The organism is Seramator thermalis (assembly GCF_004138125.1).
Classification (GTDB): Bacteria; Bacteroidota; Bacteroidia; order Bacteroidales; family Dysgonomonadaceae; genus Seramator; species Seramator thermalis.
This window is the reverse complement of record NZ_RXHS01000004.1, coordinates 115,343-173,013: the sequence shown is the minus strand read 5'-3', so window position 1 is coordinate 173,013 and position 57,671 is coordinate 115,343. Positions and strand designations below refer to the sequence as shown.

Here is a 57,671-nt window from a genome sequence, read left to right as displayed (position 1 = left end):
GATTGCAGATTGCATTTGGTTCCGTTAGTTTCCCAGCCATAATATGTTGTAAATACTTGCGAACGAATTTTTCCATCGGTAGGAATCAGGCAGATCACGCTGTCTCTTTTTTCGACTCTCACGGCTTTGTTGCCATCCCAAGAGGCAATTGACCCCAAACCGAGAGTGTTGCCGACTTTCATGTTGTCCATGCCCCATACCGCCATGCTGTGATAGCTTTCATAACCGTCCACTCCTACGAAAGGTAAGACAATTTGAGGTGTTTTTTTTGCAAATACATCGATGCCATTGCGCCAATCGAGATAAAACCGAAAAGCAACTTTGTCGCTTTCCCATCCCGGTCCTTCGTATTTGATGTAATAAGCATGATCGGTGAACCCGTCTGGAACGCGTAAGTAATTGGTTTTTACCCATGAAAAGTCGCCGACATATTTTTTGTTTTCGAATTTTCCTCCAATTTTATGAGCTAGTTCGGCATATGTGCGTTTGGGGTAGTTATTGGCAAAACCTTTTTTTATCGTAAAGGTCAAAGTAGTATGTGCAGGGAAAAAATCTACCGGAAAAATTGCTTTCTGATTGCCATTGATGTCGGCAACAACTTCGAGCGGCAGTTCTTGACCTTTATTCGTCACAATTACATAATTAGCCTCCTTAAGATTCAACTTCTCAATAGGTATTTCTACTACGTAGTTGTATAAATTGTGGATAGATGAATTTTTTACTTCTATCTGTTGGGCCTGAATTATTCCACAGCAGCAAATAAAAAATACTAAAAATAGTAAATGTTTTTTTCTCATATTCGTTCTGATAATTTGTTTGTATATCTTTTTTTGAATTCTCCCGGAGTCATTTCGAATTTCTTTTTAAAATTTCTCGAGAAATATTTCGTGTCAGAGATGCCAAGCATGAATGAAACCTCTTTTACGCTATATTCGCCCGATGTTAATAATTCTGCTGCTTTTTGCATTGTTCTTTCGCGAATGTATTCGATGGGCGATAAACCGGTGAGGCCTTTCATTTTTTTGAAGAATACAGATCGACTCATATTTACTTCTTTGGCCAAATCTTCTACTACAAATTCGCAATCTCCCAATCGTTTGTCGATGAATGCGTCAATTGTTTTGATGAAATCCGAGTCCTGAGCGTTAATTAAATTTGGACTGAAAGCTGTTTGATTGAAAGTTTTGATATTCGAGATGCTTTTGCCTTTGGTTCGATAATACTTTTGTATTTCATCGCGACGAGTCAATAAATTTTTGATTCTTGTCTGAAAATAAGAGACGCTGAATGGTTTGGTTATGTACTCATCGGCACCGTGTTCAAATCCTTCGAGTTTGCTGTCAATGGTGGTTTTTGCCGTCAATAACAAAAATAAAATATGACTTGTTTGAATGTTCTTGCGAACGTTTTCAAGAAATTTGATACCGTCAATCTCGGGCATCATAATGTCGCTCACTATGAAGTCCGGAATCAGACTGAGCGCTTTGACCATTCCTTCCTTTCCGTTAGAGGCTTCATATACATCGTATTCGTTTTCTAATATGGATTTTATGAACTGTCGTAAATCGTCGTCGTCTTCAACGACGAGTATTACAGGTTTTTCCTGCGAGGCGGTTTCGTCGTTAACAGGACATTCGTCTGCGATCATCCATTCTCTGCTTTCTTTCGATATTTCTTCAGTATCTTTTACTTGGACATCCGAATCGAAATGTGATATTCCTTTGCGAAACAGAACGGTAAAGGTCGTTCCTCTATTCTTTTCGCTTTCCACAAGGATCTCTGCGCGATGTTTGTCTGCTAACTCCTTCACGATGGAAAGTCCAATGCCTGTGCTTGGTTTACTTTTGTCGTCGTTGAAAGATTCAAAACGTTTAAATATGCGCGAGAGTTTCTCTTTTTCGATTCCTTGCCCGGTGTCTTTTATTCGAACAGCGATTTTGTCGCCTTGATCGAAAACCAATACCTGTATTGAGTTTCCGTTTGGCGTATATTTAAAGGCATTGGATAGCAGATTCACGATGATCTTTTCGACGGCTTCGGGATCAGCCCATATAGTTTCCGATCCGACTTTGTTTTCGAAGGAATAGTAGATGTTTTGTAATTCGGCGTTATTTTGGTAGTTGCTGAAAATATTTTCGACATACGGACCAATTTCGATATTCGTAATGCTGAGAGTGTTGGATTGTTCTATTTTTTGGAAATCAAGTATTTGATTTACCATATTGAGAAGACGATTTGCGTTTTTAGAAACTAATTTGAGTTGTTTTTTGATAGTTTCGGGTGTGCTTTCATTTTGAATGATGTTTTCAATTGGTGAAACAATCATCGTCAATGGGGTTCTGATTTCATGTGAGATATTAGTGAAAAACGAAGTTTTTATTTCAGATTCTCTTTGTTCCAAAATAATTTTGTTACGCATTTCGTAGAAAGTATGCAATAATTTGAATAATACATACATCAAAATGAAAGATAGCATAATGTATATGAAATGGGCTAAGGAAGTATCCCAAAAAGGAGGTAAAACTTCTAAGTTGAGTATGCGTTCGTTGTCCACCCATACTCGTTCACTATTTGTTGATTTCACGCGAAACGTGTATTTTCCTTTTGATAGATTGGTGTAATTGGCAATCCTGTTGCTCCCGGTAAAAATCCAATCTTTATCGAAGCCGTCAAGTTTGTATGCGTAGAGGATGTTGTTGGGATCTATGTAATCCAACGCTGCAAATTCGATGCTGAAAAAATTTTGATTGTGTTTCAGGGTCAGGTGATTCTCATAATTGATATTTTTCTGTAAAATACCTTTTTCGGACAAGGGAACCTGTCTATTAAAAACCTTTAATTGAGTCAGCGCCAAATAAGGCTTAAAAGTATTGATATTAATATTTTGAGGATCGAAAACCACTATTCCATGTGAAAATCCGAATAGCATGTTTCCATTTTTAATTCGAAAACGTGAGCATTCCGAAAAACTGTTTTTCTTCATCAAGCGTTTTATTTCGCTAAAATTTTCGAAAGTTTCTTTTTTTGGAGTAAATTTTGTCAGATTTTCCTCGGTTGCTATCCACAGATTACCGTCCAGATCTTCCAGCAGTGACAGAATAATGTCTGATGGAAGTCCGTTTGTGGTGCTATAAGTTTTGAAAGAGATGGGAAAACCCTGTGCATCGGTTTTCTCGATTTTACTGATTCCGCCGCCAAAAGTGGCAATATAGGTGTTTCCCGAACGGGTTGTGCAGATGTCTAAAATATCATTTGCACCTATCGAACCGGGATCAAAATTTTTCCTGAAAACATGAAACTCGATATGTTCCGGCATATCGAATTGTTCTTTAAACATGATAAAACCAAAAGTTGTTCCTACGCAAAGATTCCCGTTTTTGTCGGATGCAATGATTCTCACCTGTGCTCCCTGTTTTGCGGGATAGTTTTTGAGACGATTATTGGTGTTGATTATTTCGGAATTTTCTTTCCCTTCGGGAATCAAATTTAATCCGCCACCATAAGTTCCCACCCAAATGTTTCCTTTTCGATCCTCGAAAATGGAATAGATGTTATCATTCGATAAGGAGTAGATATCATCTTCGCGATGGAATAAATGATGAATTTCGAATGAGTTAGAGTTTGATTTTCGAGTGAGTTTATAAACACCTCTGCCTTTCGTCCCGATCCAGATATTTTTTTTTGAGTCTTCGATGATGCAGTAAGCGCTTCCCTCGAGTGACTGACCTTTTCCTATGGTTCCCTCTTGGGTTAATATTCCCTTTTTTATCAAATTCTCGTCGTATATGTGTATCTTTTCATCTTTTGTTGCAATCCAAATATTTTTTTCCGAATCCTGAAAAATCGGTCTAACATCATTATTGACGGCAGAGTGTACATTTTCGTTTACAAGTATATTTTTGAAATTCGGATCATAAAAGATGGCCTTCTCTAATCCATAAGATCGCGTGGCAAGCCACAGATTGCCTTGCTTATCTGAATATGCAGAATGCAACATATTGGAAAACATCCAGTTAGATGAGAATGGCTCATCGTAAAATGGGATTAATTGATCGTTTGTACTATCGTAGATGGAAAAACCTCCTCCGCGTGGATGCACCCATAAGCGGTCCTCCTTATCTTCGAAGATAAAAAAATTAGGCGGGAAAACATTGGATTCGGTACTTTCGATTAAAGGGGTAAAATGAGTCATTTTTTTTGTGTAGGGATTAAATTTAGAAACTCCCAACCGATTTGTTTCCAACCATACATTGTTCGATTTATCGATATAAGAATTCAGAATTTGGTCGGATTCCATGTCGGCAAGCGTTCGAGAATTATATTTATCGATGCTTGCGTCAAAGGTGTTGTATATCATGAATCCATCATTTTCGGAAATGATAAGGATTTTTTCGGAAGAAATTTTTTTAATAGCAACGATATTCGATAACACATCTGTTCTCAGTTCAGTAAATGTTTTTTTATCGATATTGAATTTCCAGATAGAGCCTTCGGACGAACCGAACCAAATTTCGCCACCGAATTCATGTCCGCAAAAAAATGGTAGGTTTTTTTTGTATGGTGTTTCAGATGCAGGATTAAAGTATATAATTCTTCGTCTGTGATCAGGCGACAAAAAAGTTATTCCACTCCGAGTGAGAATCCATGCATTGTGCGATTTGTCTTCATAAACCGTTGTTACGAAATTGTCAGTCAGATTGTGATTTTCGATCGTAAAGATGTCGGCCCCAAAAATAGAATCTTTCACGCAAATACATCCATTTTCTTCAGAAATTAGCCATGTCTTTCCACTTTTGGTGTGTAGTATTTTGGTCGTATAAAAAGGCCTGTTATTGTAGTATTCCAGTGATTGAACACCTGTGAAAAGTTCGGTTTGAGGATTAAATAAATATGCCTGATCGTCATAAGAAAGCGCCCAAATGTTATTGTATTGATCTTCTGAAATTTGATCGAATCGATTGCTTTTCCCTTCCGGATTTATATCGGGAGAGAGTCGATAAGTTACGAATTTGTACCCATCGAATTTGCATAACCCATTCCATGTCGCAAACCACATAAAGCCCTTTTTATCCTGAAGGATATCCATGACGGTATGTTGCGGCAGTCCATCTTCTACGCCAAAGTGCTCGAAATAGCATTCCGGTTGAGCAATGGCTTTACTGATAAATATGTGCACGACGACACTAAGGCAGAAAGTCCAATATATTATTTTTGCATTCAATCCCATTTTATTAGTATCCCCTTTTGTTTTTTATCAAAAAAATACCGATGAATCCTCTTAACAATGAAAAAAGCAATAACTAAAAATTATACTACAAATATAATCGTAATTATTTTTTCAATATCAATTTTTCAAAATTTAAAGCAATTTGACACCCCTTAAAAACCAAAAATACCCCTTAAGTAATAATCTAATTAACCTAATATTGCATATTATTTTTTAATAATCATGCCATAATTTTATTAATTTGTCAATTGACATTTTACCTTGAAATTGAAATGTATTTTGTTTTGAGATAGTGGAACGGCCTTAGACTTTAAACAAAAGAATCTGATAAAGAAGGAAACAAAAACATAATTAGAAAGAATATGTGGATATGAGAAACAATGTATTTTATAATTGGGCAGGAGCGGGGTGTTACGGGGGCGAAGGGATGAAAGTCAATATTGTGAATAATTATTACAAACCCGGACCGGCAACTCCTAAAAATAAGATCAGCTATCGAATTGCAGCAATTGGTGTGCGTACCACTGAATATTGTACCAGCAAGGAAAATGCATGGAAACCGATGGAGCATATCTGGGGCAGATTATATGTAGATGGAAATGTTATCGAGGGGAATGAGGAGGTTACGAATGATAATTGGACAAAAGGTATTTATGAGCAGATTGACGGCGAGAACAATGATAATACTTTTACGGAGCAGGTAAAAAAGGATATTCGCCTCTCTGTACCATTGGAAACCGATATCGTTACTACTCATTCTGGGCAAAAGGCATATGAACTGGTTCTTGCTTATGCCGGCTGTTCCAGGTTTCGGGATGATATCGACGCCCGTATTGTAGAAGAAGTGAGAAACGGCACAGCTTCATATTTGGGAAGCAGATCTTTGGACGCAGTGAATTATCCGGGACTTATAGACTCACAAGATGATGTAAAACCGTATGGTGCTGTCTCTGCCAGGCCTGAATTAAGCGACGATAATTCAAAGGATTATTCTATAATTGATTCCGATGGAGACGGCATGCCCGATAAATGGGAATTAATGAACAATCTTAATCCTTTTGATCAATCAGACGGGAACGAGACCAATTTAAGCAAAGAAGGATACGCCAATTTGGAGATCTATTTAAACAGTCTTGTTATGGAAAATTTTCTTAATCAGGAATTAGACAGATATTACTGAAATATCTGTTAAAACACTTGAAATTATTTTTATTATTTAATTTTTAAATGTAATTAACATGAGCAATTCAAAAAGAGTAAAACTAAAACTATTATTCACTCTGCTATTCGTTCTCTGTACGTTGATAATAACTGCCCAAGAGAGAACAATCAGAGGAGTAGTGAAAGACACATCAGGCGAGCCTGTCATCGGGGCCAATGTGAGAGTGAAGAATACAACAATTGGTACAGCCACAGATATAAATGGCAACTATACTCTTGTTGTTCCAGCATCGGCCAATACATTAGTTGCAACCTACATCGGTATGAAAGAAGTGGAAGTCCCTATCACCGGTAACGTCGTAGATATCACTATGGAAGAAGATGTCTCCAACCTGGATGAGGTGGTGGTGATCGGTTACGGCACCATGAGAAAACGAGACCTCACCGGCTCGGTATCGTCTGTAAATGCCGAGACACTGGCCGCCGTGCCGGTTGCCTCTGCCTTGGAGGCGATCACCGGCAAAATGGCCGGTGTGCAGGTTATCACCACGGAGGGTTCGCCAGATGCTGAGATGCGCATCCGTGTTCGTGGTGGCGGTTCCATCACGCAGAGCAACGATCCCCTCTTCATTGTGGATGGGTTCCCTGTGAGCACCATCTCCGACATCCCACCCACCGACATTGAGTCGATTGACGTACTGAAGGATGCCTCTTCTACTGCCATATATGGATCGCGCGGTGCCAATGGTGTGGTGATTGTCACCACCAAGTCAGGACAGGCAGGCAAGCTACGGCTCAGCTACAACACCTACTTTGGTGTGAAGAAGATTGCAAAAACGCTGGATGTACTTTCTCCCTACGACTATACTTCCTGGCAGTATGAACTAGCAGCTCTCAGAGGTAATGCCGCCATTGAGGACTACATCTCCTTCTTCGGTAACTACCAGGATTTGGATCTCTACCGTAACGTCCCATACAACGACTGGCAGGATCTCACCTTCGGCCGTCCCGGAAGCTCCATGAACCACAGCCTGAGCCTCAACGGCGGAAGCGACAAGATGACCTACGCCTTCAACTTCTCCCATCTCTCTGACAAAGCGATCATGGAAGAATCTGACTACAAGCGAAACAGCATGAGCCTGAAGTTGAACAACAAGGCTACTGATCGCATCTCTCTCGATTTCTCGGTGCGCTACACCGACACTAAGATTAACGGCGGTGGTACCAATGATGCAACCAGCACGCTCGACACCGACAAGCGGCTAAAGTACTCGGTGATCTACACCCCTATACCGCTGAAGAACCTCGATGCCTCGGCCGGGAGTTCCGATGACGAGCTGGGTAACCTCTACAACCCGCTGGTTTCCATCAGTGACAACGCACGCGAAAAGTCACAAAAGCGGCTCAACATGGCGGGCAGCGCCACCTGGGAGGTGATCGACAACCTGAAGCTGCGCTCCGAGGTAGGCATGGATCACCAGGACGACGGCGATCAGCGCTACTGGGGGCTGACCACCTATTATATCAAGAACTACCCATCGGTCGACAACCAGGGAAAGCCGGCCATCCGCCTGGTGAACAGGGAGCGACAGGCGATGAGAAACACCAATACGATCAATTACGATTTCAGGAAGTACCTTGGTGAAGACCACAGCCTGAACATGATGGCGGGTCACGAGTACATCATCCGCAAGGGGAACACCCTCACTGATGAGGTACACGGCTTCCCCGCAACCTTTACCGCCAAGGATGCCTGGAGGCTCTCCTCGCAGGGCATGCCCTATACCATCGACAACTACTACAACGAGGATGACAAGCTGCTATCCTACTTTGGACGTGCTAACTACGACTACCAGAGCAAGTATTTGTTGAGTGCTACCTTCCGTGCCGATGCCTCTTCCAAATTCAGCAAAGAGAACAGATGGGGCTATTTCCCTTCAGCTGCCGTAGCCTGGCGCATCTCATCTGAGCCTTTCATGGAAAGAAGCAAAAGCTGGCTCGAAGATCTGAAGCTGCGTGCCAGTTACGGGACCGCCGGAAATAACAACATCCCTTCTGGTCAGCTGGTGCAAATGTTTGAATCGAAAGCTACTTCTTGGATAAACGGTTTTTCCAACTATTGGGCACCGTCTAAGACGATGGCCAACCCCGACTTGAAATGGGAGACCACTATCACCCGCAACCTTGGAATTGACTTTACGTTGCTGAGCGGACGAGTGAGCGGAACTTTGGAAGTTTACCGTAATACCACCAGCGACCTGCTTATCGAGTTTCCGGTAGCCGGAACAGGATATGATACCCAATACCGCAACATGGGAGAGAACCAAAATGAAGGAATAGAAGCAACCATCAACTGGTATGCTGTGAACAAGAAAAATTTCACCCTCAGCTTCAGCGGCAACATCGGCTTTAACAAGACCGAGATTCAGAGCCTGGGCATCATGAACGACTTTGGCTACGAGACCTACTGGGCCTCCTCCGAGATTGGCTATGACTACTGGATCGCCAAGGGGGGGGCCGTGGGGCAGATGTTTGGCTATCGTTCCGACGGCCGCTATGAAGTGGATGATTTCACTGGTTACAACGAAACGGCCAACAGCTGGAACCTCAAGGAAGGTGTTGCCGACGCCTCCGGCGTGGTGGGCAACATCCGCCCGGGATCCATGAAACTGAAAGACCTGGATGGTAATGGTGTCATTGGTGTGGAAGACCGGGAGATCATCGGCGATGCCAACCCGGTGCACACCGGCGGGTTCACCCTCAACGCTACCTTCCATGGTTTCGACCTCGCTGCAGCTTTCAACTGGAGCTATGGGAACGACATCTACAACGCCAATAAGATCGAGTTTTCCCACACCGGGAAGTACCAGTTCCGCAACATGATCACCACCATGGAGACGGGCAAGCGATGGACCAACCTGCGCGAGGATGGCACCATCAGCAACAATCCCGATGAGCTGGCCGCCATGAATGCCAACACCACCATGTGGTCACCGCTCACCTCACGCATGATCTTCAGTGACTGGGCAGTGGAAGATGGCAGCTTCTTGCGTCTCAACACCCTCACGCTGGGCTATACCCTCCCGAAGAGCCTGTTGAACAAGGCCAGGATTGAGAGTCTGCGTCTCTATGTGACCGGCTACAATGTAGCTCTCTGGACCAACTATAGCGGCTACGATCCCGAAGTATCAACAATCAGAAGGACCAACCTCTCACCGGGTGTCGATTACTCCGCCTACCCGAGAAGCCGTCAGCTTGTATTTGGTGTGAACCTGAATTTTTAACCCTTAAAGATGATCAAAAATGAAACCGGCAAATAAACCTTTCTCACACAAGTGGATGACTAATTGCAAGTTGCATATGACACATTTGAAAATAAATCGTTTTAATCATATGAAAAAAATAACAAATCTCTGTCTGATTCTTCTGACATTCGGACTCTTCTTCAGCTCCTGCGACCTGGATGCCCCCTCCCAATCGGCAGCTGAAGGATCGGTAATCTTCTCCATCGAGGCACTGGCCGAGGGAGCGGTGATGGGCATCCACCAATCCTTTGGAGAGACCAACTCCTACCGAGGACGCTATCTCCCTTACTACGGTATCAACAGCGATGTGGAGTGGCTTAACGGCATCAATCCCACCCAGCTGAACGACGCAGGCAAGTATGAACTGGTCACCTATGCCGCCTCTCCCACCAACACGCTGATGAACACCGACAACAATGCCTGGGCCAAGTTCTACGAAGGAATCGAAAGGGCCAACAAGGCCATTGAAGGGTTACGCAACTATGGCAAGGTGGATGAGAATCCCCGCATGGCACAACTGCTGGGCGAAGCTCTTACCCTGCGTGCAGTGATCTACCTCGACCTGGTGAAGGCGTGGGGCGATGTGCCGGCACGCTTTGAGCCGATCTCCACTGAAACGCTCTACCTGCCGCGCAGCGACCGGGACCTTATCTACAAACAACTATTGGCCGATCTGGATGAAGCAGAGGAACTTGTGGCATGGCCCAACGAGACCGATGTTACCGCCAGCACCGAGCGTGTTAACAAGGCTTTTGTGAAGGGATTGATGGCACGCATCGCCCTCTATGCTGGCGGCTACTCGCAGCGGGCAGACGGCGTGCGTCGCAGCACCGATCCGGAGCTGAGTGCCGACAAGATGTACGCGCTGGCGAAGGAGAAGACCCTCGATGTGATCCGACAGGGTTCTAACACGCTGGGCTCCTTCGAACAGAACTTCCGACTGCTCTGCCAGGATGATGTGACTGCCGGTAAGGAATCACTCTGGGAGATCCCCTTTTCTGCCAGCCGCGGACGCGTACTATACACGCTGGGCGTTCAACATAGGGCCGTCGACCAGTACACGGGACAGAACAAGGGAGGCGTGAACGGTCCCCTCCCCTATCTCTTCTACGACTACGATGTGGAGGATGTGCGGCGAGACATCACCTGCGTACCCTATGAATGGTCAAACTCCAACCCGAGTCGTCAGCAGCTCCGCAGTATCGACAACTGGTGTTTCGGCAAATTACGCTATGAATGGATGAATCGCTACGTTACCTCTACCAACGACGACGGCATCAACTGGCAATACATGCGTCTGGCCGATGTATACCTGATGGCTGCTGAGGCAATCAACGAGCTGGACGGTCCTGCAGCAGCGGCACCCTACCTGAAGCCCATCCTCGACAGGGCACTGCCGGCAGCGAAGGTGACCGCCTGCATGACCCAGGCCACCGCAAGCAAGGATGCCTTCTTCAATGCAATCGTCGACCAACGTGCACTGGAGTTTGCAGGCGAGAGCCTCCGCAAGGCAGACCTGATCCGCTGGAATCTGCTAAAGACCAAGCTGGATGAAGCCAAGATGAAGATGACACAGCTGATCAACCGCGAAGGTCCTTATGCCGATCTGCCGGAGAAACTCTATTTCAAGACTGCGGAGGACAATGAGACGCTGATCATATATGGCCTAAATCACGGTGACAGCGATGAGATCGGTGCCAGCCTCGGCTATGAAGGGAGCGCCACCTGGTTCGACCCGAACGACCTGACACAGGAACTGATCAACGCCCTTTACCAGAACAATCCTGATCAGAATCAGTTTTGGCCTATCTGGCAAACCTTCATCGACAGCAGTAACGGACAACTAACAAACTAATAAAATGAAAATGAGACGAAAAACATATATCATTCTATACGCTCTCTCAGCGATAGCTATTTTTAATTTCAGCTGTACAGACGATAGATCGGAAGAGCTTACTTCGATCGATTACGATAGACTCTTCTCTCCCATTAAGATTGAAGCGGTCGTGATTAACCGTACCGACGTACGGCTGACCTGGGCTCTTAACGACGATGCGGAGTCCTACTCCCTGGAGGTGTTTGCCGACGACAGTCTCACCTTTGTCGGTACGCCGGTGAGAACTTATAACGACGTGACAGGTGATCAGCTTCCCTTCTACATCCGCGAACTGGATGGTGACACGCAGTACTCAGTGCGTATAAAAGCTGTGGCTGCAGGGAAAACCGACTCGAAATGGAGTGGCGTCACCTTCAAGACCGGAACAGAGAACATCTTCCTTCCCTTCCAGGATGGAGATGTGGAGGCAACGGCGGTTACCCTGCGTTGGATACCCGGCAGAACATTGACCAGCATCCAAATCGAACCGGGAGGCATTGTGCACACGGTTACTGCCGACGAGATAGCCGCCGGTAGCGCTACCATCGAAGGGCTTACCAGTGAGACCAACTATACCGTCACCTTGAAAAATGGGGCAAAAACCAGGGGTATTTTGGAGTTTATGACATTGGTTGACATCGGTAACGCCATTGCCGTTCATCCGGAAGATGACTTCCTCGCCCTGCTGGCCGCTGCCAACGACGGCGATGCCTTCGCCCTCTTCCCTGGAACATATGGGGATGCAAGTAAATTTTCAGTTAATAAGAGTATCGAAATCAAAGGTGTGTATCCGTATGATAAACCGATACTGAACGGGTACATATCACTTGAAGACGGAGCTGCTTTACTGTTGAAAGATGTCACGCTTGACGGAACAGGATTGGCTGACGGTAATCAATCTGTCGTTTTCAATACGGCAGGTGTAAATTATGGAAATTTGAGGATAGACGGATGTGACATTAAAAACTACGTAAAGGGGCTCTATTATTTGAATGTTGCTTCTGTAGTAGAATCAATCACCATTAATAATTGTCTGATTTATAATATTGAGTGTAACGGCGGCGACTTTATGGATTCCCGTGCAGGAGCTATCAAGACAATTACACTCTCAAACACGACTGTCTACAACAGTGTCCTGGCACGTGATTTAATACGATACGATGACAAGTCCTCTTCATTCCCGGGACTAACATCAAAAATATTCGTGGACCACAATACATTGTATGGAGTTGCCAACAGCGGAAAAAGATTGTTATACGTGCGCTTTAAGGGGACTGAAATTTCCTTTACGAATAATATTGTTGCTGAAACTACGGCAATATTCTCGAATCAAAGTAGTACACCTATTCCTACTTTTGGAAATAACAATTACTTCAATGCTCCCGGTCTGTTTACTGGCGGCAGTACGTCATCACTAATCTTTGATGATTCCGCTTCAAGCGAAAATCCCGGGTTTGTGAATGTTGCCGGTGGCGATTTTACCGTAACAAACGAATTGCTGAAAGCTAAAGGCATAGGTGATCCCCGTTGGTTACAGTAACTAAAAACATATAATCCGTTTAAATTTGTCCTCTTCTTAGGTACTAATTTAAACGGATTATGTCTTACAGAATATTTAAAAAAAAATGAACTAATGAAACAAAATTTCGTACTACTTTTTTTCGCGTTCCTAATGTTGTCTTGTAGTCATAGCGCTGCGGATAAATTGCCTTACAAATATCAATATCTATACGAAGACCTGTCTTTCGAGATGCCGAGAATCGAAATACCTATTTTCCCGAAATATAGAGTAAACCTACTGGATTTTGGAGGAAAACCGGATGGCATTACCCTTAATACGGAGGCTTTCGAAAAAGCCATGCAAAGTCTTTCCGAGAAAGGAGGAGGAACACTTGTTGTACCTAAAGGTATTTGGTTTACGGGCCCGATTGTTTTCAGATCAAATATCAATTTGCATCTCGAAAAAGGGGCTTTAATTTTGTTTTCACCCGATTTCGATTTGTATCCTCTTGTAAAAACGGTATTTGAAGGTCTGGATACGCGTAGATGTCAATCACCTATTTCGGGAAGAAATCTGGAAAATATCGCTATTACGGGCGAAGGTTCGATAAATGGCTCAGGTGAAGCATGGCGCCCGCTTAAAAAAAGCAAAGTTACGGAAAGCCATTGGAAAAAAGTTGTGGCTTCGGGAGGCGTAGTCAAGGGGAATAGTTGGTATCCCTCGGAAGGTGCGTTCAAGGGTGCCGAGATGAGTGATATGAATGTTCCCGCGAGTAATTTGTCAGAAGAGGAATGGCTGGAAATTAAAGATTTTCTGCGACCTGTGATGGTGAATTTTATTGAATGCAAAAACGTTTATTTGCAAGGCGTTCTTTTCGAAAATTCTCCTGCTTGGAATATTCACCCTTTGATGTGTGAGAATGTGATCATCGATGGCATTTTTTCACGCAATCCGGCTTATGCTCAAAATGGAGACGGACTGGATTTGGAATCGTGCGTGAATTCCATTATTGTTAACAGCCTGTTTGATGTGGGCGACGATGGTATTTGCATCAAATCGGGGAAAGACGAACAGGGGAGATTACGCGGGCGACCTACGGAAAATGTAATAGTGGATAATTGCAAAGTGTTTCAAGGACACGGCGGGTTTGTAGTAGGAAGTGAAATGTCGGGAGGAGTAAGGAACATATCGGTAAGTAATTGTCAGTTTTTAGGAACCGATGTAGGCTTGCGTTTCAAAAGCAGGCGAGGACGTGGTGGAATAGTGGAAAACATCTATATTTCGGATATTTATATGTTTAATATTTTGACGGATTCTTTTTTGTTTGATCTTTTCTACGGAGGTAGATCGGCTTCCGAAGCATTGGAAGAAGGTTACACGGGTGCAGATGATGAGAAACTTTATCCCGTAACGGAAGAAACACCGGTGTTTAGGAATATTTTCGTTAAGAATCTTGTTTCGCGCAATGCTCGCAGAGCCATGTTTTTTAATGGATTACCCGAGATGAATATTGAAAATATTCGGCTTGAAAATGCTTTCATTACTGCTCGCTATGGCGCCGAGCTTTCTGAGGCTAAAGATATTGTTTTCGATAATGTTACGGTAATTGCCGAAGAAGGTCCTTTTTACATATTGAATAACGTGAAAAATTTCAAGGGAGTAAATCTTTATTTCGATAAAAACACAACCGAGGAAGTTATGAGGGTAAAAGGAAGCAGAACATCAACTGTGGAATTATTACCTTTTTTGGAAGATAAAATAGAAATAAGCCCGGAAATAGATAAAAATCAAATAAAGATAAGTCAGGACTAGAAAAGGATTTATTAAAACAAACACTTTTCAAAAAAAACAATCAATGAGAAAAATTGGAATATTTATGGTAGTATTGACATTTTCTATTTCTGTTTGTACTCAATCAGCCGATCCTTATTACGTAAGGATGGCTGATTCAGAAATGAAACGTAATCCTGAAAGTTGGATGGTTGATTTTTCGAAAGAATTGAAATGGAATTATTGTCATGGTTTGGAATTGGGAGCGATATTGGATGTTTGGAATAAAACCGGTAATCGAAGATATTTCGATTATGCCGAGAGTTATGCCGATAGTGTTGTTAACGAGGATGGTACGATAAAAACCTATCGATTGGAAGAATACAATATCGACCGGTTGAATTCCGGAAAAATGCTTTTCCCGATTTACGAAGAAACAAAGGACGAAAAGTATCGGTTGGCTATGGCTTTATTGAGAAGCCAAATGAATACTCATCCAAGAACATCGAATGGTTTATTTTGGCATAAAAAAATTTATCCACATCAGGTGTGGTTGGACGGTATTTATATGGGTTGCCCTTTCTTGGCCCAATATGGAGCCACGTTTGGTGAACCTCGATTGTTCGATGAGGTTGCTCATCAGATAATTGGTACAGAAAAGGTGACCAAAGACGAAAAAACCGGCTTGTTGTATCACGGTTGGGATGAGAGCCGGCAACAACGTTGGGCTGACCCTGAAACCGGCAGATCGCCAAATTTTTGGTCGAGAGCCATAGGATGGTATATGATGGCATTGGTAGATGTATTGGATTTCATGCCCGAAAATCATCCTCGAAGGACAGAAATCATTCGTATTTTAAACGACATTTCCACCACTATCGAAAAATATCGCGATCCGGCCACCGGTATGTGGTATCAGGTAACGGATAAAGTTGGTGCAGAGGGAAACTACTTGGAATCGTCGGGTTCGGCCATGTTTATTTATACCTGGGTTAAGGGTGCGCAAAACGGTTTTTTACCTAAAGTATTCGAAGAAAAAGGGCGAGCAGCCTATGATCAATATGTGAAGCGGTTTGTAAAAGAAAATCCGGATGGCACTATTACCGTAACGGATGCCTGTGAAGTAGCCGGTTTGGGCGGAGAAAAAGAATATCGTGACGGTAGTTATGCATATTACATCTCCACGCCGCGACGCGATAACGACCCAAAGGCTGTTGCTCCTTTCATTAAAGTGAGCATATTGCTCGATAAATGATGTATTAATTGTTTTCCACAAGTAAAGAAATGAAAACCTATTTGTCGTTATTTTTTATATGGTCATCGATGGTGATAGCCTCTGCCCAAATTCCTGCTTTTCCCGGTGCCGAGGGTGCAGGCATGTATGCTACCGGCGGACGCGGAGGAAAGGTGCTTTATGTGACTTCGTTGGAGGATACCGAAATGCCCGGTACTTTGCGATGGGCTATCAAACAAAAAGGCCCCAGGACGATTGTGTTCGGGGTATCGGGATTGATTCGTCTTAACCGTCCTTTAAAAATCGACAATGGCGATTTAACCATTGCCGGTCAGACGGCGCCTGGTGATGGTATTTGCATTAGCGATCACGAAACCATTATCAGTGCCGATAACGTCATTATCCGTTTTCTTCACTTTCGATTGGGAGACAGAGCAAAAGAGGGGATAGACGCCTTTTCGGGAAAAGGGCATGAAAACATTATAATCGACCATTGCAGCATGAGTTGGAGTGTAGATGAAGTTTCTTCTTTTTACGACAACAGCAACTTTACCCTTCAATGGTGCATCATTTCCGAGGCCTTACGAAATTCTGCTCATACCAAAGGGAAACATGGCTATGGCGGAATATGGGGTGGACAAAATGTTTCGTTTCATCACAACCTATTTCTCCATAACGACAGTCGCAATCCGAGGTTTTGTGGAAGCCGTTATACCAACAGGCCGGATTTAGAAAAAGTGGATTTCCGGAACAACGTGATTTACAATTGGGGCTCAAACAACGTGTATGGAGCCGAAGGGGGTAGTTACAACATCATCAATAATTATTATAAACCCGGACCGGCGACAAGCAGCGGTTCAAAGAACCGAATAGTGAATCCTGACGCCGATAATGGAGAAAACAGTCAACCTGCGGGTACTTACGGCAGGTTTTTTGTGTCAGGAAATTATTTAGATGGAAATGCTGCCGTAACCTCCAACAATGCATTGGGAGTTGAGATGGGTTCTTCTTTCGAAAAATATGCGCCGCAGGTCAAGCTGTCGGATATTCTTGTTTCGCAAGAATTTCCAGGTTTCTACGTTACCACTTATTCGGCAGAAAAGGCTTACAAGATGGTTTTACAATATAGTGGTTGTTCTTTGGTAAGGGATAGAGTGGATGTGCGTTATGTACGAGAAGTGATAAACAGGACATATACGTATGAAGGATCAAACGGGAGTACCTTCGGACTGATAGACAGTCAGGAAGATGTTGGTGGATGGCCTGAGTATAAGACCTGTAATTTAAAAAGGGATTCCAATCAGGACGGTATTCCCGATGGATGGTTGGAAAAAAATTATCCGGGAAAAAGGGCAGAGGACAAAACCAATGAGGGTTATACCTATCTCGAAATGTATTTAAATAGTTTGGTGACTCATCTCATGCCATGAGAGGAATAATTTAAATCGAAAAAAAATATGAGTAAGTATGTTAATGTATTTGTTTTTTTAATGGGGTTTACATTTTTCTCTTTGGTGGCTTGTGCCAATTCCGGGACTAAAAACGGAATAACCAAAAAAATTGTGGTTGATAAATCCGGAGGTGGTGATTTTACTTCTTTGCAGGAGGCGATCCATTCGGTAAGAGCGTTCGATCCGGAGGGACCAACCACCATTTATGTAAAAAACGGCATTTATCGTGAGAAAATTGTGATTCCGGATTATGTATGCAACATAGCAATTATAGGCGAAGACAAGGAAAAAACCATCATTAGCTATGATGATTATGCAGGAAAAGAGAACATGGGGACTTTTCGTACCTATACACTGCAAGTGAGAGGGAACGATATCCGGCTCGAAAATCTTACGATTGAAAATGCCGCAGGACCTGTAGGCCAGGCTGTTGCTCTGCATACGGAGGGCGATCGCATCATCATAAAGAATTGTCGTCTGTTGGGAAATCAGGATACGGTTTATACCGGTGGAGAAGGTAATCGTCTTTGTTTTTTTGATTGTTACATTGAAGGGACTACCGATTTTATTTTCGGTTCGGCTACCGCATGGTTTGAAGAATGCTTACTTCATTGCAAAAAGAATTCGTATATCACTGCAGCAAGTACCCCTCAAAACGTTGAATATGGGTATATATTCAATCGTTGCAAGGTGACATTGGGCGAGGGTGTGACGTCGGTTTATCTTGGAAGACCGTGGCGGCCTTATGCCATGACCGTGTTTATGAATTGTGAACTTCCGGCAGGGATTCATCCGTCGGGGTGGCACAATTGGGGAAATCCGGAAAATGAGAAAACGGCTCGTTATGCTGAGTTTAATAATGCCGGTGAAGGCGCCAAAACAGAACAACGCGTGAAGTGGGCAAAAATATTGACCCCCGAAGAAGAAGCGGTACAAATTACGATTGAAAAGGTATTAAAAGAAGATTTTGTGAAAATAGTATCGTTTTTTATGCCATAAAAAGTTGATAATAATCAAGTGTTTTCTGTGAAATTCAACGCTTTGTCATCACTGATTTTGGCTTTTAATCGCCCATTAAATTTAAAAATTGTATCATGAGACTTTTCAAAAAAATATTTCCATATTTATTGTTCATATCGGTTCCTCTTATTGCCCAGAACAAGATATCGAAGTCGTGGGTAGCTGATTTGGGGAATGGCTATTATAAAAATCCCATACTACATGCCGATTATTCCGACCCCGATATATGTCGTGTAGAAAACGATTATTACATGACAGCTTCAAGTTTCAATTGCATTCCCGGTTTGCCGATTCTTCATTCAAATGATCTCGTAAATTGGGAGATTATCGGTTATGCGATCGACAAATTGGAACCCGATAGTATTTTCTCAAAACCGCAGCATGGCAATGGTGTTTGGGCTCCATCCATTCGCTATCACAATGGACAATTTTATATTTATTATGGCGACCCCGATTATGGTATTTTCATGGTTAAAAGTAAAGATCCGGCCGGGAAATGGGAGAAACCATTGTTGGTAAAGAAGGGGAAAGGTTTGATCGACCCGTGTCCTTTGTGGGATGATGATGGAAAGGTATATTTAGTCCATGCTTATGCAGGTAGTCGCGCCGGTATAAAAAGTTTGTTAGCCGTTCAGGAGATGAACGCCGAAGGTACAGAGGTTATTGGGCAAAGTAGAATTGTTTACGACGGACACGATATTGACCCTACCATTGAAGGCCCTAAATTCTATAAGCAAAACGGCTACTACTACATATTTGCACCTGCCGGAGGCGTCTCAACCGGCTGGCAAGTCGTATTGAGGGCTGAAAACGTTTTCGGCCCTTACGAAAGAAAGATGGTCATGTCTCAGGGAAATACCTCGGTAAACGGTCCTCATCAGGGTGGATGGGTAACGACGTCGGCTAATGAGGATTGGTTTGTTCATTTTCAGGATAAAGGGCCTTTCGGACGCGTAGTGCATTTGCAACCCATGACATGGAAAAACGATTGGCCGATTATTGGCGAGGATAAAGATAATGATGGTTGTGGCGAACCGGTCATGACCTTCAGAAAGCCGAAAACAGACAAAAATTACGCGACAGCAACCCCTCCTGAAAGTGATGATTTCAATTTGCCTACACTCGGATTGCAATGGCAATGGCACGCCAATCCTTGTGAATGGTGGTATTTTGCCAATTCACGAACCGGTTTATTGTCTTTATATGCTGTTCCCATTCCCGATAATTATGTCAATTTATGGGATATTCCCAATTTATTGCTGCAAAAATTTCCTTCCGATAATTTTACGGCTACGGCGAAGCTGACCTTTCACCCTTCGACTGCTATTGACGGGGAAAGAACCGGTTTGGTAATCATGGGAATGGATTACGGTATGTTGTCTCTGGAGAAAACGAAAGACGGATTCATCCTTTCTCAAATTGAATGCCTGCAAGCCGAAAAAAGAGGGAAAGAAATCGTCAATGAAAAACGGACATTGACAGATTCCACTCTTTATCTTCGGGTTCGCGTGTCTTCTGAAGCACGTTGCGTATTCAGTTGCAGTTTGGAAGGGAAGAGTTTCAAAACACTCGGAAAACCGTTTACGGCTAAAGAAGGCAAATGGATAGGCGCAAAAATGGGATTCTTTTGTTCTCGTCCTGTGAGGAATAATGATGGCGGAAGGGTAGAAATTGATTGGTTTAAAGTGGAATAATCCTGAAAAGATCGATTTTAACATGAAAACATTTTTTTCGCATATTCTGTTCGTGATCGTATGTTTATATGCGAATTGTTCCCTCGTTTTTTCGCAAACGGTAATGATAAACGGAGTGCCCCGTGATACAAGCTATACCTTGTACAGTTGCAATCAGAAAGAGAAAAAACATTTTCCTTTTATTCGGTTAGCAGATACAATAGTGCCGAAAAATTTGGAGGTGAGGGAACAAGTCGTATATAAAACACTTTCTGAAACACCCTATGGGAAGCGAAATCTTTATCTTTCGATTTACCGTCCGAATGATGCCATAACTTATCCTGTTGTATTGATGATACATGGAGGAGGATGGAACTCGGGTTCTCCCGAAATGCAAAAAGCGTTGGCTTTACGCCTTGCCCAGAAGGGTTTTGTTACTGCCACAGTTGAATATCGTCTTAGTCCTGAAGCAAAATATCCGGCTGCTGTGGACGATTTGAATGATGCCGTTTTATGGCTTTATCGTCATGCAGATGAATACAAAATCGATAAAAACAAAATCGCTGTATCGGGGTGTTCAGCCGGAGGGCAATTGGCTGCGCTAATAGGTACCAAAAATAGAGATAAACTAATCAAAGCAGTGATTAATATCGACGGTATCTCTACTTTTATTGAACCGGAAACAATCAACAGGGCAAAAAAAGCCAAAGAACAAGGAGAGAAAACACCTGCAGATGCTTTGTGGTTGGGAGGTACTTATGAAGAAATCTCGGAAATATGGAAAGATGCTTCCCCGTTGTATGGGGTTAATGGCAATTCGGCACCAGTTTGTTTCATCAATAGTTCCATTCCGCGATTCCATAATGGCAGAGAGGATTATATTCACCGATTGGATAGCCTTGGGATTTATTCCGAAGTGCATGTTTTTGATGAAACACCTCATACTTTTTGGCATTTTCATCCTTGGCATTTGACAACCGTAGGGTATGCCGCGAATTTTCTTCGTAAGATGTTCGATAAGCCATCAGGTGAGATTAATGAGACCTACGATATCATTGTTGCACAAGATGGTAGCGGAGATTTCACGACGATTCAAGAGGCCATCAATGCGGTTCCCGATTTTCGTAAAAGACCGACGAGGATATTTATTCGCAAGGGTTTTTATCATGAAAAAATTGTTATTCCCGATACCAAACAATCGTTATTCCTGATAGGGGAAGATAAATATCAAACCATAATTTCTTATAATAATTTTGCGTCGAAAAAGAGCGGGTTAGGAGACGAGATAGGTACGTCGGGTTCGGCGAGCATCTATGTATGCCCCGATCATTTCACTGCGCAAAATCTAACGTTTGAGAATGCTGCAGGTCCTGTTGGTCAGGCTGTTGCTATTATTGTAAGGAGCGATAATGCGTGCTTTATTAATTGTCGTTTTATTGGATTTCAAGATACCTTGTACACACATAAGCCTTTCAGTAAACAATATTATGAAAACTGTTATATCGAAGGAACGGTAGATTTTATTTTTGGATCATCTACTGCTTTTTTCGATAAGTGTGAAATTTTCTGTAAGGATACGGGATATATAACCGCAGCTTCCACTCCTCAGGAAGCAAAATATGGGTATGTTTTTTATCATTGCCGAGTAAGCGGCGAAAAAGAGCATGCTTTTTATCTTGGCCGACCATGGAGACCATACGCCCATGTTGCGTTTATTGCATGTGATTTGGGTGAAGTGATTAAACCTGAAGGATGGGACAATTGGGGGAATCCGGAAAACGAAAAAACAGCAATATTTGTAGAATATCAAAACACAGGGAAAGGAAGCGATATTTCTCATCGCGTATCATGGACACGCCAGTTAACAGAAAGTGAAGCCTCGATATATTACAAAAAAATGTGCTCCGAGTTGATTTCGATTAAATGATTTATTTATAATAATTTAAAAACAATTTTAATTGGTCAGATTATGATGAACAAACACAAAAAAAGAATACCGTACATAATATGTTTGGTATTTGCATTGGCATTAAGTAGTTTGGGCTGGTCTCAAACAAAAATGATTACGGGAACTGTAACTGATATGAATGGAGAACCTATTATTGGCGCAACAGTCAAAATCAAGAACACGCAATCGGGCACTGTAACTGATATGGACGGTCGGTTTTCTTTGCAAGTCACGCCAAATGATGTACTCGAAATTACCTATATAGGTTACAAAGGTCAGGAAATCAGTGTTGGCAGCAATACCAGTTTGGCCATTCAATTGTTCGAAGACATTAAGATGATTGACGAACTGGTAGTTGTTGGATATGGAGTGCAAAAGAAAAGTGATTTGACAGGATCAATTTCCACTATTAAACCAAAAGACATTACATCGGTTGTTACAACAAATGCTTTGGAGTCGCTACAAGGTCGAGTATCAGGTGTTGATCTCACCAAATCGAGTGGACAGGCAGGCGCCGGACTAAGTTTTACTGTTCGGGGTGAGAGATCTATTACTGCGAGCAATGCTCCTCTAATTCTTGTGGATGGAATACCTTATGGAAGCAACATAGATATTAATTCTTCTGACATCGAATCGATCGAAATCCTTAAGGATGCGTCTTCCACCGCAATTTATGGTTCGAAGGGAGCTAATGGAGTAATTATTATCACCACCAAACGTGGACAAGAAGGTAAAACGCGAATATCATTCAATGCCTATGGCGGATTGAATACTGTTTCGACTTATCCCGATTATATGGATGGATACGAATATGCTGCTTTGAAACGAGAGGCTAATCGCACCACCGGAAAATGGAATTCAAACGAGGACGATTCCAAAATATTTTCGCCAGTAGAATTAGAATATCTGAACAATGGACAAATGGAAGATTTTCCCCGTTTACTAATCAATGATGGATACGTACAAAACTATGAGCTTTCCATGTCAGGAGGAAATGCCAAAACATCTTATTCCCTCTCGTTTGGGTTCATGAATGAAAAAGGCATTTTCAAAGTAAATGATCAGTATGGCAGGTATAACGGACGTCTTACTTTAGATCATAATATTTTTGATAATTTCAGAATAGGAGCCAATGTTTTGTTTACATATAAGGATCAGGATAAACGACGTGACCCGCTGAATATGGCCAATAAGATTATCCCTATTGCAAAGGCCTATAATGACGATGGTACTGTTAATCCATATCCGGCACCGGGTTATCCTTCACAGATGAATCCTTTGCTTGACGATGTTCCGGGAGCAACGAAAGATAATGTCCTTGCAAAAAGATTTTTTGCTACAAGTTATGCCGATTGGGATATAATTAAGAATTTGAAATTCAGGTCGAATATAGGTATTGATTTTGCAAATGAGCGCGAAGGCTTTTTTTACGATAAAATGACGCTCGATGGCGCCGGTGTGGCTTCGAGTTCGGGTGCAAATATTTCTTCTAATTCGAATATTACATGGGAAAATACGCTGAATTACACCAAAAGGTTTGGTCAACTGCATGATTTACAAGCCATGATTGGAACCTCACTCATAAGTAATACGTATGAATATTATACTGCGAGCGGCCGAAATCAGCCATCGGCATACACATTGTATCATTACCTGGAGTCGAATACACAGGAAATAAGAATCGGCAGTGACTATTTAAAAACAAATACTTTCTCCTACTTTGGGCGAATAAATTACAAGTTTAACGAACGTTATCTGCTCACGGCTTCATTGCGTAGAGACGGATCGTCGGTCCTGGCGTCAGGACATAAATGGGCAACATATCCGTCTATAGCAGCAGGATGGCGCATCAACGAAGAATCTTTTATGTCCAATGCAACCAATATTTCCAATTTAAAACTACGCTTGAGTTGGGGAAAATCAGGTAACAGCGCTATCGATCCTTATAGTACGCTCGGTGGACTTGGTTCTTCGCAATATTCTTTCAACAATAAATTGGCATTGGGTTACTATCCGAAATTGGTTTCGAATCCCGATTTGGGTTGGGAAACGACGGATGTGTATGATGTCGGATTGGATTTAGGCCTTTTCGGAAATAGAATTGCACTCACAGCGGATGTTTATAAATCGTTTACTTCTGATTTACTCTTGTCGCGTGTGTTGCCTATGTCAAGCGGATACAACAGTATTATGCAAAATATTGGGAAAACGGAAAATATGGGATTAGACGTTACACTTAATACGCTTAACATCAGGAATCAAAATTTTCAATGGTCAACCGATATTAACTTTTCTACCAGTAAAGAGAAAATCACACAACTTTCGTCGGGTGTAACAGAGGATGTCGAAAATAAATGGTTCGTAGGCTCTCCCATCAAAGTTCTTTACGATTACAAGAAGATCGGAATATGGCAGTTGGATGAAGCCGAAGAGGCTGCCAAATATGGTAGCAAACCGGGTGAAATAAAAGTAGAAGATGTGGATAAAAAAGGAACGATTGATGTGAAGGACAGAGTTATGTTTAAACAGCGTCCCGATTTCACCATAGGAATGAATAACTAGCTTGTAATCAAGAATGTAGATTTTTCCATCTTTGCTTATGCTCGTGTAGGGCAGTATATAAATTACACCTACAATACAAGTTACAAAGCTCAAGGCTTGGAAAATGGTTCGAATGTCAATTATTGGACGCCCGAAAATCCCTCGAATGATTTTCCACGTCCGGATGCAAGTGTAGTGCAGACTAGTCGATTGTATTTTAGTACGTTAGGTATCGTTGATGGATCGTTTTTAAAAATAAAAAATATCAATCTTGGATATACATTTCCCAAAAGTCTGGTTAACAAATGGCATATCAATCAATTGAGACTTTATGCTACCGCACAAAATCTTCTAACATTTAGTAAAATTAAAGATTACGATCCCGAAAGAGGGGGAGGCGAGTCTTTCCCCATGACAAGGCAACTTGTTTTAGGTCTTAATCTCGATTTTTAATCTACTCATCGATAAAATATTGTCATTATGAAAACTAAAATAATCCATTTCTTTTTTATTATAGGATCAATCTTTTTTCTGTTTTCGTGTAGCGATTTTCTGAATGAAGAAAACCGAAACAGTCTGACATCCGATCCGTTTTATAAATCACAAAGCGGATACGAAAGTCTGATCAATTCATGCTATACGCCGCTGCGACTATGGTACGGCCGCGAAGATGCTTATGGTATTACCGAAACCGGCACTGATCTTTTCACCAAGGCTGCCGGCAACACCAATACAACACTCAATGACTATGACCCAATAGCATTCAATGGTACCAACACTCCATTAAGTAATTATTGGAAATATCTCTATCGAGGGATCAATTCGTGTAATGCGGCGATTGGCAGAGCCAAAGATGCAGCTATCACCCCGGAAGTTCGGCGTCAACGAGTCGCCGAAGCGCGTTTTCTTCGAGCCTTTTATTATTGGCACATAGTGGAAACGTGGGGTCCCACTCATTTTACAACCGAAGAAACGATCGGAGTGCAGACTGCTGCAAACAAAACAGAACCTGAAATAATTTATGAACAAATTTTTGCCGATTTGGATTCCTGCATCAATAGCAATCTTTCCACCAAAAGGAGTAACGATGGCAGAGTTACTATTTGGGCGGCCAAGGCTCTTAAAGCACGTCTGAGTCTGACGAGAGCCTCACAAACCAACAATGCAGCTCTGTATAAACAAGCCGCCGATTTGGCCATCGAAATTATTGACAGTAAATTGTTCTCTCTGAATCCTGATTACAAATCGATTTGGAGTATGTCTAATGCCGATGGGCTCAATAATTCGGAAGTAATTTGGTATGTGGAATTTTCGAACGATCATTTATACAATAAACCGGAATACGATGATTATACTATTCGTAATGGGGGGCATAACGGGCATTTACTTTTTTGCATGAAATATGATGACCAACCGGGGATGAAACGCGATGTTGCGAATGGACGCCCTTTCAATCGATATTTACCTACCCTTTATTATGTCAATTTATTCGATGAAACGATAGACCAACGTTGGAATGGTTCTTTCAAACAGCTTTGGATGATGAATAATCCGGCAAATAAAGGGAAGTACGTAAATATGACGGATACGGCTATCTATCTGTATAAAGGAATCGCTTCTGCTGAACAAAAGGCAGCTGTTGCAACTAAATACCAATTATTAGATTTCAATGATTTATATGGAGATAATACACCCGCGAAAATTAACCGATTGCGTACTTTTCAATTAAGTAAATTCGATGATCCAACGCGTGCTACGATGGATGAGGACAGGAGTATACGTGATGCCTTTGTTTTCAGAATTTCTGAAATGTATTTGATTGCTGCGGAGGCATTAATGGGATCAGATCCTGACAAAGCTGTGTCTTACATGAATCAATTGAGGGAAAAAAGAGCAATTTCGGGCAAAGCCTCTGAAATGATGATCACAAAAAGCGACATGACGGTGGATTTTATTCTTGATGAAAGAGCAAGAGAGTTGGGAGGAGAGCAATTGCGGTGGTTCGATTTAAAACGTTTTGGTAAAGATAAATTTGTTGAAAGAATAAAAGCAGGAAATCCTGATGCTGCGAATAATGTTAAGACCTGGCACATCGTTCGACCTATTCCCAGAAATCAACTGGATGCAGTATTCAACAAGGATGAATTTACACAAAACGAAGGATATGTTCAATAGTAAATTTATTTCGAATTGAATGTATGTGTAATTAAAACGTAAGCCTGATAAATTTAGTTTATCGACTTGCTAACTGGTGTCATGTATCATTTTTTTTGTGCGGGGAAAGTGTATCGCTTTCCCCGTTTCAATTGTGCTTTCGAAGGGGATTTTCCGGGCATGTTTCGCAATCATTCCAACCATAAACGACCTCTTATCATATTAACTATTTATTTGTTTTAGTTATATATATTAATAAATTGGTGGGACACGACCCAAGTACGACCCAAGTACGACGCAAATACGGACTTGGTGTGTATGTACTCAGCATGGAGATTACCGAAAAATCATAGGTTTAATAAAGATATATTTACAATATAGGCGAATTTATAACTTAATTTTATATTGTTATCGGGCAAATGGACCGGCTCTTTTCAAAGAATATGATGAGACGCTGTCTCCTGATTGCGAAACAGAATAGGGTTACAATTTTTACCAAAACAGGATTTGCTGCGAAAAAGGGAAAAAAGAAAAGAGGTCGTCTCAAAAGTGAGGCAACCTCTTTATCATTACTACAGTATATCATATTTCATTTCACTTCCCACACATTCGACGAATGCAACAAAAAATCGGTAAACGTTTGTTTCGGTTTTTTTTGTTGTACTTCGGCAATCTGCTTTTCGATTTCAGCTTCGAAAGTTGGAGCACCAACAGAACGGATTACGCCCAGAGCCACAGGAAGATCATTTTCATAACCCATCATGGCAAGTTTTAGATGTAATGTGCTATCTACAGTTGTGGCATTGTGTACCAAAATGTCATCCAATGTATATCCGTCCTGTCCGATCGTAACGGCTTTCAAATTCCATCCTTCGGCAACGATTCCTTTATCGTTATTAGCACCAAAAATCATTTTTTCGCCATGTTTCAACAAAATGGTTTTTTCGGAGCGAAATGTTTTATCTGAAATCTTATTATGGATACCATTATTGAAGATGACACAGTTTTGAAGAATCTCTACGATGGATGTTCCTTTGTGTCGAGCTGCGGCGACCATCAAATCGGTTGTGTTTTTCAGATCGACGTCGATGGCTCTTCCAAAGAAATTGCCACGCGCACCAAAACAAAGTTCGGCAGGAATAAAAGGGTCTTCAACAGTTCCGAAAGGTGAGGATTTCGAAACAAATCCGCGGTCGGAAGTAGGAGAGTATTGTCCCTTCGTCAGTCCGTAGATTTTGTTGTTGAACAACAATACATTGATGTCCACATTACGACGAATGGCATGAATAAAATGATTTCCCCCGATTGCCAAAGAATCGCCATCGCCGGTGGCTACCCAAACACTCAGTTTGGGATTGGCAACTTTCACTCCGGTAGCGATAGCCAAAGCGCGGCCATGAATGCCATGAATGCCGTAAGCGTTCATATAATAGGTCAATCGTGATGAGCAACCAATACCTGAAATGACGGCCGTTTGGTGAGGTTCGATATTTAATTCGGCCATCGCTTTGTAGAGACAACTCAAGATGGCATGATCACCACATCCGGGACACCAGCGAACAGCATTTTCACTTTTGTAATCCTTGGCAGTGTATTTTTGATATTTAAGTTCTGTTTCCATTTTAATAGTTATTTTTCCATTATTTTGATGAACTCATCGACTAATGTTTCAACCATAAAGGGTTGTCCTTCCACACGATTGAATCTGTAGATAGGCAGGCAACGATCGATCTTACTCTTCAGATACGAAGCAAATTGACCATTGTTTTGCTCGGCCACTATAATCTTGTCGAACTTCGAAAGAATTTCTTCGGTATTTTTGGGAAGTGGCGAAATAAATCGGAAATGAGTAAAAGCGATTTTTTTCCCATTAGCCTGTATTCGAATCATAGTTTCGAGCAAATGTCCATAAGTGCCACCCCAACCTACGATGAGAGTGTCGGCATCTTGATCTCCAATAACTTCCTGCAAGGGGATGAAATCGGCTATTTTCTCGATTTTTTCTTTTCTGTAATTTACCATCAATTGATGGTTTTCCGGAGTTGTAGAGATAATTCCCGTTTGGCTATCTTTTTCCAAACCACCAACACGATGCATGTATCTCGGAGTTCCCGGCACAGCCCAATAACGCACTTTTGTTTCTTCATCGCGAAAATAAGGACGCCACACAGTCGGATCGCCTTTGTAGTATTCCTGCACATAATGAGGCTTAATATCGGGATAGTCTTCCATATTAGGAATTTTCCATGCCGAAGAGCCGTTGGCAATATATCCGTCGGTAAGAAGAATGGCCGGAGTCATGTGTTCGATAGCCAGTTTTGATGCCCAAAATGCGCTATCGAAACAATCGGTAGGAGATGTTGCAGCAATCACTACAGCCGGGCTCTCACCGTTTCGGCCATAGAGCGCTTGGTTGAGATCCGTCTGCTCACTTTTTGTCGGCATACCGGTAGATGGACCGCTTCGTTGCACATCGATGATTACCAATGGAAGTTCGGTCATAACAGCCAAACCGATTGCTTCGCTTTTGAGCGACATGCCCGGTCCGGAAGTAGAGGTGGCTGCCAAACATCCGGCAAAACTCGCGCCTAAGGCAGAGGTAATACCCGCAATCTCGTCTTCCATTTGTAATGCTTTTACTTCGAAATCTTTACGTTTCGATAGTTCGTGCAAAATATCGGTAGCCGGTGTGATGGGATACGAACCCAAGAAAAGCTTCAGGCCCGCTTTTTCGGCAGCCGCAATCAAACCGTAAACAGTTGCCAGATTACCATTAACGTCGGTATAAAATCCCTTGGAATGTTCAATACTCTCTATGCGATAAGTTGTGGCAGTGAGATGTGTATTGCTGCCGTAATTATAGCCTGCGGCGAGCGCCTTGATGTTTGCTTGAACGAGTAAAGGTTTCTTTGCAAATTTTTCTTCGAGAAGTTGATCCGCAATTTCGAGTGGTCGATTAAACAGCCAGCAAACAATTCCCAGAGCAAACATATTTTTGCTACGCAACACTTGTTTATTATCGAGATCCAGCCCTTCGAGTGCATTCTTTGTCATTGTCGTGATGGCAACGGGAATGGGTTGTACCGATGTTAAATTGAGTTCGGCAAAGGGGTCATCGGTTTGAAATAAAGCTTTTTCGAGATCCTTTTTCTGAAACGAATCGGTATCGTAGATCACTATTGAGTCTTTTCTGAGATTCGAGACGTTGACTTTCAGAGCGGCCGGATTCATAGCCACCAACACATCGGTTTTGTCGCCCGAATTGTAGATGTCCTTCGAACCGATACGCACCTGAAAACCGGATACTCCCTGAAGCGAACCTTGAGGTGCACGAATTTCGGCCGGATAATCGGGATAAGTGGCAATTTCGTTACCGAAAATTGCGGACAATGTGGAAAACAATGTCCCGGAGAGTTGCATGCCGTCGCCGGAATCTCCCGAAAAGCGAACCGTTACTTGTTTAATGTCCTTAACGACAATGTCATTATTCATAACAAATGTAAATGGATTAATTGAATGGATGTTTAGTTAACAGTAACTTTTCAAAAAAAATGAATTGGTCATTATTTTGAACGAATGTGGTTTTTTTCTTTTTCGGGTACAAAGTAACAAAACACTTATGGACAAAACAAATTTTTTTTGAATATAAAGCACTTTTGTACTTCAAATTACTCAACGCGTTGGATATAAGCCCCCAAATCGTTGAGTCTCGTGTCTATATTTTGATAACCCCGATCGATTTGATCGATGTTGTGAATGGTACTTTTTCCGCAAGCGCTCATCGCTGCAATCAGCAACGAAATTCCGGCCCGAATATCGGGTGAAGTCATGGTCATTCCTCGTAATCGGAAACGGTCGCCAAGCCCGATGACCGTTGCCCTGTGCGGATCGCAAAGAATAATTTGTGCACCCATATCAATGAGTTTATCCACAAAAAAGAGACGACTTTCGAACATTTTCTGGTGAATCAGCACACAGCCTTCGGCTTTGGTTGCCACCACCAGCATCACACTCAACAGGTCGGGTGTGAGTCCCGGCCAAGGTGCATCGGCAATGGTAAGAATGGAGCCATCCATAAAAGACTCGATCGTATAATGATTCTGTTGCGGAATGAATAAATCGTCATTCTGTTGCACGATTTCGATACCCATACGGCGAAAGCTTTCGGGAATAATACCCAGGTTTTCTGCCGAACTGTTTTTGATGGTGATTTCGGAACCGGTCATAGCTGCCATTCCGATAAAACTCCCGATTTCTATCATGTCGGGCAATAGTCGATGGCGGCAGCCATGCAATACACTCACGCCCGTAATGGTGAGCCGATTGGAAGCAATTCCTTCAATTTTGGCACCCATGCGCACCAGCATTTTACTCAACTGCTCCACATAAGGCTCGCATGCCGCATTGTAAATCACCGTTTCGCCTTCGGCAAAAACCGATGCCATGATCAAATTGGCTGTTCCCGTCACCGATGCTTCGTCGAGCAGAATAAACTGACCTTTGAGCTTGTCGGCCGTCAAATGATACGAAAGCCGCTGCTCGTCGTATTCCAGTCGAGCGCCCAACTTCATCATACCGTTGAGGTGGGTATCAATGCGCCGTCGACCAATCTTGTCGCCGCCCGGTTTTGGAGCCATAGCTTCACCGAATCGGGCCAAAAGAGGACCGACAATCATCACCGACCCTCGAAGAGCTTCGCTTCTGCGAATAAACTCGTTGGTTTTGATAAACTGCAAATCGATATGTGTGGCTTTGAACGACCATACACTTTTACCCATCGATTTGACTTCGACGCCCAAATCTCGGAGCAGACAAATTAGGTTGTTTACATCGAGAATATCGGGAACATTTTCAATGATTACCTCTTCGTCGGTAAGCAGAGTTGCACAAATCACCTGTAAAGCTTCGTTTTTTGCGCCTTGCGGTAGTATTTCGCCTTTGAGGCGGTGACCTCCTTCGATGATAAATGATGACATGGATGATGAGTGATGATTTTTTGTCAGTATATTTGAACTTCCGGCAACAGCCGAATCGCAAATTTTTCTTCAACCGCCTGCTGCACTTCGTGCATAAAATTTACGATGTCGCAACCATTTTCAGTGCCATAATTTACGATTATCAGTGCATGATGTTCGTATATTCCCACTGCTCCGTTTCTTCGGCCTTTATATCCGGCTTTTTCGATGAGGTAAGCAGCTGATGTTTTGAATGCCTCGTTTCCGACCGGATAAAATGGCGCATCAGGCAATTTGCCGAGAAGATCGTCTTTCTCCTGTTTAGTTAAAATCGGGTTTTTGAAAAAACTGCCGGCATTTGGCAGTACATTTACATCGGGCAATTTCTGCCTGCGGATTTTGATGATTGCTTGTCGTACTTGTTGGAGTGAAGGTTGGTGAACATCTTTCATTTCGTGATTGAGATCGGCGTACTTTTCGATGTAACGAAAATTTTTATTCAATCGGAAAACTACTGAAGTGATTATAAATTGACGATTATGTTTGAAAATGCTGTCGCGGTACTCAAACGCACATTCCTCATTTGAAAACGAAATGGAGTCGCATGTATTCAAGTCAATTGCATTCACTTTTACGATAGCATCTTTTGCCTCTGTACCATACGCACCAATGTTTTGGACGGGTGATGCGCCCACTTTTCCGGGAATAAGCGAAAGGTTCTCAATGCCCGCGTATCCCTTTTCGACACAAAATTCCACAAATTTATCCCAATCTTCTCCTGCTCCTACTTCAAGCTCCACAAATTCGGGCGTTTGATTCAGTATCCTGATTCCGGTCATATCCGGTTTAATAATCAGGCCGTCAAAATTCTTCGTAAAAAACAAATTACATCCGGCGCCGAGAACAAGCATTTTCTCGTCTGAAAATTCCTTCAAAACCACCATCAATTCTTCATCTGTTTTCGGTTGGCAAAAAAAAGTGGCTGTTGCCTGCGTCCGAAAAGAATTGTAAGGTTTGAGCGAAACGTTGCGGTGGATGGCCAAATTATTTTTGTTCATATAGCTTAATCGTGAAATAAAAGAAAAACACAACATTTTTTGTGCATCTCCGGCAGATGGTTTTTCCATGCTTTCACGCTCTTTGTTACTATAAACTCATCATCGAGCGAAATGTTCATGGCAATGCACAATCGGGTTTGAGGTCGGCAATGAAGTGAAATATCTTCCACCAGTTTCTGATTACGGTAGGGCGTTTCTATAAAAATCTGTGTTTGATCTTCCTGATAAGCCCTCGACTCCATCTGTTTGAGTTTTTTTGCACGCTCACCGGCTTCCACCGGAAGATATCCGTTGAATGCAAAGCGCTGACCATTGAATCCCGATGCCATCAATGCCATCAACAACGAGGATGGGCCGACCAGCGGAACTACCTTAAAACCTTCGTCCTGAGCAATAGCTACAATATCGGCTCCCGGATCGGCAACGGCAGGACATCCTGCATCCGATATCAGCCCCATGTTATTTCCTCGCCGCAATGGGTCGAGAAACGGCCGAATGACCTTCCGATCGGTGTGTTCGTTAAGTTCGAAAAAAGTGAGCGCATCTATATCGATATTTCGATTGCATCTTTTCAAAAATCGCCGCGCCTCACGCACATTTTCAACAATAAAAAACTTTAGGGATGAAACGATTTGCACATTATATTCCGGCAAAACTTTTTGAAGCGGTGAATCGCCTAATGTAACTGGAATAAGATAAAGTGAGGATGCGTCCATTTTTCTCTTCTTAATCCTGCAAAGATAAAAATTTTTGGGTTGCGCCTGAAATTAATATCCGAAACGGATTAAATCGCCAATCGAGCGAATATGAATCTGATCGATAAACGAACTCAACAAATTGATGTCGGCAAAAGCCAGAAAGACAATTACCGTAAACAGAATACCGTAAATTCCTCCGGCCACATGCGCCAAATGATTGATGCCTCCGGCCTGTTTTTTATCGAGATATACGGAAACAGCGATAAACATGAAACCAAAAAGAAACGCCGGAAACCAAATCGGAATAAACATGATCCCCATATAACTCATCGGATTGATCAATACATACGCAAAAACTACAGCCGAAACGGCTCCGGAAGCTCCAAGACCAAAATAGTGATCGTTGTCGCGTTCGTGTCGGTAGGTTGGCAAAATGGAGATCACGATGGCCGATGCATATAATACGATAAACGCAATTGAACCGACTTCCTTCCCAAGTATAGCTTGCCATACTCGTTCTATCTCACTTCCAAAAAGATAGAACGTGAACATATTGAACAGCAGATGCATGTAATCGGCATGAAGGAAACCATAGGTAAACAGCCGATAGCCTTGTCCCTGGCGAACAGCCGGAGGATAAAAAATCAGTTGGTTCATCAACTGTCGGTTTCGGAATGCAGCAATCGAAACAAAAACGGTTATGACGATAATAAATAGTGTAATCACAATTCGATTTTTTACGTGTGAGAGAGTGCAAAAGTAAAGAAAATAAGTCAAACAAAAATTCTGTCCGCCACAGCATTCCTCATTTCGAAGATAACTTCACTCAAAAATACAAAAAACGGGATCAAATTCATCGACGAATTCAATCCCGCAAGAAAAATTGAGAGAGTTTAAACCTATTTGTTGTGCTTTGCCGTTGTGGCAATCACACCTCTAAAATAGCCAATCGATTCGGCAATTCCGATAAACGGATCGTCCATGTTGCGTTCGTGTTCCAGACTGCATTTGCCGGTATAACCCACTTTGCGGAGCATATTTACGAAAGCAGGAAAATCGATGATACCGCGACCTACTTCCACGGAATAACCTTGCTTAGTATTACCCGTAACGTCCTTTATATGAATATCGAACACGCGCGTATGATACATTTCGAGATCTTTCACCGGATCTTTGCCATTCCGCGTATCATGACCAATGTCCAGACACATGCCGATACGGGGATCCAGATCTTTTACATGATTCCATACATCCTCCGCATCAGGATACAGCGGCATATCGGGGCCATGCAAATGAATGGCAAAATGAAAATTATATTCCTTTACTTTCTGATCGACGTACGGTAGCAGTTCGTAATTGGGTACGCCCACTATCATGTTCACCCCGACGCGTTTGGCATATTCGAATGCCTTGTCAATTTCCTCTTTCGACCGCATGTAGATAGGCCCGACAGCATATCCCGTAACACCTTTCGACTGCAATTTGGCATGAAAAGCCGCAATCTGTTCGTCTGTGCTGTTTAGCGGCAAATGAAAATCTTTAATGCAAAGATAGTGCACATCGCATTTTTGCATCGTTTCGAGCGTTTTGTCGAGATCAAACTTGGCAAATGTATATCCGGCCATTGCAACCTTGAATTTTTCGAAGGTATCCGCTGCCGGTTTCGGATCAGGGCGGTTTTGCCCCATTGTCAATACGGAAATCAATATTCCCGCAACAAAAAGAAGTGTTTTTCTCATATTTTTTTCATTTTTATAAAACGAAAATCGACCTTTCATTCGGCATTTGTCAGGATGACGTCGATATAAATCAATAAATGTGCTCGTCCACAAAATTAAGAATAACTTCGAAAAATAGCAAACAAATAACAAACTTTTTTTAGATTAATTTCCATGAGATCAATCGCATGGAAATATTTTTGTAAACATTTTGTCATAGATAATTATAATTCAGTTTATTATAAATATTTTTCTAATCAAAATGCAAATAGAAATAATCTGTGAAAATTAAGCAGGCCAAAACAATATGACGTTTTATTTTGTTTAAACAATTCGGAAAAGATTGACTTGATGAAAAAAATCAATATCGCCATAGATGGATATTCGTCTTGCGGAAAAAGTACTTTAGCCAAAGGGTTGGCAAAAGCATTGGGATATACTTATATAGATAGCGGGGCAATGTATCGGGCAGTGGCTCTGTATGCACTACGCAATGGATGGATGAATGAAACAAATATCGATGAAGAAGCATTGAAAAAGCATCTTCACGAAATCCATATATCCTTCGAACCCAACTCACAGGGGGGACAAGATATTTATTTGAATGGCGAAAATATTGAAAAAGAAATTCGATCACTTGAAGTTGCCAACGCTGCCAGCAGAGTCAGCACGCTTAAGTTTGTTCGAGAGGAATTGGTGCGTCGTCAACAACAAATGGGTAAAGACAAAGGAGTTGTGATGGATGGTCGTGATATAGGAACCGTTGTGTTTCCGGATGCAGAATTAAAAATATTTCTTACAGCTTCGCCCGAAATTCGAGCTCAAAGACGTTTTGACGAAATGAAATCCAAAGGAGAAAACCCTTCCTATGATGAAGTGCTCTCCAATGTCAGGGAACGCGACTATCGCGATACAAACCGAGCTGAAAGTCCATTGCGCAAAGCCGACGACGCCATCGAATTAGATAACTCGAATCTCTCAATCGAAGGTCAGCTTCGATGGGCGATCGATATGTTTAACAAAATCACAAAAGGGAATGAATAAAATAGAAATTGATCGTCAGTCGGGATGCTGTTTTGGCGTAGCCAAAGCCATCAGTAAAGCGGAAGAGGAATTGAAAAAGGGCGGTACATTGTATTGTTTGGGAGATCTGGTTCACAACAGTCTCGAGGTCGAACGCCTCTCCAAATTGGGACTGATAACCATTGACCATGAGCAATTCAAACAATTGAAAAATGAGCGTGTGCTTCTGCGTGCACACGGTGAACCTCCGAGCACGTATGAAATTGCTCGTGAAAATAATATCGAAATCATAGATGCTTCGTGTCCCGTTGTACTTGGACTACAAAAACGAATCAAAAGAAAATACAACGAAACATCCGATCATCGACCACAAATCGTCATTTACGGGAAAAAAGGTCATGCAGAGGTAAACGGGTTGATAGGCCAAACAGAAGAAACGGCTATTATTATCGAAAATAAAGAAGACCTCGACAAACTTGATTTCACTCGTGATATAAACCTGTTTTCGCAAACGACAAAACCGTTGGAAGGCTTTCTGGAAATTGCCAAAATCATCGAATCGAGAATGCAGGGTGAAGCTAAATTTGAATTTTTCGATACGATATGTCGTCAGGTTTCAAACCGCGTACCAAACATTAAAGAATTTGCCAGACAACATGACATCATCTTTTTTATCGCCGGAGAAAAAAGTTCCAACGGAAAAGTTCTTTTTGCCGAATGCAAAAAAATCAATCCAAATTCGTATCTCATCCACACACCCGAAGAAGTGGATCTGTCACTTATTTCCAATGATGTGTCAATTGGCATTTGCGGGGCCACTTCCACGCCTCAGTGGCAGATGGAGGCCGTGGCAAACTTAATACATTCGAAAATCTCTTCTTCTCCGATAGAAAAAGCTGCTTTTTAAGCAGCTTTTTTTGAATAAAATAAAAAAAGTCATACCTTTGCAGCTCATAAAATGTGTTTGGAAAGAGGTTATCTTCCTCGACGACAAAATCATCCATTATGGCTTCAAACATTAAATGTATAGGTGTTCTCACTTCCGGAGGCGATGCTCCGGGTATGAATGCGGCTATCAGGTCGGTTACTCGTGCTGCAATTTTTAATGGCATTCGCGTAAAAGGTATTTTCAAAGGCTACAAAGGGTTGATCTCCGGCGAAATTAGCGAATTTAAGACCAACAGTGTCAGCAATATCATTCAGCAAGGTGGTACAATCCTTAAAACCGCACGTTGTGCAGAATTTTTAACACCTGAAGGCCGAAAAATTGCTTTCGAAACGATGCAGCGTGAAGAAATAGACGCGCTTGTTGTAATAGGTGGCGATGGCTCGCTTACAGGAGCTAATATTTTCGCAAACGAATTTGATGTGCCTATCGTTGGGCTTCCAGGTACTATTGACAATGACCTCTACGGAACAGATGTTACGATCGGGTACGATACCGCTCTTAACACTATTATGCAATCTGTGGACAAGATACGCGATACGGCTACTTCGCACGAGCGATTGTTTTTTATAGAAGTAATGGGCCGCAATTGTGGCTATTTGGCTCTAAACAGCGCTATCGCATCGGGTGCCGAAGCTGCTATCATCCCCGAAATCAGTATCGAAAAAGACCAATTGAGCGAACTCATCGAACAAGGCTTCAGAAAATCGAAAAACAGTAGTTTGGTGTTGGTAACCGAAAGTGAAATCACCGGTGGAGCGCTCAAGTTAGCCGAACGTGTGAAAACCGAGTACCCGCAATATGATGTAAGAGTTTCCATTCTTGGGCACTTGCAACGTGGAGGCTCGCCTTCGGCTCAGGACCGAATCCTCGCTTCACGTATGGGGATCGCTGCTATCAGGGCTTTGCTCGAAGATCAACGAAACGTTATGATCGGTATTCATGAAAACGAAATTGTGTATATCCCTTTTAAACGCGCTATCAAAAAAGAACGCGAGATAAGTGACGAATTACTGGAAGTTTTGCGAATTTCCTCGATATAAATTCGATTTGATTTTTCTGTTTGAAATTTAAATTTGCACACCATACACAATTTTTCAGTATAATTTTTAATGATATCATATAAAAAAATGGAAATTACACACATTGAACACATCGGTATTGCCGTAAAAAGTATCGAAGAACAACTCCCATATTATGAAGGTGTTCTTGGTCTAAAGTGCTACAATATCGAAACAGTTGAAGACCAGAAAGTTAAAACTGCCTTTTTTAAGGTTGGAGAGACGAAAATCGAGTTGCTCGAGCCAACAAGTGATGAAAGTACGATTGCCAAATTCATTGAAAAAAAAGGCGAAGGAATTCATCACATCGCTTATGCCACAAACAACGTCAATGAGGCTCTGAAAGAAATTGAAGCGAAAGGTATTCGTCTGATCGATGCCGAATCACGTCCGGGCGCGGAAGGTTTGAATATCGCATTTCTGCATCCAAAATCCACCGGAGGAGTACTTACCGAATTATGTGAACATCCCCATAAGGACAAATAAACCCTCAATATTTGCAGTTCACTTATTACAGGTAACAGAAAAAAATTAAACAATCAAATAAATACAAGAAATTTTTATGAGCAGTCAACTCGAAAAAGTTAAAGAGCTAATACAGCTTCGCGAAAAAGCTCGCTTAGGTGGAGGCGAAAAAAGAATAGAATCGCAACACCTGAAAGGAAAATACACGGCCCGTGAACGTCTCGCCATGCTTCTGGACGAAGGCAGTTTCGAAGAGTTCGATATGTTTGTTGAGCACCGTTCCACTAATTTTGGCATGGATAAAACCAAATTTTTGGGCGATGGAGTAGTAACCGGTTACGGAACTATCGATGGTAGGCTTGTGTACGTATATGCGCAGGATTTTACAGTTTTTGGCGGTTCTCTTTCCGAAATGCAATCGCAAAAAATTTGTAAAGTTATGGATCAAGCCATGAAAATGGGTGCACCCATTATCGGAATCAACGATTCGGGTGGAGCTCGCATTCAAGAAGGCATAAATGCGCTTGCAGGATATGCCGAAATTTTTCAACGCAATATTTTGGCTTCGGGAGTAGTGCCGCAGATTTCGGGTATTTTCGGTCCGTGCGCAGGCGGAGCAGTATATTCTCCTGCTCTCACAGATTTTATCATGATGACTGAAGGCACTTCATACATGTTTCTGACGGGCCCAAAAGTTGTGAAAACGGTAACCGGCGAAGATGTGACACAAGAAGATCTGGGTGGGGCATACGTTCACAGTTCGAAATCGGGTGTTTCTCAATTTTCTGTACAAACGGAAGAAGAAGGATTGAAACTGATGCGTCGCTTGTTGAGCTATTTGCCGCAAAACAATCTTGAAGAGCCTCCTGTAGTTCAAAACGACGATCCCATCGATCGCCTTGAAGATTCTCTCAATGAGATCATACCGGATAGCCCCACCAAACCTTATGATATGTATCAGGTGATTGGAGCTATTATAGACAAAGGCGAATTTCTTGAAGTACATGCGGATTATGCCAAAAACATCATTGTGGGCTTTGCCCGTTTCAACGGACAATCTGTCGGAATTGTTGCCAATCAGCCTAAGTTTCTTGCCGGTGTACTTGATATCAATGCTTCACGTAAGGGAGCGCGTTTTGTGCGCTTTTGCGACGCATTCAATATTCCGATAGTATCGCTTGTAGATGTTCCCGGATTTCTTCCCGGTACAGGGCAGGAATATGGTGGCGTGATTACGCATGGAGCTAAATTGCTGTATGCTTATGGCGAGGCCACTGTTCCGAAAGTAACCGTTACCCTGCGCAAATCCTACGGAGGTGCTCATATCGTGATGAGTTGCAAGCAACTTCGAGGCGACGTTAACTACGCTTGGCCCACAGCCGAAATTGCGGTGATGGGTGCGGAAGGAGCTGTAGAAGTGCTCTTCAGCAAAGAAATAAGCGAAGAAAAAGACCCCGAAAAGCGAACTGCCTTGATCGAAGCAAAAAGGAAAGAATATACCGACTTGTTCGCCAACCCGTACAATGCTGCCCGCTACGGCTATATCGACGACATCATCGAGCCCCGTAACACCCGATTCCGTATCATTCGCGCCTTGCAGCAATTGCAGACCAAAAAGCTGGAAAATCCTCCCAAAAAACACGATAATTTACCGTTATAATTGATGCAAATATGATTAAACTGAAACGAAACATTCTTTTCGTTGGCGCTTTTTTATTACTTTCTCTTACTGCATGTGGGGGAAAAATAAAAAATCCTCAACTCGTGATCAATGAGGTGATGATTGTCAACGAGAGCAATTATATGGACGAATTTGGACAGCGAAATGCATGGATTGAAATTTACAATAACACGGCAGCTACGAAAAATGTGGGTGGAATGTTTTTGACTACCGACAAAAACAATCCCAAAATGTATGCGATTCCGCTTGGAGATGTTTTAACCCAGATAAAACCGCACCAACATCGGTTGTTTTGGGCTGATAATGAGCCATTTCACGGTACATTTCATACTAATTTTAAGATCGACCCCACTCGGGAGAACTATATCGCACTTTATGATGTAGATGGCAAAACTTTGGTGGATGAGATAACCATTCCTGCCGGTATGGAGGCTGATCGCACCTATGGATACGAAATAGACGGAGTGAAGTATGATAATTCGGGAAATATTTTAGCAAAAGTTCTCGATAGAGCAACGCCAAGCAGTAACAACCAGGTAGTTGGCGAAAATCCAAAGATTGTTTCCCTGAAAGAAACAGATCAAGAAGGTTTGATGTTAACGATCACTTCGATGCTCGTTGTGTTTGTAGGGTTGATTTTGCTTTTCTTGATTTTCAATACTATTGGAAATACGGCCAGCAACCTGTCCAAAAAAAGGAAGGAAAGAAAGTCTGATCAGAAAAATGTCGAAATATCTACTGATAGTTCAATCACGGGAGATGAGATTGCAGCAATTTCTGCAGCCCTCCACGAATTAATGGATGATCAGCATGATGTGGAATCGAGTGTATTGACAATTCAACAAATACAAAGAAATTATTCACCCTGGAGCTTCAAAGCTCAAACCTTGCGACGTAATCCGCGAAGATAGTAGCAATCTGACACAAATTCAAAAAACAATATTCAGAAAAGACATGAAAGAATTTAATTATAAAATCAATGGTACTCCATATCGTGTTACTGTTAACAAAATAGAAAACGATGTTGTAGAGTTGGAAGTCAATGGTACCCCTTACGTTGTGGAGATGGAATCCAAATCTAAAAAAACACTGGCTGGCGTAAAACGCCCAAATTCTGAGGCTGCTTCCGCACCTACTCCAAAAACGGTGCAAACTCCCGTTGTTTCACGTCCTGCCGACGACAAAAAAAACAACAGCGCCATACAGTCTCCACTACCCGGAGTTATTCTTGACATCCGTTGTAAAGAAGGAGATGTTGTGAAAAAAGGACAAACGCTAATGGTGCTCGAGGCCATGAAGATGGAAAACAATATTTTGGCCAACATGGATGGTAAAATTTCTAAAATCCTGGTTCACAAAGGAGATTCTGTTCTCGAGGGAGCCGAATTGGTAGTAATCGAATAAACACACAATCAAAATGAACATCTTATTATCATTGACAGATAATCTGCAAACATTCTGGGGATACACTGGATTCGCCAATGTCGAAACAGGACACTTAATCATGATCCTTGTAGGCCTTTTATTTATCTTTTTGGCTATCAAGTTTGAATTTGAACCTCTTCTATTAATCCCAATCGGATTTGGAATTCTAATTGGAAATATACCCTTTAATGAAGCGGCAAATCTCAAAGTCGGCATTTATGAAGAAGGTTCGGTGTTGAATATTTTGTATCAGGGTGTGTTGCAAGGTTGGTATCCTCCTCTCATCTTTTTAGGAATAGGTGCGATGACAGATTTTTCGGCTTTGATAGCCAATCCCAAACTTATTCTCATCGGAGCAGCTTGTCAATTTGGTATTTTTGGCGCATACATTATCGCCCTTAATTCCGGATTTGAGCCTAACCAAGCGGGAGCTATCGGGATTATTGGTGGAGCCGATGGACCAACTGCCATTTTCCTTTCTTCAAAACTTGCTCCAAACCTGATGGGGGCAATTGCCATTTCGGCATATTCTTACATGGCACTGGTCCCGATAATACAACCTCCATTTATGCGTCTGTTGACGACTAAAAAAGAGCGAGTTATCCGAATGAAAGTGCCAAGAGTTGTATCTCAAACGGAAAAGATTTTATTTCCCATAGTAGGATTATTGCTCACCGCATTTATTGTTCCGTCCGGATTGCCGTTGCTTGGTATGCTGTTTTTCGGGAACATGTTGAAAGAATCGGGCGTGACTCGAAGGTTGGCCGAAACAGCAAGGGGGCCGATGATCGATATCGTAACAATATTGTTGGGGCTTACAGTAGGGGCATCTACTCAAGCTACTACTTTTTTGACAGGCCAGTCAATAAAAGTTTTTGCTATAGGAGCCTTGTCTTTTGTGATAGCAACCATAGCCGGAATTCTTTTTGTTAAGATTTTCAATTTGTTTCTGTCAAAGGACAACAAAATAAATCCGCTTATTGGAAATGCCGGGGTTTCAGCCGTTCCCGATTCGGCTCGCATCTCGCAGGTGTTGGGATTGGAGTACGATCCTTCTAACTATCTATTGATGCATGCCATGGGACCCAATGTGGCCGGTGTCATCGGATCGGCAGTTGCTGCCGGTATTATGCTCGGATTTTTATACTGAATTTAAATAATACGACTATTTGTAACCTTCCTTCATATTTAATTCTGTTTATTTGAATTTGAGGACAGTTTACAAATAGTTTTAATTGGTAGATTAATTATGGAATTAGAATTTCAACAGCTGCTCCCTGCAATTGCCGGAATGACATGGCAAGATCTGGTGATGATCGCAATCGGACTTATTTTAATTTATTTGGCCATTGCGAAGGAATATGAACCAACTTTGTTGCTTCCTATCGGATTTGGGGCTATCCTGGTCAATATACCTTTTACTTCGGCTATTACACAAATCGATCCTGCTACAGGAGAAATGGTTGAGGGTGTGCTCGACACTTTCTTTAAAGCCGGCATCGCCACCGAGATATTTCCATTGCTTATATTCATTGCCATTGGAGCTATGATTGATTTTTCGCCTTTGTTTCGAAATCCTTCGCTCTTGCTATTTGGAGCTGCTGCTCAATTTGGAATTTTCATGACTATGATTTTCGCCGTTCTGTTGGGATACGATTTGAGGGAAGCTGCTTCGATCGGTATAATCGGTGCTGCTGATGGCCCTACGTCCATCGTTGTGGCTACAAGATTTGCTCCAAATTTATTAGGGCCGATATCGGTAGCCGCTTATTCTTATATGGCATTGGTGCCAATCATTCAACCTCCCGTTATTCGCCTGCTGACATCAAAAAAAGAACGTCAAATACGAATGACATCGGCCGGAAACTACAATATGAAAATATCCAAGACTTCACTTATTCTTTTCCCAGTTGTTGTTACCATTGTTGCCGGTATCATTGCCCCATCGTCTCTGCCGCTTATCGGATTTTTGATGTTTGGTAATCTGATTCGCGAATGCGGGGTGCTCAACAAATTGTCGCTTGCTGCTCAAAACGAACTTGCAAGCCTGGTTACTATTTTGTTGGGCATCACCATTGCCAGTACGATGACGGCTGAAAGATTTGTTCGTCTTGATACGCTTTTTATCATCGCGTTAGGCCTTTTTGCATTTGTTTTCGATACTTTTGGAGGCGTAATTTTCGCTAAGTTTATGAATCTTTTCCGCAAGGAGGGGAACAAAATTAATCCGATGATCGGAGCCTGTGGCATTTCGGCTTTTCCGATGTCCGCTCGTGTTATTCACCAGATGGGACAGAAAGAAGACCCGTATAATTATCTGCTTATGCCGGCCATAAGCGCTAATGTAGGTGGCCAGATTGGATCGGTAATTGTTGGCGGTATCATTTTGACGTTGGTACCCTTATTTGCATAAAATATTTTGAATCATGGAATCATCTGTTTTAGACAAAGCATTTGAAATTGCAGGGATAGGCATAATCGGAGTTTTCGTTTTCATGACGGTTTTTTATCTCATCATACTTGGTTTGGATAAATTTTTCCCTTATGAAAAACAAAATTCGGTTGGGAAATCAAACATTGCAGTGGATAATACCGATAATGATAACGAGGATTAAGATTGAAGTTCAATAACCTCACATTTCCCCGACATTTAAAAATTCACCCACATTCCCATTTTAGGAAGACGGCATGAATGTTCGAATTTTTATAAAAAACAATAGACGGCTAAACTCACGTTCGGCCGTCTATTCATCGTTTAAATATAAAAAAGAAAAAAGTTATTAGCAGTCTGCACTGTTGTCTAATTCAGTCTGTATTTTGTTTCCTTATTTTGTGCCTTTATCCATTGATGGGGGGGCTTCATGATTATCTATTTTCATCTCTTTATTCAGTGAATCCGAAAGTTTCGAAATGGATGCAAAATCTATTTTCCCGGTTATTGTGATGATCGAAAGTTTCTCTTCATCATCCAATCCGATGAAAATAAGATCTTGTAATTTTTCGCTCTCCTGCTTGAAATAGATGTGGATTTTAGCATTTTTTTCGTTTAGCGAAACGAGCTCCTGATAGTCCTTAAATTCTTCCAATGCAAGATTATTGGCTTTTTTGAAATAAAGTCGCGAATCTCTTATATTGTCGCAAGTGATAATGCGGATGCTGTTCAGATTTCTGAACGTTTTTTTCAAATCCTCATCGTCGGTATTTGATGCCATTTTTTCGAGCATCGATTTTCCGATGTTTATATTATTCACCGGCTTTTTTTCCTCAATACACTTTTCGAGAAATTGTGTGACAAAATCGCCTGCCGAAAGGGATACGGTGGACAAAAGAAAGAATAATATGAACGCAGTTTTTTTCATGCTTTTTATAAGTTATTTTCGAGGGGCAAACTATCTGTTGATTTTTGATAGTTTATATCAGACTCTGTAATTGAATCCAACATTTCCCAGTCAAGATCTACCTTATTGAGTTCCTGGATACTTTCGATGGATGCTTCTTCTCCTTTTTGCAGTGCTTCCGATAGTTTGTCCAATGCGAAAGCGGCGTGTTCCATAGCTGCATTGGGATCACTGTAGGTTTCGGCAAAATAAGTTTTGTCGCTTTTGCCGATCATCATGTAAACGCCAAATGAAAGGGCTAGTGCGACGGCAACCGACGCAGCAATTCGTAATGCCGGAACAAAAATACGAATGGTGATATAATCGTTTTCCCGCTTTTTTTGCTGAATGGCTTTTTTTAATTTTCTGTCAAAATCATCGCTTAATGTGGCACAGCGAAGATTTTCGCGATATTGAAACAGAGCAGTATATGGTTTTAATTCATCTGCCACATCTCTTCCGGTGAAATATTTCGTTAACGAATCTTCTTCCTCGAGTGAAGTTTCACCCTTCCAATATTTAACAAGCAATGCATTGATTTCTTCGGTAGGTTTCATTTGTTTAATTCCTCCAGTAATTCTTTTATTTTTTTCCTGGCTCTATACAGGCTTATTTTTACCAGCTCTTCGCTCATATTGAGCGATTGTGCGATGTCTTTATAACTCATTCCCTCGATTTCTCGGAGCTGAAAAACCATTTTCTGATTTTCGGAAAGCTTTTCGATGCATTTATATATGATGTCTATTTGTTCTTTCTCGACAAATGCCGAATGGGGATTTTTTGTATCTACAAACATCATATTTTCCGTCTCGGCATTATATTTTTCTGCAGAACGTGCTGCCATAGATTCCAGCCGGTCAAACGAAAGATTTTTAATCGATCGATAACAATAAGCTTCCATATTATCTATTAATTCCCACTCATCTTGTTTGCTCCAAATCTTTAGAAACACGTCCTGAACGATATCTTCGGCTTCGGTTCTATTTCTCACAATGCTCAAAGCAAGTCGGTATAGCTTGTCTTTGAGCGGAAGAACGGACTGATTAAAAATATCGCTATTCATTTTTTGATGACGGTTGACTATTCAAAAAGTTACAGTAATGTGCAAAAATATTTGTTTTATTTCAATTTTTCTTGAAATAAAGGCCGGTTATATTTAGGTGTTCTTTTATGGAAACAGTATTGTTTACGTTGTCAAAATTTTGGCAAGCTCGTTTATCAATAGGATATGATGGTATGGGCAGTCAATGAATGTCTTCAATCAAAATATTTTTTAAAAACGATGAATTTTGTTTGTATATCCCGTTGAATATTTGTAATTTTGTGCCGTTTTTAGCTGCGGAGCGTAAATAAAATGGCTATAATTTTTTGACACACTGATATTTGCGCTCAACAGAAACAATAGTCAATGACAAAAAAATTAAGAACAACATAGATTAACAACAAAGTAGAAAAATGCCTACAATTCAGCAATTAGTAAGAAAAGGGCGTCAGGAGTTAACTGAAAAAAGCAAATCGCCGGCATTGGATTCATGTCCTCAGCGTCGCGGTGTGTGTGTGAGGGTATATACCACCACACCTAAAAAACCGAATTCGGCTATGCGAAAAGTGGCTCGTGTACGTTTGACAAATTCAAAAGAGGTGAATGCATATATTCCCGGAGAAGGACATAATTTGCAGGAACACTCAATCGTTATGGTTCGTGGTGGTCGTGTTAAAGATCTGCCGGGTGTTCGTTATCACATCGTTCGAGGTACACTCGACACTGCCGGCGTAAATGGTCGTACACAACGACGTTCGAAATATGGGGCTAAACGTCCTAAACCGGGAGCAGCAACTGCAGCAAAACCGGGAGCAAAGAAAAAATAAGCTGCCTTTTTTAGTGGCGTACTTTTAAATTTTAGTGTAAATCAAGTTAAATTCGCTGTTGATATTTTTGGATGAGCTACTTTAAGGGTTGAGTAAATGATTCGGAGGAATCGTTGAAGACAGTAAATAGACAACCAAACAACACAAAAAATCAAAAAACAATGAGAAAAACTAAACCTAAAAAAAGACAGGTATTACCTGATCCGGTTTTTGGTGACGTAAGGGTAACAAAATTTGTTAACCACCTTATGTATGACGGAAAGAAAAGTATTTCGTACGATATTTTTTATTCTGCATTAAATACAGTCAAGGCTAAATTGCCTAACGATGAAAAGTCGGCTCTCGAGATTTGGAAAGCCGCTTTGGACAATATTACTCCTCAAGTTGAAGTTAAATCGCGTCGAGTAGGTGGAGCTACATTCCAGGTGCCTACCGAAATTCGCCCCGATAGAAAAGAATCCATTTCGATGAAAAACCTCATTCTTTATGCACGTAAAAGAGGAGGTAAAACAATGGCCGACAAGTTGGCAGCCGAAATTGTGGATGCTTATAACAACCAGGGTGGAGCATACAAGCGAAAAGAAGACATGCACAGAATGGCCGAAGCCAACAGGGCTTTTGCGCACTTCAGATTTTAATGAAATAAGGTAAAAAAGATGGCAAGAGGTTCAAAAGACATATTAAAATTCACTCGTAACATCGGAATCATGGCCCATATCGATGCCGGTAAAACTACTACATCGGAACGAATCTTGTATTATACCGGTCTTACACACAAGATCGGCGAGGTTCATGATGGTGCGGCAACGATGGACTGGATGGAACAGGAGCAAGAGCGAGGTATTACGATTACTTCGGCTGCTACTACCACGAGTTGGAAATATAACGACCAAACATACAAAATAAATTTAATAGACACTCCGGGACACGTGGATTTTACGGTCGAAGTTGAAAGATCGTTGCGTATTCTCGATGGAGCTGTCGCTACTTTCTGCGCTGTAGGTGGCGTAGAACCTCAGTCCGAAACCGTGTGGCGTCAGGCTGACAAATACAAAGTCCCTCGCATAGGCTATGTCAACAAAATGGATCGTTCGGGTGCAAATTTCTTCGAAGTTGTTCGTCAAGTCAAAGAGATGCTGGGAGCAAATCCTTGTCCGATTCAGATTCCTATTGGAGCGGAAGAAAAATTCAGAGGGATTGTCGATCTTATCAGAATGAAGGCTCTTTACTGGCACGACGAAACGATGGGTGCAGATTACGATGTAGAGGAAATACCTTCAGAAGTAAAGGAAGAAGCTGAAGAGTGGAGAGAAAAAATGCTCGAAACGATTGCAGAATTCGATGATGTATTGATGGAGAAATTTTTCGACGATCCATCTACGATTACGGAAGAAGAAATCAAAAGAGCTCTTCGCAAAGGTACTCTCGAAATGAAGATTAACCCGATGATATGTGGCTCTTCGTTTAAAAATAAGGGAGTTCAACCTTTGCTCGATGCGGTTTGTGCATATTTGCCTAGTCCCGAAGATACTGAAGCAATTGTCGGAACCGACCCTCGAGATCCGAGTAAGCAAATTGTTCGTCATCCCGATCCTAATGAGCCGTTGTGCGCATTGGCATTCAAGATTGCTACCGATCCTTATGTAGGCCGTTTGTGCTTCTTTCGTGTTTATTCGGGAGAATTAGAAGCCGGTTCTTATGTATATAATCCTCGTTCCGATAAAAAAGAACGCATTTCGCGTTTGTTTCAGATGCATTCCAACAAACAGAATCCCAGGGAATTTATTGGATGCGGCGATATCGGTGCAGGTGTAGGGTTCAAGGATATTCGCACGGGTGATACGCTTTGCGACGAAAATCATCCCATCGTTCTCGAATCAATGGATTTTCCCGATCCCGTTATCGGTGTTGCAGTCGAACCGAAGACCCAGAAAGATCTTGACAAATTGTCAAATGGATTGGCCAAACTTGCAGAAGAAGATCCGACATTTACAGTTAAAACCGATGAGGAAACGGGTCAGACCGTAATTTCCGGAATGGGTGAGCTTCATCTGGAAATTATCATCGATCGCTTGAAACGTGAGTTTAAAGTAGAATGCAATCAAGGTCGTCCACAAGTGGCTTATAAAGAGGCAATTACAAAACCGGTTGAACTACGCGAAGTGTATAAAAAACAATCGGGAGGTCGTGGAAAATTTGCCGATATCATTGTTCGCGTCGAACCGGCCGATAAAGATTTCGAAGGTGAATTGCAATTTGTTGACGAAGTGAAAGGCGGAAATATTCCGAAAGAATTTATACCTTCCATTCAGAAAGGATTTCAACGTGCGATGAAAAATGGTATTCTTGCCGGTTATCCGTTAGACAAACTTAAGGTTACCGTCTTAGACGGTTCGTTTCACCCGGTTGACTCTGATCAGCTTTCGTTCGAAATTTGTGCCATTCAGGCATTTAAATCGGCATCCGAAAAAGCCGCTCCGGTGCTTTTGGAACCGATAATGAAAGTTGAAGTTGTTACTCCAGAAGAGAGTATGGGCGATGTCATTTCGGACTTGAACAAACGACGTGGACAGATCGAAGGGATGGAATCGAACCGTTCGGGAGCCCGTATCGTAAAAGCTAAAGCTCCGCTTTCGGAAATGTTTGGTTACGTAACGGCCTTGCGCACAATAACATCCGGTCGTGCAACATCTACTATGAGTTTTTCGCATTATGAAGAAGTATCTTCTTCGATTGCAAAACAGGTTTTGACCGATGTGAAAGGTCGTGTTGATTTGATTAAATAACAAATAATTATTTATATGAGCCAAAAAATCAGAATCAAACTGAAATCTTACGATTATAGCCTGGTGGATAAATCGGCTGAAAAAATCGTAAAAACAGTAAAGGCTACGGGCGCCGTTGTAAGTGGTCCGATACCGTTGCCCACTCACAAACGCGTGTTCACGGTAAATCGTTCGACGTTTGTGAACAAAAAATCGCGTGAACAATTTGAGCTTTCTTCTTTCAAACGCTTGATCGATATCTATAGCTCTACGGCTAAAACGGTGGATGCTTTGATGAAACTCGAATTGCCGAGCGGTGTAGAAGTAGAGATTAAAGTGTAAGGATAAGAATAGAAATACAACGCAAGACTACAAGGCTCAAAACTTGTGTTTTGACTTTTAGTCTTTCGAATTTTGAATAATAAATAATCAAACAACAGAGAAATGCCAGGATTAATTGGGAAAAAAATCGGAATGACATCCGTTTTCAGTGCTGATGGAAAAAACATTCCATGCACTGTTATCGAAGCAGGTCCTTGCGTGGTTACTCAGGTAAAAACCGCCGAAAAAGACGGTTATGACGCTATTCAGCTTGGGTTTGAAGACAAAAAAGACAAACATACAACCAATGCCGAAAAAGGTCATTTTAAAAAAGCAGGAGTTAACCCCAAGAGACACTTGGCCGAGTTCAAAGGATTTGGCGACAGCTACAAAGCCGGAGCCGAAATCACTGTTGATCTTTTCAGCGATGCTGTTTATGTCGATGTCATAGGTACTTCCAAAGGAAAAGGTTTCCAGGGAGTAGTGAAACGTCACAAATTTGGGGGAGTAGGTCAGTCCACTCACGGACAGCATAACAGATTACGTGCACCCGGTTCTATCGGAGCATGTTCATTCCCTGCAAAAGTTTTCAAAGGAACTCGTATGGCCGGACAAATGGGTAATGAACGTGTAACGGTTCAGAATCTTCAGGTTATCAAAGTAATTCCGGAACACAACCTTTTATTGATCAAAGGTTCTGTGCCAGGATGTAAAGGTTCAATCGTAGCAATAGAAAAATAAAATGGAATTAAGCATATACAACATCAAGGGAGAGGTAACGGATAAAAAGGTGACACTCGACGATTCCATTTTCGGAATTGAACCCAATAATCACGTTATCTGGTTGGATGTAAAACGCTACATGGCCAACCAACGTCAGGGGACACACAAATCGAAAGAACGAAGTGAAGTTTCGGGAAGCACCCGTAAACTTATCCGTCAAAAAGGTAGTGGAGGAGCTCGCCGAGGCGATATCAACTCACCAATTTTGGTAGGTGGAGGGCGTGTTTTTGGTCCCAAACCGAGAGATTACAGCTTCAAACTCAATAAAAAGGAAAAAACTTTGGCTCGAAAATCAGCACTTTCGCTGAAGGCTCAAAACAACGCAATCGTTGTTGTGGAAGATTTTGATTTCGAAGCACCTAAAACAAAACAATTTTCCGAAATATTGAAAAATCTGCAACTTGCTGATAAAAAGCTACTTTTCGTTTTGCCGGGTCAAAATAAAAACGTATATTTGTCGGCTCGAAATTTGCAGAAAGTAAATATCGTAAGTGCTTCTGATATAAATACATACAAAATTATGGATTGTTCGGAAATCGTATTTACCGAATCTTCTATCGCGGCCATCGGAAACTTGTTTAATGCATAAGGAGACAAAAACATGGGAATAATTATTAAACCAATATTCACAGAGAAGCAAACAGCGATTACCGATAAATTTCCGAATCGCTTTGGCTTTATTGTTGTTCCGAAGGCGAACAAGGTTGAAATCAAAAATGCGGTCGAGCAGATGTACAACGTTCATGTTGAAAGCGTAAATACATCGAGATACGATGGTAAACTCAAAAGTCGTTACACCAAATCGGGTGTTGTCGAAGGACGCGAACCGTCGTACAAAAAAGCTATCGTTACTCTGAGAAAAGGAGAAACGATCGATTTATTCAGCAATATCTAAATAAAAAATGGGAATACGTAAATTAAAGCCCACAACACCGGGGCAAAGACACAAGATTATCGGTACATTTGAAAATATCACTGCAAGTGAACCGGAGAAGTCTCTCGTAGTCGGGAAAAAAAGCACGGGCGGTCGTAACAATCAAGGGAAAATGACGATCGGTTACCGAGGAAACGGCCATAAAAGACGTTTCAGAATTATCGACTTCAAGAGAACAAAAGATGGTATTCCGGCCGTTGTAAAAAGTATAGAATATGATCCTAATCGCTCGGCACGTATTGCATTGCTCTATTATGCCGATGGCGAAAAGACTTATATTCTTGCACCAAACGGACTGGAAGTTGGAACCACAGTGATGTCGGGACCCGAAGCAGCTCCCGAAATAGGGAATACGTTGCCGTTGGCAAAAATTCCACTTGGAACGGTCATTCATAATATAGAATTACGTCCGGGACAAGGTGCTAAAATGGTGCGTTCGGCAGGAACATTCGCCCAGTTGGTATCGCGTGAAGATAATTACGCTGTCATCAAAATGCCTTCGGGCGAAGTTCGTAAAATTCTTGCTACATGCAAAGCTACTGTAGGAAGCGTTGGTAATTCGGACCATGCTCTTGAAAAATCAGGTAAAGCCGGTAGATCGCGTTGGCTCGGTCGCCGTCCTCACAACCGTGGTGTTTCGAAAAACCCGGTTGACCATCCAATGGGTGGAGGTGAAGGTCGCGCTTCGGGAGGTCATCCACGTTCTGCGAAAGGTTTGTATTCGAAGGGCTTGAAAACTCGAGCTCCAAAAAAACAATCTTCGAAATACATTATCGAAAGAAGGAAGAAGAAATAATCTGATTAATTAATTTCAAAACTATGAGTAGATCACTTAAAAAAGGTCCGTATATCAATCTGAAATTGGAAAAGAAGATCAACGCCATGAACGAGAGCGGTAAAAAAACCGTTGTCAAAACCTGGTCGCGAGCTTCAATGATTTCTCCCGATTTCGTAGGTCATACCATTGCGGTTCACAACGGGAATAAATTTATTCCTGTTTATATTACCGAGAATATGGTTGGGCACAAGTTGGGCGAGTTTTCGATGACCCGAACATTCCGTGGACATGCCGGAAACAGAAAGAAATGAGAAATCGGGCACAAAATAAAATATAAACAGAAAAAACATGAGTGCTAGAAAAAGAATATCAGCCGAACAACGAAAAGAAAGCCGCAAAGATGTTGCGCTAGCCATTTTGAACAATGTTCCCAGTTCTCCCCGTAAAATGCGCTATGTTGCAGATATGATCAGAGGCATGGAGGTGTTCAAAGCATTAGGAGTGCTTAAATTTTCAAATAAGGAAGCTTCGAAGAAAGTTGAAAAACTTTTGCTTTCGGCCATTGCAAATTGGGAACAGAAAAACGAACGCAAGGCAGAAACAGGCGAACTTTACGTAAAGATTATTTCGGTAAACGAAGGGTCAACCTTGAAAAGACTCCGCCCGGCTCCACAAGGACGTGGATACAGAATTCGCAAACGTTCCAATCACGTTACGCTGATCGTGGATACATATAAAAAAGAAGATAACGAAATAAATAACAATTAAGGCAGATGGGACAAAAAGTAAATCCGATAGCAAATCGTTTGGGAATCATCAAAGGATGGGACTCTAATTGGTATGGCGGAGATAATTATGGTGATACCTTACTCGAAGACAGTAAAATTCGTAAATACCTGAATGCCCGTCTTGCCAAGGCAAGTGTTTCGCGCATCGTCATCGAACGTACTCTCAAACTGGTCACCATCACTATTTGTACTGCTCGCCCCGGTATTATTATCGGCAAAGGTGGTCAAGAGGTGGACAAACTAAAAGAAGAATTAAAGAAAATAACCGATAAAGATGTGCAAATCAATATCTTTGAGATAAAAAAACCCGAATTGGATGCGGTGATAGTTGCCAACAACATTGCCCGTCAGATTGAAGGGAAAATTGCATATCGTCGTGCCGTAAAGATGGCTATTGCTTCAACCATGCGAATGGGAGCCGAAGGAATCAAAGTTCAGGTTTCGGGCAGATTGAATGGAGCCGAAATGGCTCGTTCGGAAATGTACAAAGAAGGACGTACTCCTCTTCATACTTTCCGTGCAGATATCGATTATGCCCAAGCCGAAGCGCTTACAAAAGTCGGTTTAATTGGAATTAAAGTTTGGATATGCCGTGGAGAAATCTACGGTAAGAAAGATCTCGCTCCTTCATTTACATCGTCAAAGGAAAGTCATTCTCACAATGGCGGGAATGGACGTGGCGGTAATCGTTCGGAGGGAAGAGGATCAAGGAGAAACAGAAAGAATAACAAAAACGCTTGAAATTAAACTGAAATGTTACAACCGAAGAAAACAAAATTCAGAAGACAGCAGAAAGGTCGCATGAAAGGCAATGCTTCGCGCGGCAATCAACTGGCATTCGGTTCTTTTGGGATAAAATCGTTACAATCGAAATGGATCACCGGCCGGCAAATCGAAGCTGCCCGTATCGCCGTGACTCGCTATATGCAACGTCAGGGACAAGTTTGGGTACGAATTTTCCCCGACAAACCAATTACCAAGAAGCCTGCTGAAGTGCGTATGGGTAAAGGAAAAGGTAATCCCGAAGGATTCGTTGCTCCGGTAACTCCGGGTAGAATATTGTTTGAAGTAGAAGGCGTGCCTTACGAAATTGCAAAAGAAGCTTTGCGTTTGGCAGCTCAAAAATTACCCGTTACAACCAAATTCGTCGTTCGAAGAGACTACGATTTTGAACAACAAAACTCGTAATGCAATATGAAAGCAAAGAAAGTTAAAGAGGAACTGAAAGAGCTGTCCGATAAGGATTTGCAAGAAAGAGTCGAAGCCGAAATAAGCGAGCTGAACCAATTAAAAATCAGCCACAGCATTAATCCATTAGACAATCCGGATTCGATCAAACAAAAACGCAAAAATATTGCACGTATTCTCACGGAATTGCGAGCAAGACAATTGAAAAAAGCATAACAACATACATGGAAACGAGAAATTTAAGAAAAGAAAGAATCGGGGTCGTTTTCAGCAACAAAATGGATAAAACCGTTACGGTGGCTGTAAAATGGAAAGAAAAACACCCTATTTATGGGAAGTTCGTTAATAAAACGAAGAAATTTCACGTCCACGACGAGAAAAATGAGTGTAACATTGGTGATACAGTGAGAATTATGGAAACTCGTCCTTTGAGTAAAACAAAGAGATGGAGATTGGTAGAAATCATAGAAAGGGCTAAATAAGATGATACAACAGGAATCAAGATTAACAGTTACCGACAACAGTGGAGCCAAAGAAGCTCTCTGTATCCGGGTATTAGGCGGAACCAAAAGACGTTACGCTTCCGTTGGAGATGTCATTGTTGTTGCCATCAAAAGCGTGATCCCTTCCAGTGACATAAAAAAAGGTGCAGTATCAAAAGCAATTATTGTTCGTACCAAAAAGGAAATTCGTCGTGCCGACGGTTCCTATATCCGTTTCGATGATAACGCGTGCGTATTGTTGAACAATGCAGGCGAGTTGCGCGGAAGCCGTATTTTCGGACCTGTAGCCCGCGAACTTCGTGCCACGAACATGAAAATTGTTTCCTTAGCGCCTGAAGTGCTTTAATCCATTAAAACAAAAAGGCGATGAGTAAATTACACATTAAAAAAGGCGATATAGTTTACGTGAATGCCGGTGAAGATAAAGGTAAAACCGGACGCGTACTTGAGGTGAACGTCGAAAAACAGCGTGCGATTGTAGAGGGCGTTAATATCGTTTCGAAACACACCAAACCCAATGCAAAAAATCCGCAAGGCGGAATCGAGAAAAAAGAAGCACCCGTGCATATTTCTAATCTCAATTTGGTTGATCCAAAATCAGGAAAACCGACACGCATTGGTCGAAAACTTAATTCAAAAGGTAAATTAGTGCGTTACGCTAAAAAATCGGGGGAGGAAATTAAATGATTAGTACAGCAAGTTTAAAATTGGACTATAAAGAACGTATTGTTCCTGCCTTGATGAAGGAATTTGGATATAAATCCGTAATGCAAGTTCCTAAACTTGAAAAAATCGTAATCAATCAAGGATTGGGAATTGCTGTAGCCGACAAGAAGATTATAGATACAGCTATAAACGAGCTAACAGCCATCACCGGCCAAAAGGCAGTGGCAACCTATTCGAAAAAAGATATTTCTAATTTCAAGGTTCGTAAGAAAATGCCTATTGGCGTTCGCGTTACACTCCGGCACGACAAAATGTACGAATTTCTCGAAAGACTTATCCGTGTAGCTTTGCCGCGTATTCGCGACTTCAAGGGAATTGAAAGTAAACTCGACGGACGTGGCAATTACACACTTGGAATTGATGAACAGATTATCTTTCCCGAAATCAACATTGATACTATTTCTCGTTTGCTTGGTATGAATATAACATTCGTCACTTCGGCAAATACTGATGAAGAAGGGTATGCTCTACTAAGAGAATTCGGATTACCGTTTAAAACTGACAAAAATAAATAATAAAGCATGGCAAAAGAATCAATGAAAGCGCGTGAGGTGAAGAGAGCCAAAATGGTTGCCAAATACGCCGAAAAACGTGCCAAATATTTGAGTGAAGGCAATTACGAAGCCCTTCAAACTATTCCCAAAAACGCATCACCCGTACGTTTGCACAATCGTTGTAAAATTTCCGGACGGCCAAAAGGTTATATGCGTCAGTTTGGCATTTCTCGTATCGAATTCAGAGAAATGGCTTCGAAGGGCTTAATTCCGGGTGTAAAGAAATCAAGTTGGTAATTCAAGAAAACGAAAAATTGTTATCGCTCGGACATCAATTGCCTCAAACGATAATATAAAGAAAGTTCTTTTATTAAATATTGTCCCGATTGGCGGGATCAATTTAAATTATTTTTATATGACAGATCCAATTGCAGATTATTTGACGCGGTTAAGAAATGCTATTCAGGCTAATCACCGGGTGGTGGAGATACCCGCATCAAATCTTAAAAGAGACATCACGAAGATTCTCTTCGAAAAAGGCTACATTCTTAATTACAAGTTTGTAGATGAAGGACCACAAGGCATTATCAAAATTGCCTTGAAATATGATCCGATTAATAAAGTAAACGCTATCAAAAAATTGATTCGTGTTTCTACACCCGGTTTGCGTAAATACACCGGCTATAAAGATATGCCGAGAGTACTCAATGGATTAGGTATCGCAATTTTATCTACCTCCAAAGGCGTCATGACAGATAAAGAAGCACGTGAACAAAAGGTCGGTGGCGAAATTTTATGTTACGTTTATTAAATTAGGGAGAGAATAGTATGTCAAGAATAGGAAAATTACCCATCACTCTGCCGCAAGGTGTATCAGTGAACATCGCCGATGATAACACCGTTACGCTGAAAGGCCCTAAAGGTGAACTAACGCAACAAGTCAACCCCGATCTTAATATCAAGGTCGAAGATGGCGTGCTTACAGTAGAAAGACCAAACGACGATAAGGAATATCGTGCACAACACGGCCTTTATCGTGCGTTGTTACATAACATGGTTGTTGGAGTGTCCGAAGGTTTTCGTAAAGAGCTCGAACTGGTAGGTGTGGGCTACCGCGTATCCAATCAGGGACAAATTCTTGAACTTTCACTTGGTTATACGCACAGCATTTTCATGGAGCTACCCAAGGAAATAAAAGTTGAAACCAAATCCGAAAGGAACAAGAATCCGCTTATCATTTTGGAATCTTGCGAT

General features: G+C 41.8%; 54 protein-coding genes and 1 pseudogene (2 of these 55 running past the window's edge). 43 read left to right on the top strand and 12 right to left on the bottom strand.

The window, feature by feature from the left end; translation table 11 throughout:
• Both EJN84_RS04775 and EJN84_RS04770 read right to left on the bottom strand, forming a co-directional pair.
• Positions 1 to 797, bottom strand: the 5' portion of a protein-coding gene (locus EJN84_RS04775) for a DUF4861 domain-containing protein (protein WP_129594344.1). The gene continues 412 nt to the left of window position 1, outside the view; 797 of the gene's 1,209 nt are visible here — the first part of the coding sequence; it begins with the start codon at positions 795 to 797; its stop codon lies off the left edge, out of view.
• Complete coding sequence (locus EJN84_RS04770) at positions 794 to 5,227, bottom strand: hybrid sensor histidine kinase/response regulator transcription factor (RefSeq protein ID WP_129594343.1); 4,434 nt, start codon at positions 5,225 to 5,227, stop codon at positions 794 to 796. Before EJN84_RS04770 ends, EJN84_RS04775 begins: the two co-directional genes overlap by 4 nt.
• Positions 5,228 to 5,582: 355 nt before the next feature.
• Between EJN84_RS04770 and EJN84_RS04765 the strand changes: the two are divergent.
• The 13 genes and pseudogenes from EJN84_RS04765 to EJN84_RS04710 form a co-directional block, all read left to right on the top strand.
• Positions 5,583 to 6,407, top strand: a pseudogene (locus EJN84_RS04765) (pectate lyase); the annotation flags it as partial.
• A gap of 58 nt (positions 6,408 to 6,465) precedes the next feature.
• Complete coding sequence (locus tag EJN84_RS04760; protein WP_129594341.1) at positions 6,466 to 9,672, top strand: SusC/RagA family TonB-linked outer membrane protein; 3,207 nt, start codon at positions 6,466 to 6,468, stop codon at positions 9,670 to 9,672.
• A gap of 109 nt (positions 9,673 to 9,781) precedes the next feature.
• Positions 9,782 to 11,548, top strand: coding sequence for a RagB/SusD family nutrient uptake outer membrane protein (locus EJN84_RS04755; protein ID WP_129594340.1), 1,767 nt, complete (start codon positions 9,782 to 9,784; stop codon positions 11,546 to 11,548).
• Positions 11,549 to 11,825: 277 nt separating this feature from the next.
• Complete coding sequence (locus tag EJN84_RS04750; protein ID WP_165004077.1) at positions 11,826 to 13,109, top strand: DUF4957 domain-containing protein; 1,284 nt, start codon at positions 11,826 to 11,828, stop codon at positions 13,107 to 13,109.
• 93 nt (positions 13,110 to 13,202) lie between these two features.
• Positions 13,203 to 14,882, top strand: coding sequence for a glycoside hydrolase family 28 protein (locus tag EJN84_RS04745; protein WP_129594338.1), 1,680 nt, complete (start codon positions 13,203 to 13,205; stop codon positions 14,880 to 14,882).
• 43 nt (positions 14,883 to 14,925) lie between these two features.
• The gene (locus EJN84_RS04740; protein ID WP_129594337.1) at positions 14,926 to 16,095 is read left to right on the top strand and encodes a glycoside hydrolase family 88/105 protein; all 1,170 of its coding nucleotides are present in this window, start codon (positions 14,926 to 14,928) and stop codon (positions 16,093 to 16,095) included.
• Between the two features lie 29 nt (positions 16,096 to 16,124).
• A complete protein-coding gene (locus EJN84_RS04735) occupies positions 16,125 to 17,504 on the top strand; it encodes a pectate lyase family protein (protein ID WP_101486312.1) in 1,380 nt (459 codons plus the stop codon).
• A 27-nt stretch (positions 17,505 to 17,531) separates the two neighbouring features.
• Positions 17,532 to 18,524 carry a pectinesterase family protein gene (locus EJN84_RS04730; RefSeq protein ID WP_238943926.1) on the top strand — a complete coding sequence of 331 codons (993 nt, stop codon included), beginning with the start codon at positions 17,532 to 17,534 and terminating at the stop codon, positions 18,522 to 18,524.
• A 95-nt stretch (positions 18,525 to 18,619) separates the two neighbouring features.
• The gene (locus EJN84_RS04725) at positions 18,620 to 20,239 is read left to right on the top strand and encodes a glycoside hydrolase family 43 protein (RefSeq protein ID WP_129594336.1); all 1,620 of its coding nucleotides are present in this window, start codon (positions 18,620 to 18,622) and stop codon (positions 20,237 to 20,239) included.
• A 22-nt stretch (positions 20,240 to 20,261) separates the two neighbouring features.
• On the top strand, positions 20,262 to 22,145 hold the full coding sequence (locus EJN84_RS04720; protein WP_129594335.1) for a pectinesterase family protein: 1,884 nt from the start codon (positions 20,262 to 20,264) through the stop codon (positions 22,143 to 22,145).
• Between the two features lie 132 nt (positions 22,146 to 22,277).
• Positions 22,278 to 24,728, top strand: coding sequence for a SusC/RagA family TonB-linked outer membrane protein (locus tag EJN84_RS04715; protein WP_238943925.1), 2,451 nt, complete (start codon positions 22,278 to 22,280; stop codon positions 24,726 to 24,728).
• A gap of 96 nt (positions 24,729 to 24,824) precedes the next feature.
• Positions 24,825 to 25,160 (top strand): TonB-dependent receptor, encoded by a 336-nt coding sequence (locus EJN84_RS12350; protein WP_238943924.1) that lies wholly within the window; start codon positions 24,825 to 24,827, stop codon positions 25,158 to 25,160.
• 27 nt (positions 25,161 to 25,187) lie between these two features.
• The gene (locus EJN84_RS04710) at positions 25,188 to 26,882 is read left to right on the top strand and encodes a RagB/SusD family nutrient uptake outer membrane protein (protein ID WP_129594334.1); all 1,695 of its coding nucleotides are present in this window, start codon (positions 25,188 to 25,190) and stop codon (positions 26,880 to 26,882) included.
• A 568-nt stretch (positions 26,883 to 27,450) separates the two neighbouring features.
• Here EJN84_RS04710 and EJN84_RS04705 read toward each other — a convergent pair.
• The 7 genes from EJN84_RS04705 to EJN84_RS04675 all read right to left on the bottom strand — a co-directional run bounded on the left by EJN84_RS04705 (position 27,451) and on the right by EJN84_RS04675 (position 35,260).
• Positions 27,451 to 28,482: a 2-oxoacid:ferredoxin oxidoreductase subunit beta gene (locus EJN84_RS04705; RefSeq protein ID WP_129594333.1), complete on the bottom strand. Its 1,032-nt coding sequence runs from the start codon at positions 28,480 to 28,482 to the stop codon at positions 27,451 to 27,453.
• Positions 28,483 to 28,490: 8 nt separating this feature from the next.
• Positions 28,491 to 30,353, bottom strand: a complete 1,863-nt coding sequence (locus EJN84_RS04700; RefSeq protein ID WP_129594332.1) for a 2-oxoacid:acceptor oxidoreductase subunit alpha — start codon at positions 30,351 to 30,353, stop codon at positions 28,491 to 28,493.
• A gap of 176 nt (positions 30,354 to 30,529) precedes the next feature.
• The gene (gene murA / locus EJN84_RS04695; RefSeq protein ID WP_129594331.1) at positions 30,530 to 31,837 is read right to left on the bottom strand and encodes a UDP-N-acetylglucosamine 1-carboxyvinyltransferase; all 1,308 of its coding nucleotides are present in this window, start codon (positions 31,835 to 31,837) and stop codon (positions 30,530 to 30,532) included.
• 23 nt (positions 31,838 to 31,860) lie between these two features.
• A complete protein-coding gene (gene murB / locus EJN84_RS04690; RefSeq protein WP_129594330.1) occupies positions 31,861 to 32,874 on the bottom strand; it encodes a UDP-N-acetylmuramate dehydrogenase in 1,014 nt (337 codons plus the stop codon).
• Positions 32,875 to 32,879: 5 nt separating this feature from the next.
• Positions 32,880 to 33,590, bottom strand: a complete 711-nt coding sequence (locus EJN84_RS04685; RefSeq protein ID WP_129594329.1) for an SAM-dependent methyltransferase — start codon at positions 33,588 to 33,590, stop codon at positions 32,880 to 32,882.
• A gap of 51 nt (positions 33,591 to 33,641) precedes the next feature.
• Entirely contained in the window at positions 33,642 to 34,298 is a 657-nt protein-coding gene (locus EJN84_RS04680; protein ID WP_129594328.1) for a rhomboid family intramembrane serine protease, read from the bottom strand.
• Positions 34,299 to 34,471: 173 nt separating this feature from the next.
• On the bottom strand, positions 34,472 to 35,260 hold the full coding sequence (locus tag EJN84_RS04675) for a sugar phosphate isomerase/epimerase family protein (RefSeq protein ID WP_238943930.1): 789 nt from the start codon (positions 35,258 to 35,260) through the stop codon (positions 34,472 to 34,474).
• 381 nt (positions 35,261 to 35,641) lie between these two features.
• Between EJN84_RS04675 and cmk the strand changes: the two genes are divergently transcribed.
• The 10 genes from cmk to EJN84_RS04625 all read left to right on the top strand — a co-directional run bounded on the left by cmk (position 35,642) and on the right by EJN84_RS04625 (position 44,506).
• Positions 35,642 to 36,334, top strand: a complete 693-nt coding sequence (cmk, locus tag EJN84_RS04670) for a (d)CMP kinase (RefSeq protein ID WP_101486302.1) — start codon at positions 35,642 to 35,644, stop codon at positions 36,332 to 36,334.
• Positions 36,327 to 37,220, top strand: coding sequence for a 4-hydroxy-3-methylbut-2-enyl diphosphate reductase (locus EJN84_RS04665; protein ID WP_129594326.1), 894 nt, complete (start codon positions 36,327 to 36,329; stop codon positions 37,218 to 37,220). Before cmk ends, EJN84_RS04665 begins: the two co-directional genes overlap by 8 nt.
• A gap of 98 nt (positions 37,221 to 37,318) precedes the next feature.
• Complete coding sequence (gene pfkA / locus EJN84_RS04660; protein ID WP_129594325.1) at positions 37,319 to 38,302, top strand: 6-phosphofructokinase; 984 nt, start codon at positions 37,319 to 37,321, stop codon at positions 38,300 to 38,302.
• 87 nt (positions 38,303 to 38,389) lie between these two features.
• Complete coding sequence (gene mce, locus EJN84_RS04655) at positions 38,390 to 38,806, top strand: methylmalonyl-CoA epimerase (RefSeq protein WP_129594324.1); 417 nt, start codon at positions 38,390 to 38,392, stop codon at positions 38,804 to 38,806.
• A gap of 76 nt (positions 38,807 to 38,882) precedes the next feature.
• Entirely contained in the window at positions 38,883 to 40,445 is a 1,563-nt protein-coding gene (locus EJN84_RS04650; RefSeq protein ID WP_101486298.1) for an acyl-CoA carboxylase subunit beta, read from the top strand.
• Between the two features lie 11 nt (positions 40,446 to 40,456).
• The gene (locus EJN84_RS04645) at positions 40,457 to 41,377 is read left to right on the top strand and encodes an OadG family transporter subunit (protein ID WP_129594323.1); all 921 of its coding nucleotides are present in this window, start codon (positions 40,457 to 40,459) and stop codon (positions 41,375 to 41,377) included.
• Positions 41,378 to 41,420: 43 nt separating this feature from the next.
• Positions 41,421 to 41,870, top strand: a complete 450-nt coding sequence (locus tag EJN84_RS04640) for a biotin/lipoyl-containing protein (protein ID WP_129594322.1) — start codon at positions 41,421 to 41,423, stop codon at positions 41,868 to 41,870.
• Between the two features lie 13 nt (positions 41,871 to 41,883).
• Positions 41,884 to 43,041, top strand: a complete 1,158-nt coding sequence (locus tag EJN84_RS04635) for a sodium ion-translocating decarboxylase subunit beta (RefSeq protein ID WP_129594321.1) — start codon at positions 41,884 to 41,886, stop codon at positions 43,039 to 43,041.
• 99 nt (positions 43,042 to 43,140) lie between these two features.
• Entirely contained in the window at positions 43,141 to 44,304 is a 1,164-nt protein-coding gene (locus EJN84_RS04630) for a sodium ion-translocating decarboxylase subunit beta (RefSeq protein ID WP_129594320.1), read from the top strand.
• A gap of 13 nt (positions 44,305 to 44,317) precedes the next feature.
• On the top strand, positions 44,318 to 44,506 hold the full coding sequence (locus tag EJN84_RS04625) for an OadG-related small transporter subunit (protein WP_129594319.1): 189 nt from the start codon (positions 44,318 to 44,320) through the stop codon (positions 44,504 to 44,506).
• A 210-nt stretch (positions 44,507 to 44,716) separates the two neighbouring features.
• Here the strand turns inward: EJN84_RS04625 and EJN84_RS04620 are convergent, their stop codons facing one another.
• Genes EJN84_RS04620 through EJN84_RS04610 form a run of 3 tightly spaced genes read right to left on the bottom strand, consistent with a single transcriptional unit; the run spans position 44,717 to position 46,331 of the window.
• Positions 44,717 to 45,250, bottom strand: a complete 534-nt coding sequence (locus EJN84_RS04620; RefSeq protein WP_129594318.1) for a DUF4252 domain-containing protein — start codon at positions 45,248 to 45,250, stop codon at positions 44,717 to 44,719.
• Between the two features lie 5 nt (positions 45,251 to 45,255).
• On the bottom strand, positions 45,256 to 45,825 hold the full coding sequence (locus tag EJN84_RS04615; protein WP_129594317.1) for a hypothetical protein: 570 nt from the start codon (positions 45,823 to 45,825) through the stop codon (positions 45,256 to 45,258).
• Complete coding sequence (locus EJN84_RS04610; RefSeq protein ID WP_129594316.1) at positions 45,822 to 46,331, bottom strand: RNA polymerase sigma factor; 510 nt, start codon at positions 46,329 to 46,331, stop codon at positions 45,822 to 45,824. Before EJN84_RS04610 ends, EJN84_RS04615 begins: the two co-directional genes overlap by 4 nt.
• A 392-nt stretch (positions 46,332 to 46,723) precedes the next feature.
• Between EJN84_RS04610 and rpsL the strand changes: the two genes are divergently transcribed.
• The 20 genes from rpsL to rplF all read left to right on the top strand — a co-directional run.
• Positions 46,724 to 47,137, top strand: coding sequence for a 30S ribosomal protein S12 (gene rpsL, locus EJN84_RS04605; protein ID WP_101486289.1), 414 nt, complete (start codon positions 46,724 to 46,726; stop codon positions 47,135 to 47,137).
• Between the two features lie 161 nt (positions 47,138 to 47,298).
• A complete protein-coding gene (gene rpsG, locus EJN84_RS04600) occupies positions 47,299 to 47,775 on the top strand; it encodes a 30S ribosomal protein S7 (RefSeq protein WP_129594315.1) in 477 nt (158 codons plus the stop codon).
• 18 nt (positions 47,776 to 47,793) lie between these two features.
• Positions 47,794 to 49,923 carry an elongation factor G gene (fusA, locus tag EJN84_RS04595; protein ID WP_129594314.1) on the top strand — a complete coding sequence of 710 codons (2,130 nt, stop codon included), beginning with the start codon at positions 47,794 to 47,796 and terminating at the stop codon, positions 49,921 to 49,923.
• A gap of 15 nt (positions 49,924 to 49,938) precedes the next feature.
• Positions 49,939 to 50,244 (top strand): 30S ribosomal protein S10, encoded by a 306-nt coding sequence (gene rpsJ, locus EJN84_RS04590; protein ID WP_101486287.1) that lies wholly within the window; start codon positions 49,939 to 49,941, stop codon positions 50,242 to 50,244.
• Between the two features lie 102 nt (positions 50,245 to 50,346).
• The gene (rplC, locus tag EJN84_RS04585; RefSeq protein ID WP_129594313.1) at positions 50,347 to 50,964 is read left to right on the top strand and encodes a 50S ribosomal protein L3; all 618 of its coding nucleotides are present in this window, start codon (positions 50,347 to 50,349) and stop codon (positions 50,962 to 50,964) included.
• Position 50,965: 1 nt separating this feature from the next.
• Entirely contained in the window at positions 50,966 to 51,595 is a 630-nt protein-coding gene (rplD, locus tag EJN84_RS04580; RefSeq protein WP_129594312.1) for a 50S ribosomal protein L4, read from the top strand.
• Positions 51,596 to 51,607: 12 nt separating this feature from the next.
• Positions 51,608 to 51,901: a 50S ribosomal protein L23 gene (gene rplW / locus EJN84_RS04575; protein WP_129594311.1), complete on the top strand. Its 294-nt coding sequence runs from the start codon at positions 51,608 to 51,610 to the stop codon at positions 51,899 to 51,901.
• A 7-nt stretch (positions 51,902 to 51,908) separates the two neighbouring features.
• Positions 51,909 to 52,736, top strand: a complete 828-nt coding sequence (gene rplB / locus EJN84_RS04570; protein WP_129594310.1) for a 50S ribosomal protein L2 — start codon at positions 51,909 to 51,911, stop codon at positions 52,734 to 52,736.
• 23 nt (positions 52,737 to 52,759) lie between these two features.
• A complete protein-coding gene (gene rpsS, locus EJN84_RS04565) occupies positions 52,760 to 53,029 on the top strand; it encodes a 30S ribosomal protein S19 (protein ID WP_101486282.1) in 270 nt (89 codons plus the stop codon).
• A 37-nt stretch (positions 53,030 to 53,066) separates the two neighbouring features.
• Entirely contained in the window at positions 53,067 to 53,486 is a 420-nt protein-coding gene (rplV, locus tag EJN84_RS04560; RefSeq protein ID WP_129594309.1) for a 50S ribosomal protein L22, read from the top strand.
• A gap of 5 nt (positions 53,487 to 53,491) precedes the next feature.
• Positions 53,492 to 54,247 carry a 30S ribosomal protein S3 gene (rpsC, locus tag EJN84_RS04555; protein WP_101486280.1) on the top strand — a complete coding sequence of 252 codons (756 nt, stop codon included), beginning with the start codon at positions 53,492 to 53,494 and terminating at the stop codon, positions 54,245 to 54,247.
• Between the two features lie 12 nt (positions 54,248 to 54,259).
• Positions 54,260 to 54,694, top strand: a complete 435-nt coding sequence (gene rplP, locus EJN84_RS04550) for a 50S ribosomal protein L16 (protein WP_101486279.1) — start codon at positions 54,260 to 54,262, stop codon at positions 54,692 to 54,694.
• A 6-nt stretch (positions 54,695 to 54,700) separates the two neighbouring features.
• Entirely contained in the window at positions 54,701 to 54,910 is a 210-nt protein-coding gene (gene rpmC, locus EJN84_RS04545; RefSeq protein WP_129594308.1) for a 50S ribosomal protein L29, read from the top strand.
• An 8-nt stretch (positions 54,911 to 54,918) separates the two neighbouring features.
• Positions 54,919 to 55,176, top strand: a complete 258-nt coding sequence (gene rpsQ, locus EJN84_RS04540; RefSeq protein ID WP_101486277.1) for a 30S ribosomal protein S17 — start codon at positions 54,919 to 54,921, stop codon at positions 55,174 to 55,176.
• Position 55,177: 1 nt separating this feature from the next.
• Complete coding sequence (gene rplN / locus EJN84_RS04535) at positions 55,178 to 55,543, top strand: 50S ribosomal protein L14 (RefSeq protein ID WP_101486276.1); 366 nt, start codon at positions 55,178 to 55,180, stop codon at positions 55,541 to 55,543.
• 20 nt (positions 55,544 to 55,563) lie between these two features.
• On the top strand, positions 55,564 to 55,884 hold the full coding sequence (rplX, locus tag EJN84_RS04530; protein WP_101486275.1) for a 50S ribosomal protein L24: 321 nt from the start codon (positions 55,564 to 55,566) through the stop codon (positions 55,882 to 55,884).
• Entirely contained in the window at positions 55,881 to 56,438 is a 558-nt protein-coding gene (rplE, locus tag EJN84_RS04525; protein ID WP_129594307.1) for a 50S ribosomal protein L5, read from the top strand. Before rplX ends, rplE begins: the two co-directional genes overlap by 4 nt.
• Before the next feature lie 6 nt (positions 56,439 to 56,444).
• Positions 56,445 to 56,714: a 30S ribosomal protein S14 gene (gene rpsN, locus EJN84_RS04520; RefSeq protein ID WP_129594306.1), complete on the top strand. Its 270-nt coding sequence runs from the start codon at positions 56,445 to 56,447 to the stop codon at positions 56,712 to 56,714.
• A 118-nt stretch (positions 56,715 to 56,832) separates the two neighbouring features.
• On the top strand, positions 56,833 to 57,228 hold the full coding sequence (gene rpsH / locus EJN84_RS04515; RefSeq protein ID WP_101486272.1) for a 30S ribosomal protein S8: 396 nt from the start codon (positions 56,833 to 56,835) through the stop codon (positions 57,226 to 57,228).
• 17 nt (positions 57,229 to 57,245) lie between these two features.
• Positions 57,246 to 57,671, top strand: partial view of a 50S ribosomal protein L6 gene (gene rplF, locus EJN84_RS04510; RefSeq protein WP_129594305.1) — the 5' portion only. Its footprint extends 129 nt past the window's final position; 426 of the gene's 555 nt are visible here — the first part of the coding sequence; its start codon is at positions 57,246 to 57,248; the stop codon falls past the right edge of the window.

Excerpts from the sequence above, each read along its gene's own strand:
- EJN84_RS04770 (WP_129594343.1), bottom strand. The coding sequence starts at position 5,227 with ATGGGATTGAATGCAAAAATAATATATTGGACTTTCTGCCTTAGTGTC.
- EJN84_RS04760 (WP_129594341.1), top strand. The coding sequence starts at position 6,466 with ATGAGCAATTCAAAAAGAGTAAAACTAAAACTATTATTCACTCTGCTA.
- EJN84_RS04755 (WP_129594340.1), top strand. The coding sequence starts at position 9,782 with ATGAAAAAAATAACAAATCTCTGTCTGATTCTTCTGACATTCGGACTC.
- EJN84_RS04745 (WP_129594338.1), top strand. The coding sequence starts at position 13,203 with ATGAAACAAAATTTCGTACTACTTTTTTTCGCGTTCCTAATGTTGTCT.
- EJN84_RS04740 (WP_129594337.1), top strand. The coding sequence starts at position 14,926 with ATGAGAAAAATTGGAATATTTATGGTAGTATTGACATTTTCTATTTCT.
- EJN84_RS04735 (WP_101486312.1), top strand. The coding sequence starts at position 16,125 with ATGAAAACCTATTTGTCGTTATTTTTTATATGGTCATCGATGGTGATA.
- EJN84_RS04730 (WP_238943926.1), top strand. The coding sequence starts at position 17,532 with ATGAGTAAGTATGTTAATGTATTTGTTTTTTTAATGGGGTTTACATTT.
- EJN84_RS04725 (WP_129594336.1), top strand. The coding sequence starts at position 18,620 with ATGAGACTTTTCAAAAAAATATTTCCATATTTATTGTTCATATCGGTT.
- EJN84_RS04720 (WP_129594335.1), top strand. The coding sequence starts at position 20,262 with ATGAAAACATTTTTTTCGCATATTCTGTTCGTGATCGTATGTTTATAT.
- EJN84_RS04715 (WP_238943925.1), top strand. The coding sequence starts at position 22,278 with ATGATTACGGGAACTGTAACTGATATGAATGGAGAACCTATTATTGGC.
- EJN84_RS04710 (WP_129594334.1), top strand. The coding sequence starts at position 25,188 with ATGAAAACTAAAATAATCCATTTCTTTTTTATTATAGGATCAATCTTT.
- EJN84_RS04705 (WP_129594333.1), bottom strand. The coding sequence starts at position 28,482 with ATGGAAACAGAACTTAAATATCAAAAATACACTGCCAAGGATTACAAA.
- EJN84_RS04700 (WP_129594332.1), bottom strand. The coding sequence starts at position 30,353 with ATGAATAATGACATTGTCGTTAAGGACATTAAACAAGTAACGGTTCGC.
- murA (WP_129594331.1), bottom strand. The coding sequence starts at position 31,837 with ATGTCATCATTTATCATCGAAGGAGGTCACCGCCTCAAAGGCGAAATA.
- murB (WP_129594330.1), bottom strand. The coding sequence starts at position 32,874 with ATGAACAAAAATAATTTGGCCATCCACCGCAACGTTTCGCTCAAACCT.
- EJN84_RS04685 (WP_129594329.1), bottom strand. The coding sequence starts at position 33,590 with ATGGACGCATCCTCACTTTATCTTATTCCAGTTACATTAGGCGATTCA.
- EJN84_RS04675 (WP_238943930.1), bottom strand. The coding sequence starts at position 35,260 with ATGGGGCAAAACCGCCCTGATCCGAAACCGGCAGCGGATACCTTCGAA.
- cmk (WP_101486302.1), top strand. The coding sequence starts at position 35,642 with ATGAAAAAAATCAATATCGCCATAGATGGATATTCGTCTTGCGGAAAA.
- EJN84_RS04665 (WP_129594326.1), top strand. The coding sequence starts at position 36,327 with ATGAATAAAATAGAAATTGATCGTCAGTCGGGATGCTGTTTTGGCGTA.
- pfkA (WP_129594325.1), top strand. The coding sequence starts at position 37,319 with ATGGCTTCAAACATTAAATGTATAGGTGTTCTCACTTCCGGAGGCGAT.
- mce (WP_129594324.1), top strand. The coding sequence starts at position 38,390 with ATGGAAATTACACACATTGAACACATCGGTATTGCCGTAAAAAGTATC.
- EJN84_RS04650 (WP_101486298.1), top strand. The coding sequence starts at position 38,883 with ATGAGCAGTCAACTCGAAAAAGTTAAAGAGCTAATACAGCTTCGCGAA.
- EJN84_RS04645 (WP_129594323.1), top strand. The coding sequence starts at position 40,457 with ATGATTAAACTGAAACGAAACATTCTTTTCGTTGGCGCTTTTTTATTA.
- EJN84_RS04640 (WP_129594322.1), top strand. The coding sequence starts at position 41,421 with ATGAAAGAATTTAATTATAAAATCAATGGTACTCCATATCGTGTTACT.
- EJN84_RS04635 (WP_129594321.1), top strand. The coding sequence starts at position 41,884 with ATGAACATCTTATTATCATTGACAGATAATCTGCAAACATTCTGGGGA.
- EJN84_RS04630 (WP_129594320.1), top strand. The coding sequence starts at position 43,141 with ATGGAATTAGAATTTCAACAGCTGCTCCCTGCAATTGCCGGAATGACA.
- EJN84_RS04625 (WP_129594319.1), top strand. The coding sequence starts at position 44,318 with ATGGAATCATCTGTTTTAGACAAAGCATTTGAAATTGCAGGGATAGGC.
- EJN84_RS04620 (WP_129594318.1), bottom strand. The coding sequence starts at position 45,250 with ATGAAAAAAACTGCGTTCATATTATTCTTTCTTTTGTCCACCGTATCC.
- EJN84_RS04615 (WP_129594317.1), bottom strand. The coding sequence starts at position 45,825 with ATGAAACCTACCGAAGAAATCAATGCATTGCTTGTTAAATATTGGAAG.
- EJN84_RS04610 (WP_129594316.1), bottom strand. The coding sequence starts at position 46,331 with ATGAATAGCGATATTTTTAATCAGTCCGTTCTTCCGCTCAAAGACAAG.
- rpsL (WP_101486289.1), top strand. The coding sequence starts at position 46,724 with ATGCCTACAATTCAGCAATTAGTAAGAAAAGGGCGTCAGGAGTTAACT.
- rpsG (WP_129594315.1), top strand. The coding sequence starts at position 47,299 with ATGAGAAAAACTAAACCTAAAAAAAGACAGGTATTACCTGATCCGGTT.
- fusA (WP_129594314.1), top strand. The coding sequence starts at position 47,794 with ATGGCAAGAGGTTCAAAAGACATATTAAAATTCACTCGTAACATCGGA.
- rpsJ (WP_101486287.1), top strand. The coding sequence starts at position 49,939 with ATGAGCCAAAAAATCAGAATCAAACTGAAATCTTACGATTATAGCCTG.
- rplC (WP_129594313.1), top strand. The coding sequence starts at position 50,347 with ATGCCAGGATTAATTGGGAAAAAAATCGGAATGACATCCGTTTTCAGT.
- rplD (WP_129594312.1), top strand. The coding sequence starts at position 50,966 with ATGGAATTAAGCATATACAACATCAAGGGAGAGGTAACGGATAAAAAG.
- rplW (WP_129594311.1), top strand. The coding sequence starts at position 51,608 with ATGGGAATAATTATTAAACCAATATTCACAGAGAAGCAAACAGCGATT.
- rplB (WP_129594310.1), top strand. The coding sequence starts at position 51,909 with ATGGGAATACGTAAATTAAAGCCCACAACACCGGGGCAAAGACACAAG.
- rpsS (WP_101486282.1), top strand. The coding sequence starts at position 52,760 with ATGAGTAGATCACTTAAAAAAGGTCCGTATATCAATCTGAAATTGGAA.
- rplV (WP_129594309.1), top strand. The coding sequence starts at position 53,067 with ATGAGTGCTAGAAAAAGAATATCAGCCGAACAACGAAAAGAAAGCCGC.
- rpsC (WP_101486280.1), top strand. The coding sequence starts at position 53,492 with ATGGGACAAAAAGTAAATCCGATAGCAAATCGTTTGGGAATCATCAAA.
- rplP (WP_101486279.1), top strand. The coding sequence starts at position 54,260 with ATGTTACAACCGAAGAAAACAAAATTCAGAAGACAGCAGAAAGGTCGC.
- rpmC (WP_129594308.1), top strand. The coding sequence starts at position 54,701 with ATGAAAGCAAAGAAAGTTAAAGAGGAACTGAAAGAGCTGTCCGATAAG.
- rpsQ (WP_101486277.1), top strand. The coding sequence starts at position 54,919 with ATGGAAACGAGAAATTTAAGAAAAGAAAGAATCGGGGTCGTTTTCAGC.
- rplN (WP_101486276.1), top strand. The coding sequence starts at position 55,178 with ATGATACAACAGGAATCAAGATTAACAGTTACCGACAACAGTGGAGCC.
- rplX (WP_101486275.1), top strand. The coding sequence starts at position 55,564 with ATGAGTAAATTACACATTAAAAAAGGCGATATAGTTTACGTGAATGCC.
- rplE (WP_129594307.1), top strand. The coding sequence starts at position 55,881 with ATGATTAGTACAGCAAGTTTAAAATTGGACTATAAAGAACGTATTGTT.
- rpsN (WP_129594306.1), top strand. The coding sequence starts at position 56,445 with ATGGCAAAAGAATCAATGAAAGCGCGTGAGGTGAAGAGAGCCAAAATG.
- rpsH (WP_101486272.1), top strand. The coding sequence starts at position 56,833 with ATGACAGATCCAATTGCAGATTATTTGACGCGGTTAAGAAATGCTATT.